The sequence below is a fragment of the Streptomyces fuscigenes genome (assembly GCF_021556455.1).
Lineage (GTDB): Bacteria > Actinomycetota > Actinomycetes > Streptomycetales > Streptomycetaceae > Streptomyces > Streptomyces fuscigenes.
In genome coordinates this window covers 1-57,671 of the sequence record NZ_JAKGCV010000002.1, presented here as the reverse complement: position 1 = coordinate 57,671, position 57,671 = coordinate 1, and the positions used below count along the sequence as shown (strand labels likewise).

At 70.6% G+C, this 57,671-nt stretch carries 39 protein-coding genes and 1 pseudogene (1 of these 40 running past the window's edge); 19 read left to right on the top strand and 21 right to left on the bottom strand.

From position 1 onward, the window contains the following. Together L1885_RS00665 and L1885_RS00660 are read right to left on the bottom strand one after the other, a co-directional pair. Positions 1–2,146: the 5' portion of a non-ribosomal peptide synthetase gene (locus L1885_RS00665; protein WP_235794919.1), read on the bottom strand. It extends 587 nt beyond the left edge of the window; only the first 2,146 of its 2,733 coding nucleotides appear in the window; it begins with the start codon at positions 2,144–2,146; its stop codon lies beyond the left edge, outside the window. A gap of 92 nt (positions 2,147–2,238) precedes the next feature. Further along, entirely contained in the window at positions 2,239–4,776 is a 2,538-nt protein-coding gene (locus tag L1885_RS00660) for a Pls/PosA family non-ribosomal peptide synthetase (RefSeq protein ID WP_235794918.1), read from the bottom strand. 606 nt (positions 4,777–5,382) lie between these two features. Between L1885_RS00660 and L1885_RS00655 the strand changes: the two genes are divergently transcribed. Further along, positions 5,383–5,787, top strand: a complete 405-nt coding sequence (locus L1885_RS00655) for an ATP-binding protein (RefSeq protein ID WP_235794917.1) — start codon at positions 5,383–5,385, stop codon at positions 5,785–5,787. 235 nt (positions 5,788–6,022) lie between these two features. On the opposite strand, the gene L1885_RS00650 is transcribed toward L1885_RS00655, so the two are convergent. Next, complete coding sequence (locus tag L1885_RS00650; protein ID WP_235794916.1) at positions 6,023–6,751, bottom strand: 4'-phosphopantetheinyl transferase family protein; 729 nt, start codon at positions 6,749–6,751, stop codon at positions 6,023–6,025. Positions 6,752–7,501: 750 nt separating this feature from the next. On the opposite strand from L1885_RS00650, the gene sigK reads away from it, so the two are divergent. Then, on the top strand, positions 7,502–8,110 hold the full coding sequence (gene sigK, locus L1885_RS00645) for an ECF RNA polymerase sigma factor SigK (RefSeq protein ID WP_235794915.1): 609 nt from the start codon (positions 7,502–7,504) through the stop codon (positions 8,108–8,110). Continuing rightward, positions 8,107–8,874 (top strand): anti-sigma factor, encoded by a 768-nt coding sequence (locus L1885_RS00640; protein WP_235794914.1) that lies wholly within the window; start codon positions 8,107–8,109, stop codon positions 8,872–8,874. The genes sigK and L1885_RS00640 overlap by 4 nt, the downstream gene beginning before the upstream one ends. Before the next feature lie 347 nt (positions 8,875–9,221). On the opposite strand, the gene L1885_RS00635 is transcribed toward L1885_RS00640, so the two are convergent. The 6 genes from L1885_RS00635 to L1885_RS00610 form a co-directional block, all read right to left on the bottom strand. Beyond that, positions 9,222–9,620, bottom strand: coding sequence for a cupredoxin domain-containing protein (locus tag L1885_RS00635; RefSeq protein ID WP_235794913.1), 399 nt, complete (start codon positions 9,618–9,620; stop codon positions 9,222–9,224). 106 nt (positions 9,621–9,726) lie between these two features. Next, complete coding sequence (locus tag L1885_RS00630) at positions 9,727–10,554, bottom strand: ferritin-like domain-containing protein (RefSeq protein ID WP_235794912.1); 828 nt, start codon at positions 10,552–10,554, stop codon at positions 9,727–9,729. Then, positions 10,551–11,339, bottom strand: coding sequence for a ferritin-like domain-containing protein (locus tag L1885_RS00625; RefSeq protein ID WP_235794929.1), 789 nt, complete (start codon positions 11,337–11,339; stop codon positions 10,551–10,553). Before L1885_RS00625 ends, L1885_RS00630 begins: the two co-directional genes overlap by 4 nt. 137 nt (positions 11,340–11,476) lie before the next feature. After that, positions 11,477–12,154: a nucleotidyltransferase family protein gene (locus L1885_RS00620; protein ID WP_235794911.1), complete on the bottom strand. Its 678-nt coding sequence runs from the start codon at positions 12,152–12,154 to the stop codon at positions 11,477–11,479. Positions 12,155–12,378: 224 nt separating this feature from the next. Beyond that, the gene (locus L1885_RS00615; protein ID WP_235794910.1) at positions 12,379–12,816 is read right to left on the bottom strand and encodes an ATP-binding protein; all 438 of its coding nucleotides are present in this window, start codon (positions 12,814–12,816) and stop codon (positions 12,379–12,381) included. A gap of 132 nt (positions 12,817–12,948) precedes the next feature. After that, positions 12,949–13,308: an STAS domain-containing protein gene (locus L1885_RS00610; RefSeq protein WP_235794909.1), complete on the bottom strand. Its 360-nt coding sequence runs from the start codon at positions 13,306–13,308 to the stop codon at positions 12,949–12,951. 1,804 nt (positions 13,309–15,112) lie between these two features. Between L1885_RS00610 and L1885_RS00605 the strand changes: the two genes are divergently transcribed. Then, entirely contained in the window at positions 15,113–15,901 is a 789-nt protein-coding gene (locus tag L1885_RS00605; protein WP_235794908.1) for an OBAP family protein, read from the top strand. A gap of 722 nt (positions 15,902–16,623) precedes the next feature. On the opposite strand, the gene L1885_RS00600 is transcribed toward L1885_RS00605, so the two are convergent. Both L1885_RS00600 and L1885_RS00595 read right to left on the bottom strand, forming a co-directional pair. Continuing rightward, complete coding sequence (locus tag L1885_RS00600; protein ID WP_235794907.1) at positions 16,624–17,493, bottom strand: SDR family oxidoreductase; 870 nt, start codon at positions 17,491–17,493, stop codon at positions 16,624–16,626. A gap of 197 nt (positions 17,494–17,690) precedes the next feature. Next, the gene (locus L1885_RS00595; RefSeq protein WP_235794906.1) at positions 17,691–18,542 is read right to left on the bottom strand and encodes an alpha/beta fold hydrolase; all 852 of its coding nucleotides are present in this window, start codon (positions 18,540–18,542) and stop codon (positions 17,691–17,693) included. Positions 18,543–18,727: 185 nt separating this feature from the next. Here L1885_RS00595 and L1885_RS00590 point away from each other — a divergent pair, with 185 nt between their 5' ends. From L1885_RS00590 to L1885_RS29060, 5 genes are all read left to right on the top strand, one after another. Continuing rightward, complete coding sequence (locus L1885_RS00590; RefSeq protein WP_235794905.1) at positions 18,728–19,333, top strand: CGNR zinc finger domain-containing protein; 606 nt, start codon at positions 18,728–18,730, stop codon at positions 19,331–19,333. A 458-nt stretch (positions 19,334–19,791) separates the two neighbouring features. Next, positions 19,792–20,766 carry an alpha/beta hydrolase gene (locus tag L1885_RS00585; protein ID WP_235794904.1) on the top strand — a complete coding sequence of 325 codons (975 nt, stop codon included), beginning with the start codon at positions 19,792–19,794 and terminating at the stop codon, positions 20,764–20,766. Positions 20,767–20,972: 206 nt separating this feature from the next. Beyond that, the gene (locus L1885_RS00580; protein WP_235794903.1) at positions 20,973–21,860 is read left to right on the top strand and encodes an MBL fold metallo-hydrolase; all 888 of its coding nucleotides are present in this window, start codon (positions 20,973–20,975) and stop codon (positions 21,858–21,860) included. A gap of 1,210 nt (positions 21,861–23,070) precedes the next feature. Then, entirely contained in the window at positions 23,071–28,056 is a 4,986-nt protein-coding gene (locus L1885_RS00575; RefSeq protein ID WP_235794902.1) for a non-ribosomal peptide synthetase, read from the top strand. Further along, a complete protein-coding gene (locus tag L1885_RS29060; RefSeq protein ID WP_235794901.1) occupies positions 28,053–35,255 on the top strand; it encodes a non-ribosomal peptide synthetase in 7,203 nt (2,400 codons plus the stop codon). The genes L1885_RS00575 and L1885_RS29060 overlap by 4 nt, the downstream gene beginning before the upstream one ends. A 63-nt stretch (positions 35,256–35,318) precedes the next feature. On the opposite strand, the gene L1885_RS00565 is transcribed toward L1885_RS29060, so the two are convergent. Together L1885_RS00565 and L1885_RS00560 are read right to left on the bottom strand one after the other, a co-directional pair. Further along, the gene (locus L1885_RS00565) at positions 35,319–36,668 is read right to left on the bottom strand and encodes an enoyl-CoA hydratase/isomerase family protein (RefSeq protein ID WP_235794900.1); all 1,350 of its coding nucleotides are present in this window, start codon (positions 36,666–36,668) and stop codon (positions 35,319–35,321) included. Next, on the bottom strand, positions 36,665–36,901 hold the full coding sequence (locus tag L1885_RS00560; protein WP_235794928.1) for an MbtH family protein: 237 nt from the start codon (positions 36,899–36,901) through the stop codon (positions 36,665–36,667). Before L1885_RS00560 ends, L1885_RS00565 begins: the two co-directional genes overlap by 4 nt. Positions 36,902–37,732: 831 nt before the next feature. On the opposite strand from L1885_RS00560, the gene L1885_RS00555 reads away from it, so the two are divergent. Together L1885_RS00555 and nhaA are read left to right on the top strand one after the other, a co-directional pair. After that, complete coding sequence (locus L1885_RS00555) at positions 37,733–38,005, top strand: DUF4396 domain-containing protein (RefSeq protein WP_268983427.1); 273 nt, start codon at positions 37,733–37,735, stop codon at positions 38,003–38,005. A gap of 195 nt (positions 38,006–38,200) precedes the next feature. Beyond that, positions 38,201–39,514 (top strand): Na+/H+ antiporter NhaA, encoded by a 1,314-nt coding sequence (nhaA, locus tag L1885_RS00550; RefSeq protein WP_235794898.1) that lies wholly within the window; start codon positions 38,201–38,203, stop codon positions 39,512–39,514. 134 nt (positions 39,515–39,648) lie between these two features. Here nhaA and L1885_RS00545 read toward each other — a convergent pair whose 3' ends face one another. From L1885_RS00545 to L1885_RS00525, 5 genes and pseudogenes are all read right to left on the bottom strand, one after another. Next, on the bottom strand, positions 39,649–41,019 hold the full coding sequence (locus L1885_RS00545; protein WP_235794897.1) for an MFS transporter: 1,371 nt from the start codon (positions 41,017–41,019) through the stop codon (positions 39,649–39,651). Beyond that, positions 41,016–41,447 carry a nitrite reductase small subunit NirD gene (gene nirD / locus L1885_RS00540; RefSeq protein WP_235794896.1) on the bottom strand — a complete coding sequence of 144 codons (432 nt, stop codon included), beginning with the start codon at positions 41,445–41,447 and terminating at the stop codon, positions 41,016–41,018. The genes L1885_RS00545 and nirD overlap by 4 nt, the downstream gene beginning before the upstream one ends. After that, positions 41,444–44,050: a nitrite reductase large subunit NirB gene (nirB, locus tag L1885_RS00535; protein ID WP_235794895.1), complete on the bottom strand. Its 2,607-nt coding sequence runs from the start codon at positions 44,048–44,050 to the stop codon at positions 41,444–41,446. Before nirB ends, nirD begins: the two co-directional genes overlap by 4 nt. A gap of 80 nt (positions 44,051–44,130) precedes the next feature. After that, positions 44,131–45,348 carry an NAD(P)/FAD-dependent oxidoreductase gene (locus tag L1885_RS00530; RefSeq protein WP_235794894.1) on the bottom strand — a complete coding sequence of 406 codons (1,218 nt, stop codon included), beginning with the start codon at positions 45,346–45,348 and terminating at the stop codon, positions 44,131–44,133. Next, a pseudogene (locus L1885_RS00525) lies at positions 45,345–47,449 on the bottom strand (molybdopterin oxidoreductase family protein). The gene L1885_RS00530 and the pseudogene L1885_RS00525 overlap by 4 nt, the downstream one beginning before the upstream one ends. Positions 47,450–47,639: 190 nt before the next feature. Here L1885_RS00525 and L1885_RS00520 point away from each other — a divergent pair. The 4 genes from L1885_RS00520 (at position 47,640) to L1885_RS00505 (ending at position 50,700) form a co-directional block, all read left to right on the top strand. Further along, positions 47,640–48,785 carry a uroporphyrinogen-III synthase gene (locus L1885_RS00520; RefSeq protein WP_235794893.1) on the top strand — a complete coding sequence of 382 codons (1,146 nt, stop codon included), beginning with the start codon at positions 47,640–47,642 and terminating at the stop codon, positions 48,783–48,785. Further along, positions 48,782–49,552, top strand: coding sequence for a sirohydrochlorin chelatase (locus L1885_RS00515; protein WP_235794892.1), 771 nt, complete (start codon positions 48,782–48,784; stop codon positions 49,550–49,552). The genes L1885_RS00520 and L1885_RS00515 overlap by 4 nt, the downstream gene beginning before the upstream one ends. A gap of 381 nt (positions 49,553–49,933) precedes the next feature. After that, a complete protein-coding gene (locus L1885_RS00510) occupies positions 49,934–50,365 on the top strand; it encodes an SRPBCC family protein (RefSeq protein WP_235794891.1) in 432 nt (143 codons plus the stop codon). 152 nt (positions 50,366–50,517) lie between these two features. Further along, positions 50,518–50,700 carry a hypothetical protein gene (locus L1885_RS00505; protein ID WP_235794890.1) on the top strand — a complete coding sequence of 61 codons (183 nt, stop codon included), beginning with the start codon at positions 50,518–50,520 and terminating at the stop codon, positions 50,698–50,700. A gap of 496 nt (positions 50,701–51,196) precedes the next feature. Here the strand turns inward: L1885_RS00505 and L1885_RS00500 are convergent, their stop codons facing one another. Beyond that, positions 51,197–52,138 carry a ScbA/BarX family gamma-butyrolactone biosynthesis protein gene (locus L1885_RS00500; RefSeq protein ID WP_235794889.1) on the bottom strand — a complete coding sequence of 314 codons (942 nt, stop codon included), beginning with the start codon at positions 52,136–52,138 and terminating at the stop codon, positions 51,197–51,199. Between the two features lie 133 nt (positions 52,139–52,271). Between L1885_RS00500 and L1885_RS00495 the strand changes: the two genes are divergently transcribed. Both L1885_RS00495 and L1885_RS00490 read left to right on the top strand, forming a co-directional pair. Further along, positions 52,272–52,898: a ScbR family autoregulator-binding transcription factor gene (locus L1885_RS00495; protein ID WP_235794888.1), complete on the top strand. Its 627-nt coding sequence runs from the start codon at positions 52,272–52,274 to the stop codon at positions 52,896–52,898. Beyond that, positions 52,895–53,866, top strand: coding sequence for an NAD-dependent epimerase/dehydratase family protein (locus tag L1885_RS00490; RefSeq protein WP_235794887.1), 972 nt, complete (start codon positions 52,895–52,897; stop codon positions 53,864–53,866). Before L1885_RS00495 ends, L1885_RS00490 begins: the two co-directional genes overlap by 4 nt. On the opposite strand, the gene L1885_RS00485 is transcribed toward L1885_RS00490, so the two are convergent. Beyond that, positions 53,850–54,479 carry a TetR family transcriptional regulator gene (locus tag L1885_RS00485; protein ID WP_235794886.1) on the bottom strand — a complete coding sequence of 210 codons (630 nt, stop codon included), beginning with the start codon at positions 54,477–54,479 and terminating at the stop codon, positions 53,850–53,852. The genes L1885_RS00490 and L1885_RS00485 overlap by 17 nt on opposite strands. Positions 54,480–54,921: 442 nt before the next feature. Here L1885_RS00485 and L1885_RS00480 point away from each other — a divergent pair, with 442 nt between their 5' ends. Next, positions 54,922–56,118, top strand: coding sequence for an IS701 family transposase (locus L1885_RS00480; protein WP_235794885.1), 1,197 nt, complete (start codon positions 54,922–54,924; stop codon positions 56,116–56,118). 82 nt (positions 56,119–56,200) lie between these two features. Here the strand turns inward: L1885_RS00480 and L1885_RS00475 are convergent, their stop codons facing one another. After that, the gene (locus L1885_RS00475) at positions 56,201–56,593 is read right to left on the bottom strand and encodes a PPOX class F420-dependent oxidoreductase (protein ID WP_235794884.1); all 393 of its coding nucleotides are present in this window, start codon (positions 56,591–56,593) and stop codon (positions 56,201–56,203) included. 297 nt (positions 56,594–56,890) lie between these two features. Here L1885_RS00475 and L1885_RS00470 point away from each other — a divergent pair. Then, a partial coding sequence (locus L1885_RS00470; protein ID WP_235794883.1) for a UbiA family prenyltransferase occupies positions 56,891–57,671 on the top strand: 781 nt, incomplete at its 3' end.

Genomic DNA, 57,671 nt, shown 5'->3' with positions numbered 1-57,671 from the left:
GATGCTCTGTCGGTGTCCGGTGGTGCGTGGGCGCGTCGTCGGCCGTGCTCAGTTTGTCGGCGAGCGTGGCCAGAGCGCTCCTGTCGGTCTTGCCGTTGGAGGTCAGCGGCAGGGTGTGCAACTGGTGGAAGGTCGACGGGATCATGTAGGCGGGCAGCAGGTCTCCGAGTCGGCGGCGCAGGTGCTTGTCGGTGAGCGTGCTCCCGCTCGTGCAGAATGCGGTCAGCCGGCGGCGGCTCTCCGGTCCGTTCACCACGACGGCGCCGTCGCGGACGTCTGGGACCCGCAGCAACGTGTTCTCGATTTCGCCGATCTCGACGCGGAACCCGCGTATTTTCACCTGTGTGTCCCGGCGGCCGAGAAATTCCAGCTTTCCGTCGGGGAGCCACCGCCCGAAGTCACCGCTGAGGAAGAGGCGTTGTTCCGGACGGTAGGGATCTGGCCGGTAGGCGAGTCGGGTACGTTCGGTGTCGTTGACATATCCGCGGCCGACGCAGATCCCGGAGAAGACGAGGGCGCCGGGGGCACCGAGCGGGACCGGCACGAGGTGATCATCGACTACGTAGACGCTGACGTTGTTCACGGGACGACCGAGTGGGACTCGGCCGCTGCGGGGCGGATGGTCCATCACCTCGTGGTTGGTGTCGTCCGATGTCTCCGTCAGTCCGTAGGCGTTGACGAGGCGGATACCGGGCCCGGTCGTGAACCAGCGCTGCACGAGTTCGTTCCTGAGTGCCTCGCCGGTGACCGAGACGCACAGCAGGTCGGGCAGGGCGCGAAAGCTGTGTTCGAGGGTGGTCAGGATGACGTCGAGGTACGAGGGCACGACCTGGAGGACGGTGACGCGGCCCTCGACGATCGTGTCCAGGAACCGGTCCGCATCGAGGACCGCCTCCTGCTCGACGAGCACAGTCCGTCCGCCGGTCATCAGCGGGGCGAGCAGTTGCCACAGTGAGATGTCGAAGCACTGCGACGCGGTCTGCGCCACGACCGAGTACGCGTCGATGCCCAGATCGTCGATCTTCGCGAAGAGGTGGTTCAGCAGGCCCGCGTGCTCACACATGGCGCCCTTGGGCTCGCCGGTGGATCCGGACGTGAAGAAGACGTAGGCGAGTTGGCCGGCTCGGGTCTCGATGCTGGGTGATGTGTCGTTGCCGGGGTGCTCGGTGAGGTCCGGCACGAGCAGCTGCCGGACACGGGGGAGAGCCGCAAGAGCCCCCTTCAGGTTCGTCGAGGATTGCGGCTCGGTGAGGACGTGCGCACAGCCGGCGCGGGTGAGCATGGTGGCCAGGCGTTCGGGCGGGCACTGGGGGTCGATGGGCAGGTAGGCGCCGCCTGCCTTGAGTACGGCGAGGACGGCGGCTGTCCAGCTCAGGTCCCGCTCGGTCACCACGGCGACGGCATCCTCGGGACACAGGCCCTCGTCGAGCAGGGCATGTGCGAGCCGGTTGGCTCGTCGGTCGAGGTCCTGGTACGTCCACGACCGGCCTCCATACACGATGGCGATCGCGTCCGGGTGCCGGCGGGCTTGCTCTTCGAAGAGTTCGTGGAAGCGAGAGTCCGGCAGCGCACGGTCCGGTCCGGCGAGCTTGTGGAGCTGGAAGTGGAGTTCCTCAGGGGACAGCAAGGTGCTCTGATCATGCGGAGTGTCCACGGCGAAGGCAATCTGTTCGAGTGCCGTGAGGTGGTAGCCGCCGATCCGGGCGGCGCAATCCGCGTCCAGTGCGTCGGTCCGGTAACGCAACCGCAGGACGTAACGTCCGTCTTGACCTTCTGCCGAGATCCTGAGAACGGAGTCCTCGGCGGGGAGGTCGGGTTCGCGCCCGGATGCGTCGAACACCACGTCGGGGGTGGAGCCGGATGGGGCGTAGGTAGGTAGGGCGGTCAGCCCGGCCTGCTGCACGGCCAGTACCAGTTCATGCCAGGTTCCGGGATGGACCGTGAGCTCCAAGGACAGTGTTCCGTCGCGGCCCGGAGGCATGATTCCGCTGCGGACGAGGGGATCTCCGGAGAGCAGGGCCAGCACCTTCACGTGCGCGGCCAGGAAGACGGCCGTGAGTGGTACGCCGAGTTCACCGGCCCGTCGGCGCAGGGCCGCGGTGACACCGTCGGGGAGGGAGATGATGTGCTCCGCTGTGCCGCGCACGGGGGAATGGCACCATCGCGGTACGGCAGTGAAGCCGTCATGGGACGAGGCGCTTTGTCCTGGGCTGTGTCCGCTGCTTGCGATGGGCGCCATCACAGGTCGCCTCCCGTGCAGTCGAGTTCGGGGTGTGCGGGATTGCCTGTCCAGCGGGCGTGCTCGGGGACGGTTTCGCCCTTCATCAGGAAGGAGTCCGCCGCCAGTGCTGCTCCGTCACCGATCGTCACGCCGTAGTGGACGAGTGCGCCCACGCCGAGGGTGCAGTCGGAGCCGATCGCGCTGCGGTCCGACTTGAACGTGCCGTCCTCCTGGGAGTGGCACTGCACGATACTTCCCGCGTTGAGTGTGCAGTCGTCCCCGACGGTAACCATCGGGCGTTCGGTGAAGCTGCAGCCGTCGTCGAAGACGCGTGCACCGATGCGAGAACCGAGCAGCCGCAACACGACGTTCTTGAACGGTGTGCCGTTGAGCGCCTGCAGATAGGTCTCGGACGGGACTTTCCAGTACCGCTCACGGCGCCAGAATCGGCGGTCGTAGATCGAGCAGAACAGAGGCCGCAGAGGATGCAGCATCGTCACGACCCGCTCGACCAGGACGAAGTAGAGGAGTGTGAACGGCAGGACGACGACGTTCGCCGCGATGATGGCGCCAGTTCCCCACTGCGGGTACAGGCTCGCCGCAAAGCCGAAGAGGACGGTGACGCAGAAGAAGAACAGCCATCCCGTGAACAGATACCACAACATGGTAAGCACGTTGTGACGGTTCTTCGCTCCGAGACGAACTCGCAGGTTCTCCCCTTCTTTGAGCTCGTCGAAAGTGCTGTCCCGCAGTACTGTCCGCGGGATCTCGAAGCTCGGCGACCCGAGCAGGCCCACGTCCTGGCGGAGCGGCCCGTCGACGGGGACCATCACCTTGGTCGCCAGGAGGCAGTTGTCGCCGGTCCTGCCTCGCGAAGGGTAGGCAATTCGGTTGCCGAGGAAGTTGTGCGCCCCGATCGATGTCCGCGACAGGCGGAAGGAAGTGCTGGAGTAGTCGGCGTTGAGGAGGGACAGGCCGTCGGCCACCATGGTGCCGGTACCGACCGCGCTCACGAAGGGGCTCTCCTGCTTGACCCGGGTTCCGAAGTTCGAACCCGTCTGCTCCACTCGGGAGAGGTCGTAACCGAGCCAGCGCAGGTAGTGCACGATGCCGGAGCTGTCGCCGAACAGGCGGGTGAGGGAGATTCGGTTGCCGAGCAGGACGATGGCCCGGTGGAGACCGTGGTGGAATCCGAAGAGCGGATACGTGCGGCCCGGGGTGAGGAACTTGCTGAGCAGTCGTGGGACGGTGGCCACGGCTGCCAGGCCGGCGAGTACGGCACCGGAGAAGGTCACGGCCGTGATCACCAGTGCGTCGACGTAAGGCATCCATCCGGTGAGGGCGGCCTGTGCCTGCTGCAGCAGTGCGGAGCCCTCCAGGACCCGGGAAAGCACGGCGTCCAGAAAGCCGACGGCCAGCGGCACGTACACGAGCACCGACATGAGCAGCAGGACAACGCCGTTGACCGCGCGCCGTCCGGTGCCGCACCGGGCGGGTTCCACGTTCTGGAAGTCGGCATCCGCGGGTTGGGCGGGAGAACCGTGCCAGTGCTCGCCGTCCGGGACCCTCTGGCCGGTGTGGAGGGAGGAGGCGTGACCGAGCTGGGAGTCGTCGCCCAGGGACGACCCGATGTCCAGCACGGTCGCTTCGCTGACGACCGCGTTCGAGCCCAGGGTGACCGGGCCCGTCTCGATGGCACCGTCACGGGCACGGTAACAGCTGACCAGCGAGTCCTTGCGGACGATACTCTTGTCGCCGATCGTCAGCAGGTCCGTGCACACAGGCACGCTGCGAGACAGGAGAGTCACGCCCCGCCCGATGCGTGCACCCAACGCCCTGAGATAGAGCGGGTAGAGGGGTGATCCGGCGAACAGGACCATCGGGCTGGACCGGATGAGTGTTTTGACGAGCCAGAAACGGACGTAGGCGAGGCTCCAGACGCGAAAACGCTGTGTTTTCCATTTGCCGACCAACAACCACTTGGCGATCACGGGCAGAGCACACAGAACAAGGAGCAGCGACGCACCGAACTCGACGGACCGTACGTAGGGGTCGAAGAGTCCCGTACCCGCGGAGACCCAGTCGTAGCCCCGTGTGGTCACGAAGGCGAGGAAGGATGCGTAGCCGAGGAAACTCAGCAGCTGCAGCACGGCGCAGAGGATGTAGTGCGGCCGTCCTGTCGGAGCGTGCCGGTGATCCTCGCGGTGATCGTCCTCGACGGGAGTCGCGGCTCGATCCTCCTGAGCGGAGACTGCCGGCGCTGGAGGCGTGAGTGCCTCTGTCAGACCGTTGATGGTCGGATGGCGGTATATGTCGCGCATGGAAATGGACGGCAGATCCGGGCGCTTCCTCACCCGGGCGCAGAAGTGTGCCATGACCAGGGAATCGGCCCCCAGGTCGTTGAAGAAGTGACTGTCGAGAGGCACCTGATCCAGGTGGGCCACGTCTGCGAGCAGCCGGGCGAGCCTGTCGTCCGTACCGGCACCGCTGGGATCCGCGCGTGGCGTCTGCCGAGTGATGGCCGGCGGGCCGGTCTCGAACCGCTGCGCCGTCATGAGGACTCTCCCTGCACTCTCGCCGATGTCCTGCTCTCTTGCCAGGTATTCGTCGCCAGGCGGGCGCGGTATGAGATGAATTCCAGATTTATTTGATCATGCCTGTGTTTCACCGGGGGACGTCGATGTGCGAGTTCCGCAGCGCGGTGATCACGGTGTGGATGCCAGTCGGTAAGGCGAGATGCCAGCGTTGCAGCGTATTCGGAGAGCGAGCCCGCGCCTGGTGTCGACGATCGATCTTCCCCAGCTTCGCAACCCGAGCTACGTGCCAGCACCGTGGTTTCGGCGTCATGGGCGGACGAGGCTTTCGCGAGCTGACCCTGCAAGAAGTGCTGGCGCAGATTTCATCCACACACCGTCTGTGGTAGCGAACACGGAACAGAGGATGCAGAGTCGGCTGGTATGCCGCCCTGTCCGGCGAGTAGTGGCGAGTTCCTCCGGCCAGTAGCTTCACACGCCTCTGCGCCGGCCTCATCTGCCTTGCGATAGCGCTGACTCGCCTGCGTCCAGAGGCCCGGTCGGTGGTGACGGCTCTTCATCCACCGTCATCTCGGCAACGAATCCCTCACAGACAGCGCGTACGTACCATCTCCTCAGGAGGTCGTCATGCCGACCACCTCGACCGAATCCACTTGCGACCGCCATGTCGCCCTGCCGTACGGCTTGCACAGTCCGGCCGTCGCCCGGCACATCGTGAGTCGGTGGCTGGTTGCCCGCGAAACAGATTCCGCTCGGATCGCTGACGCGGAAATGATCGTCTCGGAACTGGTGACCAATGCGGTGCGGCATAGCCGTGGCCCCTGCGTCCTGACCCTTATCGACCGGTGCGGACGCCTTGACATCGCGGTGAAAGACCAGAGCGAGAGCCTTCCCGAGCCGAGCAGCCATCCAGGGGAATGGGGCGGTTACGGCATGATCCTGATCGCGAAACTCGGCGGAAACCTGACTGTGGTTCCTGCCATCGGTGGCAAGACCGTCCACGTCGCCTTTGACGCGACCGCGCTCGGCTGAGCCGATGGGAAAGCGGTTGGCTCAGCGTTCATGGCTGCACATGCGAACCGGGAAAGAACCGGTCATCCGTGCGGTCATCCAGCGCGGCGGAAGCCGATGCTCGAGGGCCACCGGCGATTTCGTGATGCGGAGACTGGTCAGTCCTCGGGTGTCATCCGGCGTCATCGGTCGTGTGCCCTGACGTAGCTGTTGGTCCTCGTCAGCCGGCCGACGTCGTCGGTCGCCAGATGGATGATCACGCTGCGCCTCTTGCAATGTGCGGCTCCCGTGCGGCGCTGATCCGCCCCTTCTGTTCCGCCTCTTGGGTGACCGGTACGGCGATCAGAGTAAGCGCCAAGCCGTCACAAACCATCCATCGGCCGCAAAGGCTGTCACGTCGGGGGCCCTCGGTAAGGTAGGGCGGGGAGAGGACCCGGGCCGCGAAAGTTCCAGTCTGAGAGTCGATCGTGAAATCGGCGTCGCCGAAGTCGAGCTCCTGGCCGCTGAACGGGCACCACGCCTTGAAGACGGCCTCCTTCATGCAGAACAGCAGACGGTCCCAATGGACCGCAGAGTCCACTGCCGCAAGGGCACGCAGACGGCGGCGCTCAGCAGGCCGCGCGATGAGGGGGAGAGTGTCCTCTGGCAGCGGGGCATGTGGTTCCGCGTCGATGCCGAGCATGAGGAAATCCGTGGCCCTTCCCACTACCGCGGCTCGGTAGCCGCTGCAGTGCGTAAGGCTGCCGAGGAGCGTTCCCGGCCACTCGGGCGCACCATCCGCACACGGCAGCACGGGGACAGCATCCTCACCAAGGTCAGCGAGGGCTCTGCGAGCACACCACCGAACGGTGGCGAACTCCCGCCTCCTGGCATCCACGGCACCACGAACGACTGCCTCTTCCTCCGCGAAGAGACCCACGTCGGCCGGATCGCCGAACGCTTCGGACACGGAGGCTTGGGGCGGGGTGATCTGCTCCATCATCATCGGCTGCTCTTCACTATGAATTCCGAGGGGACGCATGTCGGTGACGTTGGTTGATCCAAGTTCCGACGGCCGTATTTCTCGGCATCACGACGAAGCCGAGTAGTACGTAGCGCGGAACGGCCATGGGTTCATGAGGATCCCCCTCATACACGTCGGAGTGCGGCGACCGTTCGGCGGCCGCCTCTACAGATGGTTCGGAGCCACGAGGAGGACGGATGCCGTGTGCGCGAACTCTCAGCGAAACCGGTTCCAGCGGCCGTCGTCGTCCGCGCAAGCTACCGAGGTTTCCGTGCAGCAGGCCCGGCGTTCTGGCCCGCTACGAGCATGTGCCAGCTCATAGCCTTACCGGGAGGGGATGTTTCGTTCTCGACGACGGTTCGGTCAGCACTGTGCGTGACTGTGCGTGGTCAGTGATCGATCGGCGTCCTGACCGCGCCCAGGCGCTGTGTGCAATTCTCCAAGGAACTGGTGGTTGTTCTGCACCGTGCCGGCGCCATGGCAGGTGCCTGCCGTGCTGGACCGAAAGAGAGCCGCTCCAGCACAGGCCAGGAGCGGACAGGTACTGCAGCCGGGACGATCTTCATCTTCAGGGACTCCAGCTACGAACAACAGGTTAAAGATTTAACCCGTTCCGACTCCTCCTGATCTGCGGAAACCCCAGAAAGGTGATTTTGTCAGGCAGACGGCTCTTGAGCACGTGCGCTGCTCCCCGAGAGGCACCAGTCTCGAACAGAGCACTGAGGAGTGGCGATGGATCGTGGAAGCGACGCGGAGTCGGGCCGCGACTCGTATGCATGCCGACGGGATCCAGAAGATGCCCGGGTTAACGCACTGCTCACCCGGGTGGGTAACGGGGACGCAGAGGCATTCGCGGGTGTTTACGACGCTTTCGCCGGTCCGGTGATGAGCTTGGTTTTCCGGGTGCTGCGGGACCGGGCTCAAGCGGAGGAGGTGACCCAGGAAGTGATGGTGGAGGTCTGGCGTACCGCGGACAGATTTGATCCGGAGAGGGGTGCAGCGCGAAGCCTGGTGCTCACCCTGGCGCATCGCCGCGCCGTGGACCGCGTACGCACCGCCGTCGCGGCAAGGGCCCGGGAGCTGCGCAGTGTGGCCTGCGAGCAGGAGCGGCCTTTCGACACCGTCGGCGAAGAGGTGGAGGTGCGAGAGGAGCACCGTCTGGTCTTTCGTTGTGTGGCCGAGCTGACAGAGCAGCTGCGCGTGCCACTGATGCTGGCCTACTACGAGGGCCTGACCTATGCCGAGGTCGCTCATTCCCTGGCAGCGCCTACGGGCACGATCAAATCGCGATTGCGGCAAGGACTGCGCCATCTGCGTGATTGTCTGGAGGCCCGGACATGAACGAAGTCGACCCTCACCTCGACGTCGGTGCCTACGTGCTGCATGCTCTGCCGCCCGAGGAAGAAGCCGCTTTCGAAAACCACCTGGCGAGCTGTCCGCAGTGCCGTCGTGAGGTCGAGGACCTTACCGGGAGAGCCGTACAGCTCGGTACAGCTGTCGAATCACAGACCCCGCCCCCGGAGCTGCGCAGCCGAGTACTTCAGCAGATTACCGAGGTACGTCAGGATCACGTGGTGTCCGAGGAACGACGGGATCGATCGGCCGCCTCTGTGATGCGCCGTCATCGCTTCCGCCAACGGGTGTTCAAGCTCGCTCTGGCGCCGTCTGTGGCCGCAGCGGTTGCTCTGGGCGGCGTCGCGAGTTGGCAGCACACACTCGCTGAGGACGCGCAGGGCCAGGTCGCCGAGGCACATGCGAAGACCGACGCCCTCACCGGTGTCCTGGCGGCCCCGGATGCGACGATCAGCACGGCAAAACTCGCAGACGGGGCGCACGCGAGCGTCGTCGCCTCCCGCACCCACGGTCAGGCCGCGTTCATTGCCTCGAACCTTCCCCAGTTGACCGGCCACCAGGTCTACGAACTCTGGTACTCCAAAGCGGGACAATTTCGCCCCGCCGGACTGCTGCCCGGAGCCGGTCACCAGGCGCAGGTTTTGCAAGGTCAGCTCAAAGGTGCCACGGCCGTCGGCATCACCGTCGAGCCGACCGGCGGCTCGCCCCAACCCACCAGCGATCCCCTCAGTATTCTCAAGGTCCCCGCCTGACGTCCAAAGCTCCGTCCCAGCAGCAACGCGACCGGGCCATGACCTGGGCCGTCGAAGGCAGCTCTGTCGCGATCGCAGGGTGTAGGCCGCCCTCGGCGCTTTGCCGTTTCGGACGGCCGCCGGTCTCCTCTGCTCTCGATCCTGTACTGATCCGACGACTTGGCCATCAGGGGCGACGACGGCGTGGGGTGGCTCCCTCACCGTCGCAGCCGGGTGCTGGTGGGATCGATGCCGATGAGAACGCAGAATCTCGGGGCCGGTACAAGGGTGCTCTGCCGTCTCCGTTCGGGGCATGGTCCTGCCTTGTTTCCAGGTCTCGTCGTCGGCGGAGTTGGGGACCTTCGTGCTCAGCGGACCACGAGGGTTCCCTTCATGTACTGGTGAATATCGCAGATGTAGGAGTAACTACCTCTCTTCTTTGGGGCAGTGAAGCCAGCGGATTTGCCCCCGGAGATACGTCCGGTATCCGATGTGCCCCTATCGGTGAAGGTCACGGTGTGGGGTGTCTGATCCTGATTGGCGACCGTCACACGGGCACCCGGCCGCACGGTCAGGGACACAGGACTGAACATGAAGTCCTTGATGGCGATGTGCGAGGAGGCCCCGCCGGAGCCATGCGCCGCGGTGGCCGGCGTCGCGGGAGATCTGGTTGCCGTGTCACCGCCGTCGGAGCAGCCTGCCAGGATGAGGAGCGAGGCGGCGAGCGCAAGAGTTGCCCAACGTGGCGGACGCATGAGTGTGGGCATGTCCATCGTCTCCCTGGTGGGGCCGTTGGTGGTACCTTGCGGGGCCGCGCGGTGGCCTGCCGCTCGCGGCGGGGGAGTGGTCGGCGGGCCACCGCGCGGTCGGAGTTCAGACGGTCAGCAGGGCCGGGCTGGCGGCCTTGTCGGTCGGAAGGAAGTCGTCGGGCACGGGGTATTGGCCCAGGACGTAGTTGAGGATCGCCGCGTGCATGGCCTCGACCGGGGCGATGGTCGCCGCTGTCTGGATGCCGACTGCGCTCTTCACGTTGAACGTCGCGAAGAGATAGGTCTGCGCGGCCTGGTCCTCCAGTGTCAATGCGAGTTTGGCAACTGCGCCGACACTGGTGGCCTTGCCCAGGGCTTGCAGGGTGGCGGGCTGGTTCGAGAGCGGCACGTTGGTGATGGCGGGCTTGCCGGCCCCGGTGAGGACCGCGTTCCAAGCTTTGGCATGGTCGGCGTGCTGGGCCATCGCGGTCGTCACGAAGGTCGCGACGGCCGGAGGCACTGTGCCGAGCTTTCCTGCCTTGGCTGCGGCGAGTGCCGCCTTGTAGGCACCCACGGCCTGGTTTTCGAGCGCAACCGCGAGTGCGACGACTTTCAGGTCTCCGGTGTAGGTACCGGCAGCGCTGGACGAAGGCGTGCTGCCTGCCCCGGCGGAGGAGGAAGTGGAGGCGCTGACTGTGCCGTTGGAGGAGGAGCAGGCCGCGAGGGCGAGGGCAGCGGCGGCTCCGCCTGCTCCGAGCAGGAAGCTACGGCGACCGTTGCTGCGCGGTTGGCCCTTCTCCGCCGCCCCGGTGCGGATCTCCTCGGCGAGATCCACAGCCCCCTCCCGCATGGCGGGCAGGGTCTCGCGGTGGGCTGTTTCCATGTCACGGGTCATCCGGGCGAGCTGTTCCTCGCTGATCTGGAGTTCCCAGTCGTCGTCGGCGGTGGTCACTTCACGGCTCCCTCGGAGATCGGCGACGCGCTCTTGGTCGGGTAGAAGGAGTCAGGGAAGCCGACGCTGCCCGCGGCCGCCGGCAGCTTCGCGACGTCGGTGGGGATCGCCACGAGGTTGGCCATGTTCCCGGCAAGCAGCGCCTGGACGGCGAGGAGCGTCGCACGATGCTGGGCCTCGACCGGCGCCACGGAGGCGAAGAGCTTGCGCAGTTCCGCGCTGCTGACCTGGCCGACGTTCTTGACATACGTCTGAGCGGCGACATCCTCGAGCGTGATGGCGAGCTTGACGACGTCCGCCGGCGACTTGATGGTCGGCAACGCCTTTTTGACGACAGCGGCGTACTTCGGGTCGGGCCCGCTCTGGGCCTGGCCGCCGGCCTGCGTCGCCGCGGCGTTGAACGCCTTTGCATGCGCCTGGTGCTGGGTGGTCGTCTTGGCAATGAAGGCAATGACCGTCTTGTTGCCGCTCTTGATGAACGGCAAGCCCGCGGCGGTCTGATACACGCTGATCGCGAGATTCTCGATCGACGCAGCCGTCTGCAGGGCCATGACGTCGTCATTCGACGTCGAGGCGGCCGCCCGGGCCGAGGACCACAGCGCCGCAGCCCCTGCAACACCCGCGACAGCGCCGCTGCGCCGCCACCAACGCTGCCGCTGCGCATCCGCCACCTCGGTGAACTCGCCCAACGCCTCGTTCGTGATCCTCACCGCATCACTGTTCAGGTCCTGAGACTGCTCCGTCAGCTCTTCCAGCAGCCGGGTGTCGATGCGATCTACGTCCATCACGCCCCATCTCCGCTCTCCGCGCGCCCACTCCGTCGCGGGCGCTGGTGATGACCATTCGGGGCTGGTGATCGAGCAGATTGGCAGCAGTTAGGTGATTGACCCTCCCGTGGGAAAGCGTTCACGCTGTTGACAGCTCATCGCTCGGGTCGACGTGGTCCTGTCCGTGTGCTCTCGTAGCCCACGTACTGGAAGGTGAGTGCGGTGACCTGTGTGGCGAGGTCTGTCAGGGAGGAGTCGCGCAGCACGGCGGCGTGTACGAGACGGGTCACGTCGTTGGTCCAGTCGCCGGTGGCCCGGTCGTCCGCGTGGATCCGTGCGAATCCTCGGTTCAGCAGGCCGCGGGCTTCGTCGTCCTTCTTCCGGTTCAGTGCTTTGACGGCGCCGATGGCGTTGGCCAGAGCGCTGGCCGGGCGTGACCACTCGTCCTCGCGGGCGCGCGCCGCCGGGTTCTCGGCGTCGTAGTGGCGGTGATCGGTTATCGATGCGGTGCGGACATCCAGATCAAGTCGCCAGAACAGAGGGACTCCCGCGAAGCGGACGAACAACAGACGGCGGCGGTCGGAGTGGTGGAAATCCGGGTCGCTGCGCAGACCGGCGACCGGCCGGACCTCTCCCAGCGTGTGCATCACGCGGGTCAGACAGTCGGTGAACTGTGCGTCCGGCACGACCCACGCGATATCGATGTCGCTGAAGAAGTCCGCTGTGCCCGATGCCAGCGATCCGACCAGCCTGGCATGTGAGCCCGGAGAACTGTTCGTCAGCGCGATGCACACCGCGGCGGCCAAGGCGGCACGATCGGTCTCTTTCGCCATGGCGCTCACCGTAGTCCGACCCGGCCGCACGCACTGGCCGCACCCAGCGGCTCACCGGTGTCGTCAGCGAGGGACAGAGTGAGGCGATATGGGGGGCAGGGCGGTCGTCGGGCGGGGCGAAGGGAGCCCCCGATCCCGCCCGACGCCGGCGCCTATGCCCGGTGGACGAACGCGGTGGCCGGCGGCGGGGGTGGCCGTGTCGTGTGCTGTCGGCGCGGGCCGGGTCAGTGGTTGAGGGGGAGGCGGGCGGTGACGCGTTTGCCGATGGCCTGGGGGTGGATGTCGAGGCTGTCGGTGAGGGCGAGGACGACTTCCAGGCCGTGTTGCCCAATGCGGCCGGGCTCGGGTTTCGCGGCGTGCGGCATGGTCGGGGCGCTGTCCCAGACGGAGAGCTGCAGCCACACGCCGTCGGTTTCGACATCGACGGTGCAGGGGCCGGGCGCGTATTTGCAGGCGTTGGTGACCAGTTCGCTGACGACCAGTCGCGCGATGTCGGGGATGTCGGTGGCGATGGTCAGGCCGTGGTGGGTGCTGAGGGTGGTGAGGAAGGCCGTGACGATGCCACGGGCTGCTGCGATGGTGCCGCTCTGGCCGTCGAAGATGCCCCCGGCGCGTGGATGGGGTTCGCAGGCGTCCGCACTCTCCCGCATACCGGCCTCCATCGATCCCACCCTGTCCCCGGCCTCCGGGCGCACCCGTCTGTCGTCCTTCGCGCCTCGACTGTCCCGGTTGCAGGCGCATACACCTACCGAGGGTAGGGCCCCGGGCTGCCGGCGACCGCGGCGCCCCGAAGTTCAGCTGCTGGTGGCGTCTTCGACGCTGGGATAAATGTGCAGGACCTGATCGGCTCCGGTGATACGGAACAGCCGCGACAGGGCTTGAGCGGGGGCTGCGAGGCGCAGGTCGGTTGCCTGGGAGGAGAGCAGCAACAGGTTCAGTGCACTGGAGTCGGCGAAGGTCACGCCGGCCAGGTCGAGCACGCTCACGGGGTGGGTGGCGGCCGCGGCCTGAAGGGCTTTGCGCAGCGGGGGGAGCGTGTCGAGGTCCAGGTCACCGCGCACCTCGATCACCCAGGTCTCGGCTCGGGCGTACTGGCGGGCTATCGAGGGCTCGGACGGGGGGCCGTTGTGGTGTGGCTCTGGCGTGGTTGACACAGCGCAGAGCCTATACACGCCGCCGATCGGTTCATCAGCCACCTGACCGAGATGCCCAGGGCCAGGGTCAGGGCGTACTGAACGAGGAGGCCCGCACGGACTGCTTCGACGGCCGGATCACCGCCGCCCAGGCCGCGCGCATGTCTCGTGCCCCTCGCAGCTCGGGAACGCGTGGAAGGGGCGCCGGAGTCGCAGGGCACGCGTCGCTGGAGGATGGGTGGCCTCCTTCAGGTTCCAGCCGACTCCAGAGCAGCTCTCCGGCGGCGGCGGGAACGTCCTCCCGGCCACTTCCGTACTCGTGTACCGGTCGGATTGGCCCGAGGTGCACTCGTAGATGCCGCCGAGGGGGCTTTCTCGCCGGACGGTGCATCCGTGTCTCGTCGGCGAGCCGCGACCCGTGCGGCGATTGCTCGTATGCCATACCTCCAGCGTGCGCCTGCGAGCGCCGATCCCTGGGTTGGCGGCGCGAGCCAGGGTGGCCGTGACGGGCTTCGGGTATTGGAGCCGGTGCCGCTCACTGGGCGGGCGGGCCGTCGAGGGGAAGGGGTGCCGCGAGGCGGACGAATTCTGCCCGGCGGGCCGTCGTGCTTTGACGGCCCCTCGCGGTGAACGCACGCGAGAAGGACGACAGATCCGGCCGCGCCGCTCCGCCAGTACCCCCGACTGCCCCACCATGCGCGTACGACGGGCATGCAGCGGCCGCCGCCGCGAGCCTCTTCCTCGGCGGCAGCTGGTACGCGACGCCCGGCTCGCGCTGAGGGGCCAGACCCGCCGGGGCCCGTCCGGTGATGGTTCCGAGCGCCCGGACGGGATTACCTCGGCCCCCTCCGATACGGGGAAGACCGAGACGCGAGGTCCCCAGAGACATACGTCTCGGTCGGGACATCGGCGAGAGCACGGCACCGCAACCGCTCTGAGTCCGGCTGCGTCTGCGGGCGCCTGCGCCCGGGGCAGGCGCACCGGCGGCCGCCTCCCGCTAGGTGTCGGCCCGAGGGCAGCGGAACTTTCGGCCCAGTACGACTCTCGCCCAAGTGGCGTCTGTGACTTGGTTCACTAGCCAGTGTCGTTGGCTCTCCTGATGAAGGTCGAGGCGTTGTGGGCGCATCTGGTTCGGACGGGACGACCGACGACCCTCTGCTCCGTGACGCTCGTTTGACGCTCCAGGCTGCCGAAGCATCGGTCCGGAGCGGTCGCGCATGGCCATTGACCTGCAGTTATGGAGACTATTGCTACCTGCCACATCTTTCCGATGACGCACCACATGGAGTGCGTGTGCATTCTGGAGCCGGTTGCCAAGGGTCGCTGATCTGCTGTTTTGCCTTTCAGGTGGTCAGCTCGGCCCCTCTTCGCTCGCGGAATGCGTCGACTGTCGCGGTGACGTGGCGATGCGCAATCCAAAATTCTTGACTCTCGGACATCGGGACGCATCGACGCATCACCGTTCCCTGGAACTGAAGGCGCCAGGGCAGCACGACATCACGCCCGACGGCTTCACGAAGCGGGACCGCGAGCAGTGGGAGCTGACGCGCGGACCGGGTGGCCCGGTACCAGTCCGGTTCCTGCGGGCACAACTCGGGCGCGCAGTGCGCGCGGAGCTCGGGCGGCGGTGACGCGGTCGGCGTGCGGCCCGCGCCGCCGCCTTCCACCGTGATCCCGGAGGCCGCGCGATCTCCCTCTCAGCACGCGCCGCACCGCCTCCGGGATCGCGTCCTGGTCCACTGGGAGTCCGTGCGGGCTTGCCCTGGGTGCGCGGGTGGGCCGCGTGGGCTCGTTACGGGCTCGTGGCCCTGGGCACCCGCCGCTCATGGCATTCACACAGAACGCGCGCCGCCCGCGCGGGGCCGGCCGGGGACCGGCCGCGTCCCTCGGGGTCGGCATCGCGGCCGGAGCGACAGCCGCGGCCGGGCTCCTGCTGGGGCGCAAGGCGGTCACGATGAGCAAGGTGGGCAAGGGGCATCCCCTCAAGCATCGGGCGCTCGACATGGCGGCGGGCGCCATGCAGACGAAATATCCCCTCGATGCGATGAGCACGTACCTCAACGGCTTCCACATGTACGCCGACGACATGGGCCGGCAGGTGGAGGCCACCCATTTCTGCATCCATCTCCAGCACGACCTGCACCAGTGCGTGATCTTCGACCGCAACGCGCCCGACGCGCGGCTGATCGGCATCGAGTACATCATCAGTGAGGAACGCTTCCGCGCTCTGCCTGCTGACGAGAAGCGGCTGTGGCACAGCCATCACTACGAGGTGAAGTCCGGCAGCCTCACCGCCCCCGGCATCCCCGACCTGGCCGAGCACGCCTACTTCGAGGACCTCGTGACCACGTACGGGAAGACGTTCCACACCTGGCAGTACGACCGGGACGACTTCCCCTACGGCATACCGCAACTGATGATGGGCTTCACCGAGCACGGGCAGGCCGCGCAGGAGATGATCCAGGCCCGGGACGACAGGCTCGGCATCTCGACATCCCACAAGCGCGAGAACCGCTCCGACATCGCCACGCCCGAGGTGGCGCCGGGCGCCAACGCGTGGGAGAGCGGCCGCACCATCCAGACCCGCATCGAGGAGCGGGAGTTCAAGCGCTGAACCGCTGCGGCCCGGTCTGTTGTGCTCGATCCGGTAGGGCCGGGTGCGTCGGGCGGCGCGCGGTGCGCCGTCGGGGCGCCGACGGGTCCGCCGCGTGTTCCATGTGCTCGCTGCGGTCGGATCGGCGGCGGGCGGGGCGTGCCACAGTGGAGGTATCCGGCCGGCAGTGTGCGCCGCGCTGCCGGGAGCTGGCCGGACGAGGCTGGAGACGTTCACTCCGAACTGCGATCGCGTGTGTCCCCGGCGACTTCGATGGATGCGGCACGCCCACGAGCCGCTGCCAGGAGCGGCAACGGTCACGAGTGACGCACCTGCGCTCCTCCACGGGCGATGTCGTGGCTCCCGATGGAGACCAAGTCGGTCCACGACTTCTTGCGGACCCTCGCCGACCGGGCGCTGCGGCAGGCGCTCGGCGCCGCGTCTGCGACGTCGCCATCCGCTGACGGCAAGGCCGCTCACGGTCGTCAGCTCCGGCCCGGGCCCGGCTGCTCTCGACGAGGCCCGGTACGGCCGCCGGTCGGCTCGCGGATCGTACTGCTGCCTCCCATCTCCCTGGAGTCCACCGTGCCGGCCCGGTGCGAGGTCGGAGCAAAGAGCGGGGAGACACCTCTGCTCCCCCCTGCTGGACCGGTTGAACCCGACCGGCACGGTGGTGACCGCCGGTGTGCTGCCGACCCGGACCGGCCATGCGTGGGAGAAGGCAGCTCACTGCAGGGAAGTACTCAGATGCCGATGTCGGCCAGCCATCGGCTTGTGGTGCGGGGGGTGACGCCCAAGAGCTTCTGGGCGGAGGTCTCCGGCGCGATCGGGCGGCCGGACAGCGTGCTCATCGCCTGGTAGTTGCGAGCGATGTCAGCAGCAGAGCGCTCCCCGAGCAGGGGGGCGAGCGACGTGCGGAACTCCTCCGGGCTGATCTCGTCGAAGACCACGTCGCGGCCGAGCCGTGACGCGAACGCCTCGGCCAGATCAGGGCCCGTGATCGCCGGGTACTGGCCGACGGAGACGACGCCGGTCACGTCCGTGCGGTCGAACAGCGCGACAGCGGTGTCCGCGATGTCCAGATGGGAGGTCCACGACACAGGGAAGTCCGCCCTGATCGGGTAGGGCAGGACGCCGCGTTCGCGGGCGGAGCCGATGATGAACGGCATGAGGAGGTTCTCGAGGTAGAGCTCGGGGACGAGGATCGCGTAGGACACGCCGCTGTCGGCCAGGCCGGCGGCGAGCGTGGCGAATGCGCCGCCGCGGGCCGGATCGATGGGGAAGCCGCTGGTGGAGAACACGACGCGCTCCGGACGGGCCTCATCGACAGCGGCGAGGATGTTGTGGGCGAACTTTTCTCGGTCATCCTTCGCGGCCATCGCCGGCAGGTGGACGAAGACCCCCTCGGCACCTCGATAGGTGTCGGTCAGGTCGGCGGCGGAGGAGTAGTCGGCCGCCACGACGCGCTGCGCTCCGTTCACGACGGCCTCGGGGTCGCGGGTCAGAGCGGTCACGGACCTGCCGGCTGCGGCGAGAGCTGCGGCGACCGGAGCGCCCTGGGCGCCGGTCGCGCCATGGACCACGTAGGTCGGGTGTGCGGAATTCGAGGTCATCGGGTGCTCCTTGGAGTGATGGAACGCAACACTGGGTGAGGTGGCTCGCCCGGGCCGAGATCAATGGCCCGGGCGGTCGGTGAAAAGGAGGGCGATCGCCCACGGAGAGTGGGGAGAGCGCGGAGAACGTCAAATCGGCTTCCGGCCGGCCGGCCCGCCACGTCCGCGATGCCGACCGGTGTGGTGACATGCGGTGGTCAGGCGAAGGCCTTGCGCAGGAGGTCGCCGGTGCGGGCCGCGATCTCGTCGACCTCTTCTTCCAGGGCGAAGTGGCCGGTGTCCACCAGGATCACCTCCGCGTCCGGAACGTCGCGGGCATAGGCCTCGGCGCCGGCCGGGATGAAGAAGGGGTCGTTCTTGCCCCAGATGGCGAGCAGCGCCGGCCGGCGCTCGCGCAGCCAGGCCTGCCAGGACGGGTACAGCGGCGGGTTGTTGCGGTAGTCCCACAGGAGGGACTTCATGTACTCGGCTCGACCGGGCAGGTCGATGACCGCCTGGTCGGCCACGGCCCGGTCGGGGTCGACGTGTTCCGCGTCGCGGACGCCGGCACCCCACTGCAGGCGGGTGCCGGCGAGGGTGACGAAACCGTCGATCGCGGCCTGACCGGCCTCCTTGTTCTGCCACCAGTCCGTCAGCGCCGCGGCAGCGGGTCCCAAGCCCTCGGCGTAGGCGTTGCCGTTCTGCGAGACGATCCCCTTGACCCGCCGGTCGTGTTCGAGGGCGATGCGGAATCCGACCGGGGCGCCGAAGTCGAACATGTAGAGGGCGTAGTCGCCGATGCCCAGTGCGTCGATCGCCTTGCCCGTGACTTCCGCGAGCTTGTCGAAGGTGGGGTCGGCGGGCAGCGGGTCCGACGGCCCGAAGCCGGGGTAGTCGATGGCGACGACGTGCCAGTCGTCGGCCAGGCGATCCATCAGACGCACGTAGGCCGCGGTGCTGGAGGGATATCCCGGCAGCAGCACCAATGTGGGTTTGCCCGGGTCTCCGGCCTCTCGCACGAACACGTTCAGGCCGTCGACGGCCACAAGGCGGTGGCGCATGGCAGGCATGACTTCACCCTTCGCTGAGGGGACGGCGGGCCCGCTGGCTTCGCCATCCATGTTCTAACGGATAACTAGACGCTATAGGCGTTAGATACGCGGCGCAAGCCGGGCGTCTTGGGGTGACTTCGTCCTTTGATCGAGGGGGTTTGATGACTTGCCGCCGGATGTGAATCTATGGGTACACTCACGCAGTGACCGTTAGTCCTTCACTTGACGACATGCAGCGGGCGGGGTTTCCCATGGGCGGCGAGCCCTCCATTGCCGTGGACTTCGCCGACACGCTCGTGACCACCACCGAGCCGTGGACGGATCTGCTGGCAGACCCCGCCGCCGCGACACGCTGGTGGCAGACGCAGGCCGCCCGCCTGCCCGCCGGCCCGCCGCCGGACCCCCTGACCGCCCGACGGCTGCGGAACGCCGTTCGGGACCTCCTCGACTCTCACCTGGAGGGCCGGGCCGCCCACGCGACGTCGGTGGAGGATGTCAACGCCATCGCGGCGACGGTGCCCACCAGCGTCCGCATCGCGACCGATGCCGCGGCACCGCGGGCCGAGACCCGTTGGCATGTCGAGGCGGGCGGCAACGCCCCCATGGCCGCGGTCGCCCGCGAAGCCGTGTCCCTGATCACCGACCCCGAACGCATGGGCCGCCTGCGGCGCTGCGCCAACCCCGAATGCTCCATGCTGTTCCTGGCCGAGACGAAGCGGCGCATGTGGTGCACGGCGAACCTCTGCGGGAACCGGGCCCGGGCCGCGCGCCACTACCAGCGCACCCGCTCCGGCACCACGGACGCATGAGCCTCTTCGGCGTACAGCGAAGACGGACCGGCCCCTCCGCCCTTGAGAGGGCACGGACGAGCAGCATCAGCGCGGGGGACGCCGCACGGCATCGGCGGTTCGGCCGCGCCGCGGCTGCGAACCCGGGCGTTCCCCCCAAGGGCATGCACAGGGCGGGCCCGGTCGCGACGGAACCCCCTCGTCCACGCCCACGGCGAACCACGACCGCGCCCGCATCGGCACGGGCGAGGCTTCGCGGTGTGTTCGTCGCCAGCGCCGGCTTCAGCGGATGAGATCCGCCGCCACCGCGGCATCAGTGTCAGGGTGCCACGACCCAAATCGAGAGCGTTGCCCACCTGCTTGGAACACTTTCGTGCTCACGGAGCACGAACCACGCCCCCTTGACTCGCAACCAATGAAACGTGCCAGGTTTCGCTGCGTCGGCAGGGAGACCGCGCCAACGTCGAAGGAGATACGTCATGGCCGAGAGTGCCGCCGCAGGCCCCGAGGTCCCCGTCCTGGAACCCGCCGCGGCGGCCTTCGCCGAAGCCACCTCCCATCCGCCCTTCCTGTTCGAGCTGCCCCTTGCCGAGGGTCGCCGCGTGGTGGAGGAGGTGCAGACGACCGATGCGGCCAAGCCCGACGTCGACGAGGAGTGGATCGCCGTCGAGGGCGCCGCCGGCAGCGTTCCCGTGCGGATCGTCCGCCCGAAAGGGGCAACCGGCGTGCTCCCCGTCCTCCTCTACATCCACGGATCGGCCTGGGCCTTCGGCAACGCCCGCACGTACGACCGGCTGGTGCGCGAGCTTGCCGTCGGGTCCGGCGCAGCCGTCGTCTTCCCGGAGTACAGCCTGGCCCCGGAGGCTCGTTACCCGGTCGCGATCGAGCAGAACTACACGGTGGCGCGGTGGATCGTCCGGCACGGAGGGCAGCAGCGGCTCGATCCCGCGCGCATCGCCGTCGCGGGCGACTCGGTCGGCGGGAACATGGCCATCGCGTTGACGCTGATGGCCAAGGAGCGAGGGGACGTACCCCTCGTACGGCAGGTGCTGTTCTACCCGGTGACCGACGCGGCCTTCGACACGGCCTCGTACCGGCAGTTCGCCGAGGGCTACTACGTCAGTCGGGAGGGTATGCAGTGGGCCTGGGACCAGTACGCGCCCGACCCCGCGCGGCGCGCCGAGATCACCGCGTCCCCGCTGCGCGCCACGACGGAGCAGGTGAGGGGCCTGCCCGAAGCCCTCGTCGTCACCGGTGAGGCCGACGTGGTGCGCGACGAGGGCGAGGCGTACGCGAACAAGCTGCGCGCGGCGGGCGTCCCGGTGACGGCGGTGCGCTGTCAGGGCGCCGTCCACGACTTCGCCATGCTCGACGCCCTCAGCGAGACCCACGCCGCACGGGCCGCGCTCACCCTCGCCGTCACGGTCCTGCGCAGGGGCTTCGCCACGTCCTGATGACCAGCGATCGGACGCTGCGCGCACCGCGCGCCGACACGCGCTCGGTCGGGAAGGGGGCTGCGAAGGGGCCCGGCCGCGGCAGGGCCCCATGCCGCCTCGCTGATGCGACGGGACCGTGTGAGGGTGAGAGGGGACGGGGCCGGTACGGAGCCGGCAGCTCTGATGCCGATCGGACGGCGTGGCTTCCAGAGGGGAAAAGGATCATGCAACAGAAGAGCAAGCCCTTCGAACTCCCCGATGTCCGCATGCGCGCCCGCGAGCTGGCCGGCGGCGTGTACGCGGTCATGGCGGCCGACGTCGACGAGACCGACCACACCGCGACCAACGCCGGCTTCGTTGTCGGCGATTCGGGTGTGCTGGTCGTCGAATCGCTGAGCAACGGCCGGTTGGCCTCCCAGGTCATCGGCGAGGTGTGCAAGGTGACGTCGTCGCCCATCCGGTTCCTGGTCAACACCAGCTTCCATGGCGATCACTGTTTCGGAAACTTCACCTTCCCCGGGCAAACGGTGATCATCCAGCATGAGGCGACCAAGCGGGTGATCGACGACCGGTTCGAGGAAGACCGTCGGTTCATGATCGACCTGCTCGGCGCGAACGTCGGCATCGAGGAGGTGGTGGCCCGCTCGGCGGACCTGACGATCTCCCGGTCGTGCTCCCTCGACCTGGGAGGAAAGCATGTCGACATCGAGCACATCGGCTACTGCCAGACCGACGGCGACCTGGTCATCCGTGCGCGTGAGGACAACATCGCCTTCGTGGGGAACATGCTTCAGGCGCCGCCCCCGGCCATCCCGTGGTTGCTGGAGGGACGAGCGGGTGAGTCGCTGGCCACCTACCGGCGCCTCTACGAAACTCTGGACGACGACACCGTTGTCGTGCCGGGCCATGGCCGCACCATGCACCGTGCCGACATCCTGCACTCGATCGCCTACATCGAGAAGCTGGTCGCCCTCGCCCGGAGCGCCCGCGACAGGGGGGTGCCCGCCGATCGGGTCGGCGAGGAACTCGCGATGACCGATTACAGCGACTACAGCATGTATGAGTTCATCCACCTCCAGGTCAACGTTCCCGCTGTGATGAACGCTGAATGACTGGCTGGCGCACCGCACGGCGTGATTCCAGCAGCCGTTGAGGACCGGAGGCGTCTTGCTCTCAGCGCCTGTGGCCTCCTCCCGGAGGATGAACGAGCCGGAGAGCAACTGAAGGTGCGCCGCGACGCCGTCCCCGGTGGAGTCTGCCGGACCACTGGCTGACCGGCGGTGCCGCGATCCGAGGGAAGCCGCCCGGCGGGTGCGGGGGCGGCGTGGACAGGGCCTTGTCTTGGACATTCTGTGGGCGGCGGCCTCGTTGCCCCTGCGGATGGACGGGAGTCACAGGCGCGATCCTCAACGTCGGTGGGGGTTGCTGTCGCGGGCCGCAACTGAGGCTCTGGAACGCGGTGATTTCGTTGTACTCGGCGTCGACCTCACGCTGGGCCGGCACAATGCCGCCGTTGCGCAGGGCCGGGATCGGGTGGACGCAGCAGCCGTCGACGTGCGGAGCACCGCGCAAGGATGGCAGTCCTCCGCGCGCATTGCTCGCACCGGGCGGGAAGGCAGTTCCTTCCCGGCAGCGGGACCGGCCGTCGCGTGGCCGGCGAGCCAGCCGCTCATGGCCGCGTCCACCGCGTCGCCGTCGATTCGCTGCAAGACCTGGCCCGTGGTCGCCCAACTTCGCGCTTGGCGGGGCCGGTCCGGTCGCGCGGCCGGCTCCACGGTGGAGCAGCAGGGAGCGAGGGCGTCAGCGGCCCGCTCGGCGATCGCGGTGAGGGATCTCGCTCCCGCCAGGATCGCGCGGACATACGGCGCCGGGTGCCGACATCCCCTGAAGCGGCGTGGTCCGCTCGGACAAGATCCCCGGGCCACCACGTCAGGCAGTCCGCGAGAGCGGGCCGGACCTCGGCCCATGAGGTATTCAGTCCGGCAGGGGTGGGCAATGATGATGCGGCAGGCACGGTCTTCCGTAGTGGTGATCAGCGCGGTCAGCACTTCACTGCACCGGAAGCCGGACCCGCAGAGGGCACATCGGGTCGCGACGAATTCCGCCAGTCGTCCGGTTCATGTGTTCACAGGCCGAGGAGATGCTCCGAGGAGGCGCCACGTGAGTGACCCGTCCCATCCTGCCGCGTTGCCGTCGCCGGGGTCACTTGCGAGGCCCCGGCCTCCGGATCCGCGGCCGGGCGGGCCTGCGGCCCCGGGTGAACGGAGCCAAACTTCCCGGAATGTCGTTCCGGCGACCGTGCCGGAGATCTTCGCGCGGGCTGTGGCAGACACACCTCATGCGGTCGCTGTAGTGGGCGGGGACACGGTCCTGACGTACGAGGAGCTCGACGCGCGGTCGAGCCGGCTGGCGGGGGTGCTGGCCGGCCGGGGGGTGGGACCGGAATCCTTGGTTGCCGTGGTCATGGACCGGTCGGTCGAGCTGATTGTCGCCCTCCTCGGGATCGTGAAGGCGGGCGGCGCGTACGTACCGGTCGACGCCGGATATCCCGCAGGGCGGATCGCGGCCGTACTCGCCGACAGCGATCCGGTGCTGGTGCTGTGCGGGCCCAGCGCGGCGCTTCCCGGCCGGCTGGTCGTCGACGACGCCCTGATCACGGACACCGACGCCACCCCCGTTCACGAGGCGGCCGTCCTTGCGGACCATCCGGTCTGCGTCATCCACACGTCGGGATCGACGGGGGCTCCGAAGGGGGTGGTCGTGACGCACGGGGCGGTGGCCCGGCTGGCGCGTGAGGTCTCGTACGGACTCGTCGGGAACGACGATGTCGTGGCCCTGCTGGCATCCGTCTCGTTCGACGCGGCCACCTTCGAGATCTGGGGTGCTCTGCTCAACGGCGCCACCCTGGCGATCCCTCCCACGGGGCCGGTCTCCCTTCCCGTGCTGGGCGACTTCCTGCGGCGGCACCGGGTCAGCGTGCTGTGGCTGACGGCCGGACTGTTCCATCAGGTCGTCGACGCCGATGTCGAGGTGCTCTCCGGGGTGCGGTGCCTCCTCGCGGGCGGTGACGTGCTCTCGCCCGCACGCTGCAGGACCGTGCTGGACCGGCTGCCCGCCACCCGGCTGATCAACGGCTACGGCCCGACCGAGAACACGACCTTCACCACCACCCACACGGTGACCGAAGCCGGGAGGACCGTCCCCATAGGCCGGCCGATCGCCGGCACCCGCGTCCATGTGCTGGATTCCAGGCTGCGGCCGGTGCCCGTCGGGGTCACGGGTGAGCTCTACACGTCCGGGGCGGGCCTGGCCCGCGGCTATCTGGGCCGGCCCGGGCAGACGAGCGAGCGCTTCGTCGCCAGTCCTTTCGATCCCCGCGAGAGGATGTACCGGACCGGCGACCTGGTCCGGTGGGCCGCGAACGGCGCCCTCGAGTTCGTCGGACGAGCGGACGAGCAGGTGAAACTCCGCGGCTTCAGGATCGAGCCCGGCGAGGTCGAAGCCGCCGTGCTCGCCCACGAAGGAGTGACCCAGGCAGCGGTCGTCGTACGGGAGGACTTCCCGGGCCGGCAGCACCTGGTCGCCTACGTGGTGCCCGCGAGCGCGGACGTCACGGCTCTGCGCGCCCACCTGCGCGAGCGGCTGCCCGCCTCCATGGTGCCGGCGGTCGCGGTGGCTCTCGACGCCCTGCCGCTCACCGCCAACGGAAAGCTCGACCGCCGGGCACTCCCGGTGCCGCGCTACGCCACGTCGGCCGGCGGCGGCCCCCGGACCGTACGGGAGGAGATCCTGTGCAGGGCTTTCGCCGACGTGCTCGGGATACCCGACGTCGGCGTCGACGAGAGCTTCTTCGACCTGGGCGGAGACTCCCTGTCGGCGGTGGCCCTGCTGGAGCGGCTGCGGGCCCAAGGTGCTCCGGTCGACGTCCGGACGCTCTTCGCGGAACCGAGCGTGGCGCGGCTGGCGGCAGCGGCAGCCCCGCCCGAGATCGAGGTACCGCCGTGCCTCGTCCCGCCGTCCGCCCGGCGCGTCACCTCCGGAATGGTCCCGTTCTCCGGACTGTCCACCGAGGAGCTCGACTCGGTGCTCGCGGGGATCGGCGGGGGTGCCGCCAACGTCGCCGACGTCTATCCGCTGGCCCCGCTGCAGGAAGGCCTGCTCTACCACCATCAGCTCGGTACGGCCCGGGGCAGGGACACCTATGTCGTCCGGGAGGTGTTCCGCTTCGCTTCCCGCGCCGCCCTCGACGCCTTCCTCACGGCGTGGCAGCTGGTCATCGACCGACACGAGATCCTGCGCACATCCGTGGCGTGGAAGGGACTGCCGCACCCGGTGCAGGTGGTCCACCGGCACGCGACCCTGCCTGTCGTCGAGGTGCCCCAGGACGGCTCCGATGCCGTGCGGCGGCTGCTGGCCGTCAGCGACGGGCCGATGGATCTCGGCAGGGCGCCGCTGGCGGACGCCTTCGTCACGCCGGAGGGAGACAACTGGATCCTGGCGCTGCGGCTGCACCACATCACCCAGGACCACACCACCCTGGAGGTCGTCCTGGACGAGGTGGTGGCGATCATCCGGGGGGAGACGGCGACACTGCCGGCGCCGCTGCCCTACCGCACTTACGTGGCACAGGCACTTCTCGCGATGCCGGCCGAGGAACACCACACCTACTTCGTGAAACTCCTCGGCGACGTCACCGAGCCGACCGTGCCGTTCGGCGCGCTCGGCGTCCGCGGCGACGGCCAGGACATCGTCGAGTTAAGGCAGGCCGTGGACCAGGGCCTCGCCGAACAGGTCCGTGTCCGCGCGAAGCAGTCGGGAACGAGTCCGGCGGCGCTCTTCCATGTGGTGTGGTCACGGGTGCTGGCGGACATCTGTGGTCGCGACGACGTGGTGTTCGGCACGGTACTGCTCGGCCGTATGCAGGGGGGCGCGGGTGCCGACCGGGTCCCCGGCCCGTTCATCAACACCCTGCCGGTACGCGCCCGGACGCGGGGCGTGGGCATCCGGGACGCCCTGCGCGCCATGCAGGCCCAGCTCGCCGAACTCCTGGTGCACGAGCACGCGTCACTGGCCGCGGTCCAGCGCGCGGCCGGAGTCCGGCCGCCGGCGCCGCTGTTCACGGCACTGTTCAACTACCGTCACGAGACCCGGGCACCCGACACCTCACGCCCCGAGTTCGAACGCCTGCTGGAGAGCGAGCGGACGAACTACCCCCTCACCGTGTCCGTGGACGACACCGGGACCGGCTTCGTGTTCGTCCTCCAGGCGACCGGTGCGATCGACCTCGAAGCCCTCGCACACCGCCTGCGGGCGACCACCGAGGACGTGGTGGCCGCACTGGACGCGGACTCCTCCCGCCTGCCGGCGCAGCGGCCGGGGAGTGCGGCTCACCACGGCCCCGGTGGCAGGAGCGGGGACCCCGGCGTGCCGTCCGAAGAGGGCCGGCGGCGGGACCCGGAGGAGCAGCGGGTCTTGGAGGAGTGGAACGACACCGCGGTGCCGCCGCGCCCGGGGACGGTCGCCGAGATATTCGCCGCGCAGGTCCTCGCGGCACCTCAGGCACCGGCGGTCGTCTTCCGGGACCGCCCGCTGTCCTACGCGGAACTCGACAGCCGGGCCGACGAGCTGGCCTGCCGGCTCGCCGAGCTGGGCGTCGGACCCGGTTCCCCCGTCGCGCTCTTCCTCGAACGTTCCCCGGAACTCGTCGTGGCCACCCTGGCCGTGGTCAAGGCGGGCGGCGCCTATGTCCCCCTGCACGCGGGACATCCCGCGGACCGCCTCGCCCGGGTGATGGCCGACTGCGGGGCGCGGATCCTCGTGACGGACCGCGCCATGGCGCGGCGGGAGTTCGAGCATCGGGCGCACGTCCTGGTGCTGGACGGGGCGAGCGGCCACGGATCCGCGGTACACCCCCCGCGGCCGCGGGTGCACCCCGACGAACTCGCCTACATCATGTACACCTCGGGATCGACCGGAGTGCCGAAGGGCGTCGCGATCACCCAGCGGGACGTGGTCGCACTCGCCACCGACCGGCGCTGGGAGGGCGGCAATCACCAACGGGTTCTCATGCACGCCCCGCACGCCTTCGACTCCTCGACCTACGAGATCTGGCAGCCGCTTCTGAACGGCGGCACCGTCGTCGTCCTGCCGCCCGGGGACTTCGACCCCGCGGCCCTGCGCAGCGCGGTCGTGGACGGCGCCGTGACGGCGATCCTGCTGACCGCTGGTCTGTTCAACCGCCTCGCGGAGGAGGGAAACGACCTCTTCGGGCTGGTGCGAGAGGTCTGGACGGGCGGCGACGTGGTGTCCGCCGCCGCCGTGCGCCGCGTGCGCGAGGAGTACCCCCGTACGGTGCTCTTCGACGTGTACGGTCCGACCGAGACCACCCTGTTCGCCACCTGCGGCCGGATCGGGTCCGGCACGCGCCTCGACGAGGGTGTCCCCATCGGCCGGCCGATGGACAACATGCGGGCGTACGTCCTCGATGACGCCGTGCGGCCCGTGCCGCCCGGCACGACGGGAGAGCTCTACCTCGCGGGGGCGGGCCTGGCCCGGGGCTACCTGGGGCGCCCGGCGCTGACCGCCGAACGGTTCACGGCCTGTCCCTTCGGCCCGCCCGGGGAACGGATGTACCGGACGGGCGACCTCGTCCGGTGGCGTGCGGACGGGCAGCTGATCTTCGCAGGGCGCGCGGACGATCAGGTCAAGGTGCGCGGCTTCAGGATCGAGCCGGCCGAGATCGAGGCCGTTCTCGTGCGACAGCCCGAGGTGGGCCGTGCCGTCGTCGTCGTACGCGAGGACCGGCCCGGGGACAAACGGCTTGTCGCCTACGTGGTGCCGGCCGCGGAAGCGCAGGTGCGCACGGCGGAACTGCGTGAGCGGGTGGCGGAGGTCCTCCCCGACTACATGGTGCCCGCCACCGTCGTGACCGTGGCGGGCTTCCCCTTGACCCCGAACGGCAAACTGGACCGGAAGGCGCTGCCTGCCCCGGTGTACGGTGCCGCGCCCGGCACCAGGCGCAAGGAGCCCGTCAACCATCAGGAACGGCTCCTGTGCGAGATGTTCGCCGACGTCCTCGGGGTGCCCTCCGTGGGAGTCGACGACAACTTCTTCGACATGGGCGGCGACTCGCTGCTGGCCGCCCGGCTCGTCAACCGGATCCGTTCGGCACTCCACGCGGAGCTGATGATCGAGGCACTGTTCGAGGAACCGACCGTCACGGGGGTGGCGGCCCGGCTGGCCGCCGCGCCCGCTTCCACCCCCCGCCCCGCACTCCGCCGCATGGCCCACCCGAAGGAACCGTCGTGATCCCGGCATCATCCGCACAGAGCGGCCTCTGGTTCGTCGACAGGACCCAGGACACGGCGACGTACAACCTGCCGGTGGCGGTGCGGCTGGCGGGCCCGCTGAGAGCGGACGTGCTGGAAGCCGCCCTCGGTGACGTGACCGACCGGCACGAGAGCCTGCGCACCCGGTTCCCGGAACGGGACGGCGGGCCGGTGCAGGAGATCGTCCCGGGCCCGCAGGGCCGCCCCGTACTGCGCAGGGACCGCACCACCGAGGAGGGAGTGGCCTCGGCGCAGGCCGAGTTCGCCCACGCCGGATTCGATCTGGCGACCGGCCTGCCGCTGCGCGCCCTGCTGCTGGAGATCACCCCGCTGGAGCATGTGCTGGTCCTGGTGATCCACCACATCGCCTGCGACGGCTGGTCGCTGAAGCCCTTGTGGCGCGACCTGTCCCTCGCCTACACCGCGCGCAGCGAGGGCCGGGAGCCTCGATGGGAACCGCTGCCCGTGCAGTACACCGACTACACCCTCTGGCAGCGAGAACTCCTCGGCTCGCCCGACGATCCCGGCAGCCTCCACAGCAGGCAACTCGCCTACTGGCGCGGCGCCCTGGACGGCGCGCCGCAAGAACTGACGCTTCCGGCGGACCGTCCGCGCCCCGCGGTGCCCAGTCATGGGGGAGGCCGGGCGGCACTGACGGTCTCCCCGGTGCTGCACGACCGGCTGGCACGGGTGGCGCGCGAGCACGGGGTCACTCTGTTCATGCTGCTCCAGGCGTCGGTGGCCGGCCTGTTGTCCCGGTTGGGCGCGGGTACCGACATACCGATCGGCACGCCGGTGGCCGGACGCACCGACGAGGCGCTCGACGACCTCGTCGGTTTCTTCGTCAACACACTGGTCATCCGGACCGACCTGTCCGGCCGGCCCTCCTTCGCCGAGCTCCTCGCACGCGTGCGGGAGCGCAGCCTGGGCGCCCTCGGACATCAGGACGTGCCGTTCCAGCGACTGGTCGAGGAGCTGGCCCCGGCCCGCTCGATGGCCCGCCATCCGCTGACGCAGGTGATGGTGGTGCTGCAGAACAACGACGTGACGGGCCTGGACCTTCCCGGAGTGGATGCACGGCACTGTCTCATCGAACAGCCGGTCGCCAACACGGACCTCAACTTCGAGTTCGACGAGCGCCCGGACATCGAAGGACGCCCGGCCGGGATCCACGCCGTCCTCACCTACGCCACCGACCTGTTCGACCCGGGTACGGCGCAAGCGATGCTGACCCGGCTCGTACGGCTGCTGGAGGCAGTTGCGGCCGACCCCCAGGTGCCGGTCGTCTCCATCGACCTGCTGTCCGGGGACGAGTGGCGGAGAGTCCGCAAGCCGCACGAGGAGGTCCCTGCAGGGATCGCGCGGGCAGGGACACTTCCCCGGCGGTTCGAGGACCGGGCCGCCGCGAGCCCGCACGCGCCGGCGGTGGTGGACGCGGACGGCACGCGGATCACCTACGGCGAGCTGAACGCCCGCGCCAACCGCCTCGCGCGCCTGCTCGTGGAGCGTGGCGCCGGCCCCGAGACCCGGGTCGCCGTGTCGCTGCGCCGCTCCGCGGAGCTGGCGGTGGCGCTGCTGGCCGTGCTCAAGAGCGGCGCGGCGTACGTGCCGCTGGATCCCGACTACCCGGCCGGCCGGGTAGTCCACATGCTGCGGGACGCGGACCCCGCGATGGTGGTGACATCGGGCGGCACGGTCGCGCCCGGCCGTGGGCTGCCGGCCGTGGTCCTGGACGCGGCGGAGACCGTGGCGCGCCTGGCCGCGCTCCCGGGCGCCGACGTGAGCGACCAGGAGCGTACCGCCGCCCTGCTGCCGTCGCACCCGGCCTACGTGATCTACACCTCCGGATCGACCGGCCGCCCGAAGGGCGTCCTGGTGCCGCACACCGGTGTGCTCCGGTTGTTCGGCGCCACGAGCCACTGGTTCAGGTTCGACGCGTCCGACGTGTGGGCGTGGTTCCACTCCTTCGCGTTCGACTTCTCCGTGTGGGAGATGTGGGGCGCCCTGCTCCACGGCGGACGGTTGGTGGTGGTGCCCGTCGACGTCGCCCGCTCGCCGGCCGGTTTCCTCGCGCTGCTGGCACGTGAGCAGGTGACGGTGCTGAACCAGACGCCCTCGGCGTTCTACCAGCTGGCCCGGGCCGACGCGCAGGATCCGGAGCTGAGCGCCCAACTGGTGCTGCGCGTCGCAGTGTTCGGCGGTGAGGCCCTCGACGTCCAACGGCTTGCCGACTGGCAGGAGCGGCACGGCGACCGGAAGCCGCTCCTGGTGAACATGTACGGCATCACCGAGACGACGGTGCATGTCAGTTACCAGGAGCTGCGGGGCCGCACCGGCGGGGCGGCGGCAGTCGGCGCGATCGGGCAGAGCATCCGGGACCTCACGGTGTACGTGCTCGACGAGAGCCTCCAGCCCTGTCCCCCCGGAGTGCCGGGAGAGATCTACGTGGCGGGAGCCGGCCTTGCCCGCGGATATCTGGGACGTCCCGGGCTCACCGCGGGCCGGTTCGTGGCCGATCCCTACGGGCCGCCGGGGCGGCGGATGTACCGGAGCGGCGACCTGGCACGGTGGAGCGCCGACGGGACACTGGAGTACCTGGGACGCGTCGACGACCAGGTCAAGATCCGCGGCTTCCGGATCGAGCCGGGTGAGGTCGAGGCCGCGCTCACCGGGCATCCGGCGGTGTCCGCGAGCGCGGTCGTGGTCCGCGAGGACCGGCCCGGCGACAAGCGCCTGGTCGCTTATCTCACCGTCGCGGGCGAAGCGCAGGGCTCCGACGGAGATCAGCTGACATCCGATGTGCGGGCCCACAGCGCAGCGCTGCTGCCCGACTACATGGTTCCTTCCGTGTTCGTGGTGCTGGAGGCGTTTCCGTCGACGCCGAGCGGCAAGCTGGACCGGCGGGCTCTGCCGGTTCCGGAGGTGAGGGCGGCCGCCACCTCGCGGGCACCCCGTACGACGACGGAGCAGGCCTTGTGCGCCCTGTTCGCCGACGTCCTGGGCATGGACGGGGTGGGTATCGACGACCACTTCTTCGAACTGGGCGGCCACTCGCTGCTCGCCACCCGCCTGGTCAGTCGCATCCGGAGCACCCTCGGCGCCGGCATCGAGGTCCGCACCCTCTTCGAAGCACCCACCGTCGCCCAGCTCACCACCCGCATCGACACGGCGGGCGGCCGCGCTCTGCCGCGCCCGGTCCGCAGGCCGAGGCCGCGGCTCCTGCCGCTGTCCTCCGCGCAGCGGCGCCTCTGGTTCATGGACCGGATGGAGGGGCCCAGCCCCACCTACAACATGCCCTCCGCGTACCGGATCAGAGGAGACCTGGACACCACGGCCCTGCGGGACGCGCTGGCCGACGTGGTCCGCCGGCACGAGAGTCTGCGCACGGTCTTCCCCGACACCGCCGACGGGCCGCACCAGCACATACTGCCCCCCGAACAGGCCCGCCCCGACCTGCCGGAACGTGCCGTGACGGCGGACACGGTGGACGCCGCGATCGCGCGGTCCTTCGCCCACAGCTTCGACCTCACCGCCGAACCCCCTCTGCGCTGCGTGTTGCTGGCGCTCTCGCCCACGGATCACGTGCTGGTCCTGGTGCTGCACCACATCGCCGGCGACGGCTGGTCCATGCTGCCCCTCCTGCGCGACCTGGGGGATGCCTACCTGGCCCGCACTGACGGCAGGCAGCCCGGCTGGGACGAACTGCCGCTCCAGTACGCCGACTACGCTCTGTGGCAGCAGGAATGCCTCGCCTCACAGCACGACTTGGGAAGCCCGGTCGGCAGCCAAGTCGCCTACTGGCGCGAGCATCTGGCAGGACTTCCCGACGGCCTGCACCTCCCCACGGACCGGCCGCGGCCCCCGGTCCCGTCCTCTGCGGGTGCGAGCGCCCAGGTGGCGATCGGGGCGGCCCTGCACGCCCGGCTGGTCCAGCTCGCCCGCTCCCGCCAGGTGAGCCTGTTCATGATCATGCAGGCGGCGTTCGCCGTACTGCTCTCCCGGCTGGGCGCGGGCACCGACATCCCGATCGGCACACCCGTGGCCGGACGCCGGGACGACTCCCTCGACGACATCGTCGGGATGTTCGTCAACATGCTGGTGCTGCGCACCGACCTGTCCTCGGACCCCGGCTTCGCGGAGCTCCTCACCCGGGTCCGGCGGACGGATCTGGCGGCCTACGACCACCAGGACCTGCCGTTCGAGCGGCTGGTGGAGATCCTGAACCCCGAGCGCTCGGTCTCCCGGCACCCGCTCTTCCAGGTGATGTGCTCCCTGGACAACACCACCCGATCCGGGCTGAGCCTGCCCGGGGCGGTGGTCGAAGAACTGCCGGGCCCCCGCACGGCGGCCCGGTTCGACCTGTCGCTCAGTCTCGTCGAGCACCACACCCCCGACGGTCGCCCCGACGGCGTCGACGGAGTCCTCCAGTACGCCACCGAGCTGTTCGACCGGCGCACCGCGGAGGCGATGACGACACGGCTGCTGCGCGTACTGGAGGCGGTGGCGGACGACCCCGACGTCCGCATCGGATCCATCGAGATCCTGTCCGACGAGGAACGCGGCACTCTTCTGACGAGCTGGAACGAAACGCGTGACGACGTCCCCGTGCGAGCCCTTCCGGACCTGTTCACGGCACAGGTCCTGAGGGATCCGCACGCCACCGCGGTCGTCTTCGCGGGCACCCGGCTCACCTACGGTCAGCTCGACGCCCGGGCCAACCGGCTCGCCCGACTGCTCATGGCCCGCGGCGCGGGACCCGAGCGGATCGTCGCCCTGGCGCTGCCCCGGTCCGTCGACGCGATCGTGGCGCTGCTGGCCATCAGCAAGGCCGGAGCCGCCTACCTGCCCCTGGACATCGACTACCCCGCCGAGCGCCTCGCGTTCATGCTGCACGACGCGAGGCCACTGTTCGCGGTCACCACCGGCGAAGTCGCCGGCGGGCTGCCCCGCATCGCCGAGTTCCCGCACATCCTGCTCGACGACCCCGCCATCCAGGAGGCCCTGGACCGTGCCTCACCGGCCGAGATCACGGACGCCGAACGCCTCGCTCCGCTCCTGCCCGCGCACCCCGCGTACGTCATCTACACCTCCGGATCCACCGGCTGCCCCAAAGGCGTCCAGGTCACCCACCGCGGCATCTCCGGCTTCGCGACAACGCAGCGGGAACTACTGGACATCGGACCGCGCAGCCGCGTCCTGCACTTCGCCTCGCTCAGCTTCGACGCGTCGACGGCGGAGATCTGCCGGGCCCTGCTGTCCGGCGCGACACTGGTCGTGAGCCTGCGCACCGTGTCCGGGCCGAACGGGCTGGCCGAGACGGTCACCGAGGAACGGGTCACCCACGCCTTCCTGCAGCCCAGCGTCCTCGCCGCCGCCCCCGACCTGTCCCTCGACGGCGTCCGAACTCTGACCGTCGGCGGCGAGGCGTGCCCGCCCTCCCTCGTCGGGCCGTGGGCCGCCGGCCGCCGCATGCTGGTGTTCTACGGACCCACCGAGGCCACCGTCCTCGCCACCCGCCACCGGATCCGTTCCGAGGACGCGGCTCACCCGTCCTCTGCCCTCCCGATCGGCACGCCACTTGCCAACACCCGGGCCTACGTGCTCGACCCGGGACTGCGCCTCGTACCCGCCGGGGTGACAGGCGAGCTGTACCTCGGAGGCAGAGCTCTCGCACGCGGGTACCTGAACCGCCCGCGGGTAACCGCCGAGCGATTCGTCGCCTGCCCCTTCGACGCGCCGGGCGAGCGGATGTATCGCACGGGAGACCTCGTGCGATGGAACCGGGAAGGAGAGCTGGAGTTCGTCGGACGCGCCGACGACCAGGTCAAGGTCCGGGGCTTCCGCATCGAGTTGGGCGAGGTGGAGTCGACCCTCGACCGGCACGACGGTGTCGCCCAGGCCGCCGTCGTCGTCCGCGAGGACAGGCCCGGCGACAGACGTCTGACCGCCTATGTCCGCCCCGTGCCCGGAACGGTCCTCGACCCCGCGGACCTGCGGGGATTCGTCGCGCGGACTCTGCCCGACTACATGGTTCCTTCCGCGTTTGTGGTGCTGGAGGCGTTTCCGTCGACGCCGAGCGGCAAGCTGGACCGGCGGGCTCTGCCGGTTCCGGAGGTGAGGGCGGCCGCCACCTCGCGGGCACCCCGTACGACGACGGAGCAGGCCCTGTGCGCCTTGTTCGCCGACGTCCTCGGGATGGATGGGGTGGGTATCGACGACCACTTCTTCGAACTGGGCGGCCACTCGCTGCTCGCCACCCGCCTGGTCAGTCGCATCCGGAGCACCCTCGGCGCCGGCATCGAGGTCCGCACCCTCTTCGAAGCACCCACCGTCGCCCAGCTCACCACCCGCATGGGCGCCGCACCCAGTGCGTCCACTCTCGTCACACCGATGCCGATCAGGGACAGGGGAGTGGGAGACCCGCTGTTCTGCGTCCCACCGGCCGGCGGACTGAGCTGGGCGTACGCACGTCTCCTGCCGTATCTCCCGGCCGAACAGCGTGTGTACGGCCTCCAGGCCCGAGGGATAGCCCAAGACGAACCGGTGCCGGAGACTGTCGAGCAGATCGCCGCGGACTACATACGCCAGATACGCGGGATCCAGCCGCACGGCCCCTACCGGCTGCTCGGCTGGTCCTTCGGCGGGGTCAACGCCCACGCCATGGCTGTCCAGCTCCAGCAGCAGGGTGAGCGAGTCAGTCTGCTCGGCTTGCTGGACGCTTACCCCGGTGCACAGGCCGACGGCGAAGGCGAGGCGGACGACACCGCCCTCCTCGTGGATCTCGCCGGCTCCCTCGGGGTGCCGGTCCTGCCGGAGGAGACCGACGCCCTGTCACCCCGGTGGCTCAGGGACCGGCTGCGGGCAGGCGACCACCCTCTGGCGGACATCACCGAGCGGTCCCTGCGCGCCATGCACCGCGACTACAGGATCGCGCGCAGAGCGCGCCACACACACGTTCCCGGGGTCTTCGAGGGAGACGTTCTCGCGTTCACCGCGCTGCTGAGCAGGCCGCCGGCGCTTACGGCCGCCGGTGCCTGGTCACCCCATGTGAAGGGGACGATCACGGAGGACAGCATCGCGTGCCGGCACGAGGACATGCTGCTTCCCCCGCACGTCGCCGGCATCGCGCAGTCGCTCGCGGCGGCGCTGGGACCCCCTGGCGGCGGCCACCCCGCGTGAGACACACTTCCGCGCTGTGAGCCCGGTGCCGTCGTGGCACCGGGCTTCGGTCGTCGCCCGAAGTCAGCCGGGAATCAGAACGTCGGCGTGCCCGGACGCCTCCAGATCGTCACCGAAGGCCTGACCGTGGGCGCAATAGCTCTGCTCGCGAGCGTAGTTGGCCATGTAACTGCGGAACGTGTCCTGCGGTTCGACGGATATCCGCAGAGCCCGTCGGTTGGCCAGGATGCTGCCGATCCCCGTGGCGCGCAGCCCCTTCACTGCCCGGCCCACCGCGCTGTCGATCTCAGCCGCGGGCACCGCCTCGGACACGATCAGACGCCCCTCTGGGCTGTCCACCGGGATGTCCAGGTTGAACTGGACGGTCCGCCGGGCGGGTTGCTCGCCGATGAAACGAGGCAGGCGGAGCACACCGCAACCCGGGATGATGCCTTCACGCCCAGCGGGCAGGTTCACGTAAGCGTCCCGCTGGGCCACGACATGGTCCATGACGAGCAGGAACTGGCAGCCCCCGCCGATCGCGAAAGCGTCGACGGCCGCGATCCAAGGCTTCTCCCGGACGCTTCGCGGTTCGGCCTCGCCGGTGAAGGACCCGGAGTGGCCTCGGTACATTTTGTTGATCGCGCCGAGTTCCCGGTCGAGGAAGAACTCGACCAACGAAATGCGCCCCTGCCGGAAGTGCGTCAGGTTGATACCCGTGCCGAAGACCCGCCGGCCCGCCCACTTGCGGTGGGTGGCGACTCCGCCCCGCAGGAGGCCGATGTCGATGCGGTCATCGAGCAGCACCAGGTCGACGGCCGTCTCCAGGGCCTGATTGGAGGCGTTGTCCTCGGCGTTGAGGTAGCGGTGGTTCTGAAATGTGACGTGACCGATGCCCTTCTCGTGGTGGACGGCGATCGGGCCGAGGTCCACCGTGTCGCGTCGGCGGAATTCGTCGAGGATCTCCACGGCCCGCTGGCGCGGCCGGGTCATGGAGTGCAGCAGGTGGCGTCCACTGGTGCGGTCGTCGAGGACATGGGCCACGAAGATGCCCTGATCGATCTCCCACCCCTCCTTGCCTCGCCGTTCCCGCTGCCGGTCGGCTTCCATGTCGGCTTCGGTGGGAACGAGGCCCGGGTAGCGCCTGCCGGCCGCCGCGATCAGGTCCGCCACCCGCATCGTGCGGCTGAGGTCCTCGGTGAGGACGGCGTAGACCTCGCGGACGTGCCGGCGGAGGAACTCCTCGCGGCTGACTCGTGCTTGGGACAGAAGTCGGCGTGCGCTGCCGCGCTGGGCAGCTGTGCGTTCCGGGCGCGGGGGCAGCCGGTCAAGATGCGCGCGCAACCCCTCGACCTGCGCCCTGAGGTCGTGGGCTTCCTGCTCCAGGGCGGAACCGGCGGCGCCTGGCGGGTGTGCCACGGTGATCCCGCTCATTCGGCCCGGGAATCCGAGTCCGGCACGGCGTCCATGGCGGCGATCAGGCTCAGGGGCCGCATGTCGGTCCAGGTGCGTTCGATCCACTCCAGGCAGGCGGCCCGGGTGTCCTCGTCGTGGGCGACGGTCCAGCCTTCGGGCACGTCGGCGAAGACAGGCCAAAGCGAATACTGGCCCTCGTCGTTGACCAGCACGAGGAAGCGTCCCTCCGGGTCCTCGAACGGGTTGGTCATGGTGTTTCCGCCTTCCTGCTTTTCCATGGTCCAGGCAACGACTATATGTTCCTTGGCAGTTGCCCTGGACTCCCCGGGTTTCTCAGGACTGATGTGAGACACGCGCCGCCCCGCCCTGGGTAGCTTTGGGATAGAGCGCCCGATGTGCCAGGTCCGCCATCCACCTGCGTGTGCTTCGCACTGCCGTCCCCATATAGTGATGCTCGGCCACACTGTCGCGTCGGCGTGCCGGGACGGCTTGCCTGTCTCCCTGTGGTCCTTACCCATCGTGGCCACCCTGCGCCCGTACAGGTGCCTTGCGCGACCGTCGCACCGGCCACGATGCCCACCCCGAGGGACGCGGCCACAGCCCTGCACCGGCGACATCGTGAGTGTGGCCACCGGCCGCGTTCTGCTTGGACCTCTACGAGGGCCACTGGGCTCTGCCGGGCGTTCACCGAGCGGCCCGACGCCCTCGAAGCGCTCGTCACCGCCGAGGGCGCGGGCCTGCCCGTCCTCGACCCCACCCGCGGCCGCATCACCGGATGGATCACCCACCAGTCTGTACACAACGCCCTCCGTGCCTGCCACGCGGTGACGCGGGAAGACCGGGCGGCCCGCTGATCGGTCGATCCAGGACGGCCCTCTCTGCCGCAGTCATTCGTCACCTGAACGACTCGCCGTGAGGCCGGTGGTGTGGTGCGTGGGGCGGTCCCGTCTCCGATCGCCGGCGGCAGGAGCACGGCGACGCTCCGACCAAGCCGGGCTGCGCCGTGACCGCGGTGGGGGTGTCGCACTGCGGGGCCGGTTGCACGCTGGGAGACATCGTGGCGGAGTTCGTGGTCTTTCGGGCTGGGGGCGACGGTCGCGGGGGTGGCGTTGACGGCGGAGTGCATCGGCGACCACGTCCTCGCCTTGCTGCTGGGGGTCGTCTTCCAGTATCTCGCGATCGCCCCGATGCGGGGACTGGGATTGCGACGCGGCCTGGTGGAGGCGCTCAAGGCCGACGTGCTGTCGCTGAGTGCCTTCGAGGTCGGACTGTTCGGCTGGATGGCGTTGATGTTCTTCGTGTTCTTTCCGCCCCCGATCATCTGCATCCCGATGCGGCCGCCTACTGGTTCTTGACGCAGATCGGGAGGGCGGCGGGCCTCTTTCACCGCTTGGCCGGTCAACGCATGGCTGATCCGTCGGGGAATCAAGGAAGCCATGTGACCGGGTGGCGCGGCGCCGCGGTCCGTCGAGGAAGCGATAAGGTCACCTTGGTGTGCCGGGAAGTCTGGTCGGCGAGATGTTCCGTCTGTCCTCTCACCGGGAGACCTCGTGTCCGACGCTCCACCGCCCCCGTCCAGCCGCCGTTCCACCCGCCTGTTCCTCCGGCCCGGCTGGGCACAGGCGCAGGCGGTCGCCGGCGTCCTGCGCAGCGAGACGGTCGGCGGACTGCTGCTGCTCGCCGGAGCGGTGGCCGCGCTGGTGTGGGCGAACACCCCTTGGAAAGCCGCATACGCCCGCTTCGTCGGCGCGACCTTCGGGCCGGAGGGACTGCACCTGCACCTGAGCGTGGGCGAGTGGGCCTCGGACGGTCTGCTGGCCGTGTTCTTCTTCGTCGTCGGGCTGGAGCTCAAGCGGGAGTTCGTCGTGGGGGACCTGCGTTCCCCGAGCCGGGCAGCCTTGCCGATCATCGCGGCGGTCGGCGGGATGATCGGCCCGATCCTCGTCTACACCCTCGTCAACACCACGATCGCCGGCGGGAGCCTGCGGGGCTGGGCCGTGCCGATGGCGACCGACATCGCCTTCGCGGTGGCCGTCCTCGCGATCATCAACACCCATCTGCCGGCCGGGCTCCGCTCGTTCCTGCTGACGTTGGCGGTGGTGGACGACCTGTTGTCGGTGGTGGTGATCGCCGTGTTCTTCGCCGGCCGCATCAGCGTCTGGCCACTGGTCGGCTCCGTCGCCGTCATCGCGCTCTTCGCGGCCCTGGCCCGCCGCAGGATCACGCACTGGTGGCTGCTGGGTCCGCTGGGCGTGGTGGCCTGGGCGCTGATGCACGCCTCGGGGGTCCATGCCACGATCGCCGGTGTGCTCCTCGGCTTCGCCGTGCCGGCGGTCGCCGGAGAGCGTGAGGAGGCAAGCCTCTCGGAGCGGTTCGAGCACCGCTGGCGACCGGTCTCCGCAGGCCTCGCGGTGCCGCTGTTCGCCCTGGTGTCGGCAGGCGTGTCCCTCTCCGGCGGATTGGGGCCCACGGTGGCCGACCCCGTCGGACTCGGTGTGGGTCTGGGCCTGGTCGTGGGCAAGCTCGTCGGCGTGTTCGGGTCGACGTATCTGCTGGCCCGCTTCACACGCGCCACCTTGGACAGCGACCTGTCCTGGTGGGACGTCCTGGGCGTCTCCCTGCTGGCCGGGGTCGGCTTCACCGTCTCCCTGCTGATCGGCGAACTGGCCTTCACCTCCGGTACACCCCGCGAGAACCACCTCAAGACCGCGATTCTGCTCGGCTCGCTCACCTCTGCCGTGCTGGCCGCGATCGTCCTGCGCTGGCGCAACCGCCTCTACCGGCGCCTGTGCGCGGAGGAGGAGGCCGACGCCGACCACGACGGGATCCCCGACGTGTACCAGTCCGCACCCGAGCGCCCCTGAAAGCCCTGGCCGCAGAGGGCCGGAGACGTGGAGAGCGTCGGGTCACCAGCCGTTCTCGCGGTGCCGGCGTGGTCAGGCAGTCGCCGTAGCGCAGGTCGTCGAGCAGTGGACACGGTGGCGGAGGATGCGCCCGGTCAGCGGCGGCGTATGTACACCGCCCATATCAGCACGGCGCACACGGCGTACGCGGCGAGGAAGGAGAGGTAGGCCGTGTCGCCGCTGCGGCTGGTCAGGAACGCCTCGCGGAAGGCGAAGTTGACGAAGACCCCGCCGAACGCACCGACGGCCCCCGCCAGCCCGATGAGCGCGGTGGCCCGCCTGTGGGCGGTGCGCTCCACGGCGTCGGGCGGAAGTCGGCGGCCTGCCGCCTCGGCACCGGCTTCGGCCAGGCATACGGCCGGGATCATCTTGTAAGTGGAGCCGTTGCCCACCCCGCTCAGCAGGAACAGCGAGACGAAGCCCGCCACGAACAGCGGCAGCGAGCCCGTCCCCGAGGCGACCAGGACCAGCACGGCCCCCACCGCCATCGCGAGGAACGTCCCGAGCGTCACCCGGGCACCGCCCCAGCGGTCTGCCATCCTGCCGCGGACCGGTCGGGTCAGCGAGCCGAGCAGTGGTCCGAGGAACGTCAGGTACGCGGCCTTCACCGGTGTGTCGAACTGCCCGGCGAACTGCACCTGGAGCACCTGCCCGAATGCGAAGCCGAAACCGATGAACGAGCCGAACGTGCCGGTGTACAGGGCCGCGAGCACCCAGCTGTGCCGCCGCCGCGCGACCTCGCCCAGCGCGCGCCACCCGTCGCGGCCCGTCGCGGCGCCGTCGATCCGCAGGTTGTCCATCCGGAGCGCGGCCGCCAGTGCGCCGAGCACGATCAGCGGAATGTAGACCAGGACGAGCACCCGGGGGTGAGCCGCGCCGGCCGTCGCCAGCACCAGCAGCCCCACCAACTGGACGACGGGCACACCGAGGTTGCCTCCTCCGGCGTTGATGCCGAGGGCCCAGCCCTTGAGCCGCTGGGGGTAGAAGGCGTTGATGTTGGCCATGGACGAACCGAAGTTGCCGCCGCCAACGCCCGATACGCAGGCGAGCGCGAGAAGGGCCCCGTACGACACGCCAGGCGCGAGCAGCAGGCCGGCGAGCCCCGTCGGCACGAGCAGCAGCAGGGCGCTGAACACTGTCCAGTTGCGGCCGCCGAAGCGTGCCACGGCGAAGGTGTAGGGCAGGCGCAGTGCACCGCCGAGGGCGGTCGGCAGGGCCGTCAGGGTGAACTTCTGTGCGGGGTCGATGTGGTACTCGGGCCCCAGGAAGAGGACCAGCACCGACCACAGGCTCCACACGGAGAACCCGATGTGCTCGGTGAGTACGGAGTGGACCAGGTTGCGCTGGGCGGTCTTCGCACCCGTCCGCCGCCAGAACTTCTCGTCCTCAGGGCGCCAGTCGGTGAGGGTGCGTGTGCGTACCGCCCGCTCCTCGACCGGTCCTCGCGGTGGTGTGAGCGTGGTCACGGTGTGTCCCCTGTCGTGTCCTCGAACGGAGCGTCAGTAGCTCGCCCGGCCTGGGGCGCCCGGCGTGTCGGCCACACCCGCAGCGCGGCGGGCGACCCGTCGGGGGCGGTGTCCTCGTCGACACACCGGCCGTCGCGGAGGTCGAAGACCTGCTTGTACATGGGTGAGATGAGAGTGGGGGCGCCGTCGCGGCTGCCGATGAGTCCACGCGAGAGCACGTGGGCACCGCTGAACGGGTCCTTGTTGCCGACCGCCCACAGAGCGCCGCCGCGGTCCTTGAACAGGGCGATCTGCTCGGTACCGAGCAGGACGGCGACGCCGCGCCCTGCGACGAGGTCGTCGTAGGCGCAGACGCCGTGCCATCGCGCACCGTCGTGGATCTCAACGAGGTCGGCGGCCGTCGCCGGGGCCGTGGACGTCTGATTCATGCGGTGCGAACCTCCAGTCGCGCGCGGCCGACGAGTACAGGGCCGGGCGACCGGTCCGGTTCGTCCTCGCGTGCAGGCCGGATCTGGCCTCGCTCGGGGACGAAGGTGACGGCCGGATCGGGCGTCCCGGGCGCGTTGACGAACGAGGTGAACCTGCGGACCCGGTCGGGGTCGGCGAGGGTGGCGGCCCATTCGTCCTCGTACCCCTCGACGTGCCGGGCCATCATCCGGTCGAGGTCGGCGCAGATGCCCAGCGAGTCGTCCATGACGACTGCGCGCACGTGGTCCAGGCCGCCTTCGATGCGCTCCAGCCAGCTCGCGGTGCGTTCCAGCCGGTCGGCGGTGCGGATGTAGTACATGAGGAACCGGTCGATGGTCCTGATCAGCGCGTCCCGGTCCAGGTCCTGCGCCAGCAGGTCTGCGTGCCGGGGTGTCATGCCGCCGTTGCCGCCGATGTACAGGTTCCACCCGGAGGAGGTGGCGATGACGCCGAAGTCCTTGCCCTGGGCCTCTGCGCACTCCCGTGCGCAGCCGGAGACGGCCGACTTGAGCTTGTGGGGAGAGCGCAGACCCCGGTAGCGCAGCTCCAGTTCGACGGCGAGGCCGACGGAGTCCTGCACGCCGTACCGGCACCAGGCCTCGCCCACACACGACTTCACGGTGCGCAGCGACTTGCCGTACGCATGTCCCGACTCGAAGCCCGCCTCGACGAGGCGGGCCCAGATGGCGGGCAGCTGATCGACGCTCGCCCCGAACATGTCGATGCGCTGCCCACCGGTGATCTTCGTGTAAAGGCCGTGGTCGCGGGCGATCTCGCCGATGACGATCAGTCCCTCCGGGGTGATCTCGCCGCCGGGCACGCGGGGCACGACCGAGTAGGAACCGTTGCGTTGGAGGTTGGCGAGGAAATGGTCGTTGGTGTCCTGGAGCGCGGCTTGTTCACCGTCGAGGATGTGGCCGCCACCGAGCTGCGCGAGGATCGAGGCCACGGTGGGCTTGCAGAGGTCGCAGCCCTCGCCGGTGCCGTGCTCCTCGATGAGCCGGGAGAAGGTCGCGATTCCCTTGACACGGACGATGTCGTAGAGCTCGGCTCGCGTATGGGTGAAGTGCTCGCACAGGCCGGGGGCGACGGCGACGCCGCTCGCGGCCAGTTCGTCGTTCACGATGGTGCCGAGCGTCTTCACGCAGGAGCCGCAACCGGTGCCGGCCCGGGAGCACTTCTTGACCTCGGCGACGCTGCCGCACCCGTCCTCGGTGACCGCGGCCCTGATCCGTCCCTTGGTGACGTTGTGGCAGGAGCAGACGACCGCGTCGTCGGGCAGCTCCACCGGCCCGGTCGGAGCGCCGAGTCCCGCGGGCAGCACGAGCTTCTCGGGGGCGGTCCTGAGGGGCTCGCCCGCCTGGGCGAGGGGGCGCAGAAGCCCGTAGGACTCGGTGTCGCCGACGAGGACGCCCCCGAGCAGCCGGCCGTCGCGTCCGATGACGAGCTTGCGGTATACGCCGGCGCGGCTGTCGCTGTAGAGGACGTCGAGGGCACCCTCGGTGGTGCCGTGCGCGTCGCCGAAGCTGGCGACGTCGACGCCGAACAGTTTGAGCTTGGTGGACGTGTCGGCGCCGGTGAAGGCCGTGGGGTCTCCGCCGGCGATCGCGCGGGCGGCGGTCTCGGCCATCGCGTAGCCGGGGGCGACGAGCCCGTACACCCGGCAGTCGGGGGCCAGGGCGCACTCCCCGATGGCGAAGACCCGGGGGTCCCCGGTGCGGCAGAGCTCGTCGACGACGATGCCGCCGCGCTCTCCCACGGGCAGGCCGCACTCCCGGGCGAGCTGGTCGCGGGGGCGCACTCCGGCGGAGAAGATCACGAGGTCGACGGCGAGTTCGCTGCCGTCGGAGAGGGTCATGGCACGGACCCGTCCGTCCTCGCGCGTCTCGACGGCCCGGGTGCCCGAGCCGGTGTGGACCCGGACCCCGAGGTCCTCGATCTTGCGGCGCAGCAGCGCCCCGCCTCCGTCGTCCACCTGGATCGCCATCAGGCGGGGCGCGAACTCGACGACATGGGTCTCAAGGCCCAAGGCCCGCAGCGCGCCGGCTGCTTCGAGGCCGAGCAGGCCGCCGCCGACGACCGCTCCCACGGAGGCGTGCGCCGTGTCGGAAAGGATGGCTTCCAAGTCCTCGATGGTGCGGTAGACGTGGCAGCCCGCCGCGTCCTTGCCGGGCACGGGCGGGACGAACGGGAAGGAGCCGGTGGCGAGAACGAGCGTGTCGTAGGGGAGGGTGCGGCCGCGCTCGGTGGTGACCGTGCGCGCCGCGCGGTCGAGGGCAGCCACCGGGTCGCCGAGGTGGAGCGTGATGTCGTGCTCCTCGGCGAACCCCGGCGGGCACAGCGACAGTTCGTCAGCGCTGGTGCCGGAGAACCAGCTGGTCAGGTGAACCCGGTCGTAGGCGGGCCTGGGTTCCTCGGCGAGTACGGTGATGCGCAGGCCACCCGCGTCCGGCAGGCCGACCAGGGCTTCGAGGAAGCGCTGGCCGACCATTCCGTGGCCGACGAGGACGACGTGCCGCCGGTCGTCGGGAGGGGATGCCGGGGAGGCCGGGTGCGGGGTCATCGTGGGCTCCTTGGTGTCGCGGTCGGTGGTCTGCGGCCGGGGCTCGTGCGGCGGCGCGGCCGGCGCGCGGGCGGTGCGGGTCACCCGCCCGCTACAAGCAGGTGCAGGGGCTCGTCCGTGACAGGTCGGCCGAGACGGTACGCGTCGGCCAAGGCGTCCACGGTCGACACGTCGCCGACGAGGACGGCGCCGACGAGGCGTTCCTCGCGCAGCAGGAGCTTCTTGTAGCTGCCGCGCGTGGCGTCGGAGAGCCGCAGGACGTCGAGTGCGGGGTCCGCGGCCTCGTCGACCTCGCCGAAAGCGGCGTACTCGAGTGGACCGGCTGTCAGCCGGGCGAGCGGGCGTGATCCGGTGTACCGCGTGTCAGGGCCGGTGCCGGAGAGCCGGGCGGCGAGGGCGTCGGCCTGGTCCCAGGCAGGGGCGGAAAGCCCGTGGACGGTTCCGGCATGCTCGGCGCAGTCGCCGATCGCGTACACGTCGGGCGCGGAGGTCGCGAGGGTGTCGTCGACGACCACTCCGCAGCGCACGGCGAGTCCGGCCGCGTGCGCGAGAGCCGTACGAGGGCGGACTCCGCAGGCCAGGACGACCAGGTCGCAGTCGAGCCGGTAGCCGCTCGCCAGCTCGACGGCGCTCACCCTGCCCGTTCCCGCGGCGCAATGGACCGCGCGGGCCCGGTTCATCGTGTAGGACTCGACGCCGAGCGCCGCGAGCCCGGCGCCGAGCACGTGCGCTGCGTCCGCGTCGAGGTGGCGCTCCGTCAGGTGCGGCCCCTGGTGGACGATCTCGACCTCGCAGCCGAGCACCGCCAGCGCACGGGACGTGCCGACCCCGAGCACTCCGCCACCGATCACCACGGCGCGGCGTGCCCGGGCGGCGTCCTCGGCAAGGGCGACGCAGTCGGCGAGGGACCGCAGCGCGTGCACGCCGCGGGCGAGTCCCGTGCCGTCGGCGCGCCGAACGCCGCGGATGGGCGGGAGTACCGGGTTGGCGCCGGTCGCGAGGACCAGCACGTCCCACTCCTCGGTGGCCCCGCCGCGCAGGGCCAGGGTGTGCGCGGCGGTGGCGACGGCGACGACCTCGGCGCGGGTACTGGTGCGTGCGGCGCCCGTCGGCAGAGCGATGTCCCCGGGCGTGAGGCGGCCGGTGAGCACGTCCGCGAGCAGCACGCGGTTGTAGGGGCGTTGGGCTTCCGCACCGTAGAGCGTGACGGTTCCCGTGCCGCCGAGGGCCCCGTACCTCTCCGCGAAGCGCGCGGCCGCCATGCCCGCGCCGACGACGGCGATCCTCGGGCGTCTCACGACGCCGCCCTCTCAGCGCCCTGCGCCTGCGCGCGTTCGACACGTACGGCGCACAGCTTGAACTCGGGCATCTTCGAAGTCGGGTCGAGCGCCGGGTTGGTGAGCGTATTGGCGCGGCCCTCTCCCGGCCAGTGGAAGGGCATGAAGACCGTGTCGTATCTGATCGTTTCTGTGATCCTGGCGGGTGCCACTGCCGTGCCGCGGCGGCTGGTGACGGCGAGCAGGTCGCCCTCGGTGATGCCGAGGCCCCGGGCGAGGCGCGGGTGCAGTTCCACGAAGGGCCCGGGGGCGGCCCGGTTGAGCGCGGCGACCCTGCGCGTCTGCGCGCCGCTCTGGTACTGCGCGAGGACCCGGCCCGTCGTCAGGTACAGCGGGAAGGCCGCGTCGGGCTCCTCGTCGGCGGGCCGGTGCGTGACGGCCGCGAACCGGGCGCGACCGTCCGGGGTCGCGAAGCGCTCCAGGAACAGGCGGGGCGTGCCGGGGTGATCGTCGTCGGGACAGGGCCAGAACACCCCGTCGGTCTCCCGGATGCGTCGGTAGCTGATGCCCGAGTAGTCGGCGGGTCCGCCGGCAGAGGCGCGGCGGAGTTCCTCGAAGACCTCCTCGGGGTCGTCGGGAAAACCCTCGTGGGTGCCGAGGCGGTCGGCGAGCTCGCGCAGGATCCAGAGGTCGGTGCGGACACCTTCCGGCGGCCGCAGGGCACGCTGCCGGAGGATGACCCTGCCCTCCAGGTTGGTGGTGGTACCGGTCTCCTCCGCCCACTGCGCGGACGGCAGAACCACGTCGGCGAGTGCGGCGGTCTCGCAGAGCACGAGGTCGCTGACGACGAGCAGGTCGAGGGCGTGGAGCCGTTCGGTGACGTGCTCGGCCCGCGGCGCGGAGACGACGGGGTTGGAGCCCATCAACAGCAGGGCGCGGGCGCCCCCTTCGCGTCCGAGCGTGTCCAGGAGTTCGTAGGCCGAACGTCCGGGGCGCGGCAGCCTGTCGGGGTCGACGCCCCAGACACCGGCGACGTGAGCGCGGGCCGCAGGGTCCTCCAGGGAACGATAGCCGGGCAGTTGGTCGGCCTTCTGACCGTGCTCCCGGCCGCCCTGCCCGTTTCCCTGTCCCGTCAGACAGCCGTAACCGCTGTAGGGCCGGCCCGCCTTGCCCGTCGCGAGGCACAGGTCGATCCATGCGCCGACGGTGTCGGTGCCCTTGCTGTGCTGCTCCGCCCCGCGCGCGGTGAGGACCATGCCGGTGCGGGCGCGGCCGAACAGCCGTGCCGCCTCGCGGAGACGGGGGCCCGGTACGCCGGTCAGCCGCTCGACCCGCTCGGGCCAGTGCGCCATGGCGGCGGCGCGTGCCCCGTTCCAGCCAGTGGTGCGGGCAGCGACGAACTCGTCGTCGACGTACCCGTCGGCGATCACGTGGTGCAGCAGTCCGAGGGCGAGGGCCAGGTCGCTGCCGGGCCGGTTCGCGAGGTGCAGGTCGGCCAGTTCGGCAGTGCGGGTACGGCGGGGGTCGACCACGATCAGCGTGCCGCCGCGCTCGCGCAGTTCGCGGAGGTAGCGGACGGCGGGCGGCATGGTCTCCGCGGGGTTGGCACCGACGAGGACCAGGCAGTCGGTGCCGGGGATGTCCTGCAGGGGGAAGGGCAGACCCCGGTCGAGCCCGAACGCGAGCTGGTGCGCGCTGGCCGCGGACGCCATGCAGAAACGGCCGTTGTAGTCGATGTTCGCCGTGCCGAGGGCGATCCGGGCGAACTTGCCCAGCTGATAGGCCTTCTCGTTGGTGAGCCCGCCTCCGCCGAACACGCCCACGGCATCGGGCCCGTAGGCGGTGCGAGCCGCGTCGAACCCCGCGGCGGCACGGTCCAGCGCCTCGTCCCAGGTGGCGGGACGCAGTTCGCCGCCCCTCCTGTCGCGTACGAGCGGGGTGGACAGCCGTGCGGCGGACGTGAGAACGGCCGCGGCCGTCCGGCCCTTCCCGCACAGGGCACCCCGGTTGACGGGGAAGTCGGGCCGCTCCCTCACGTCGCCCCGCCGTCGGCGGTGTCGAGGCGCATGCCGCACTGCAACGAGCAGTACGGGCAGTGGGTGTCCGTGGCCGTTTCGTCCATGGCGCCGAGACTGGGCGAGGGGGGTTACGCCTCAGGGTCCGCCGTGTTGCCACAGCGGTACGCCTCCCTCACACGGCTGTGGGGGCGGTGTGGGCCCGCCGTCATCCGCCGTGACGACCAGGGTGGTTCGCTTACGTCTGCGAGACCGTGCAGCAACGTGGGGGAAACGCCGGCAGTCGAGCCTTCGCCCATGGGAACTGCCACTGAGCCCGACCCGGACGCGGCCTTCGGCGAGGCTCCCCTCACCGGTTTCACCGTGGGGGTGACCGCCGCACGCCGGCGCGACGAGCTGGTCGCGCTGCTCGTACGCCGCGGGGCGGAGGTGGTGGAGGCACCCGCGCTCCGCATCCTGCCGCTGGAGGACGACATCGCGCTGCGCCGCGCCACCCGGCTCTGTCTGGAGGCCCCCCTTGACTACGTCGTCGCCACGACCGGCATCGGCTGGCGCGGTTGGATGAGCGCCGCCGAGGGCTGGGGCCTGGGCCCCGCCCTTGCCGCCGCGTGCCGGGACGCGGTGGTCTTCACGCGTGGCCCGAAGGCGACCGGGGCGGTGCGCGCGAGCGGACTGCGCGAGGGCTGGTCACCGGGCTCCGAAGCCACCGACGAACTGCTGACGTGGCTGCTGGCCAGGCCGCTTTCGGGGCGCAGGATCGCGGTGCAGGAACACGGTGTACCACTCGACGCGTTCGCGGTCGCGCTGCGGGAGCGGGGCGCCGAAGTCGTGTCGGTGCCCGTATACCGGTGGGCGCCGCCGGAGGACCCCGGCCCCGTGCGGCGGCTCGTGGAGCAGACCGCCCGCCGGGAGGTGCACGCGCTGACTTTCACCAGCGCCCCGGCGATCGCCGCCTTCCTGAACACGGCCGATGAGGAAGGCCTGCGGGACGCCGTCGTCGACGCGATGCGCGGCGACGTACTGCCGGTGGCCGTGGGGCCCATCTGCGGACGGCCGCTGCTGGACCTCGGGCTGCCAGTGGTGTGGCCTGCCCGTGGCAGGCTGGGCGCGCTCGTGCGGACGCTCGTGGAGACCCTTCCCAGCCGCTCGCGAAGGGAGCTGGACGTGGCGGGTCGGCGGCTGGTGCTCCAGGGCAACGCGCTCCTGGTGGCGGGCGACCGTCTGCAGCTCTCGCCCAAGTCCGCGGCGCTGCTGAGAGCACTGGCCGAGAACCCCGGCTGGGTACTGAGCAGGGCGGAGCTGCTGCGGCGCGCATGGCGGGACTCGGATGCGGACGAGCACGCGGTGGAGGCGGCGGTCGCGCGGCTGAGGGCGGTGCTCGGACCGCACGGTGACCTGATCCGCACGGTCCCCAAGCGCGGCTACCGACTGGCGGTCGCATGAGCACGGGACGCTCAGGCCACATGGGGCCCTCGCTGGTCGCCGTGGCGCACGGCACGCGCGATCCGGCGGGCGTGGCCGTCACCGAGGCGCTGGTGGACCAGGTGCGGGCGCTGAGGCCCGGGCTCGATGTCCGGCTGTGCTACCTCGGACTGACAGGTCCGGGCCTCCAGGAGACCCTGGCGGGGCTGGGCGGCCGCGACACCGTCGTTGTTCCGCTTCTGCTCGGCGCGGGCCACCACGTGCGGGTGGACATCCCCCGCGCGGTCGCGGACGCGCCGCGCCACCTGCGGGTGCGGACGGCGAGTGCGCTGGGGCCGCACCCGCTGCTCGTCACAGCCCTCGCGGACCGCCTCACCGAGTCCGGCAGGCAGGGCGGTCCTGTGGTGCTGGCAGCGGCCGGTTCGAGCGATGCCCGTGCCAACGGGGAGACGCGGGTGATCGCGACACACCTGTCCTCCCGACTCGGCGCACCCGTCGTCCCCGCGTTTCTGAGCGCGGCGCGGCCCACTCCCGCGGAGGCGGCGGCAGGGCTGCGCGCCGCGGGACACGACGACGTCATGGTCGCGCCATACCTCCTCGGCCCCGGATTCTTCGCCCGCGAGGCGGAGGCCGCGGCGGCGGGCAGAGCATCGGGGCCGCTCGGCGCCCACGCGGCGCTGGCTCGACTGGTGGCGCTGCGCTACGACGAGGCCCGTGCGGGCTCGACTCCGCGCCAGGACGCCGTCACCGGGCCCGGCCGCGGGCGGCGACTGCCGATGGGATTGTGATCGACACCGGGGCCCGCCTCGGCTGCACCGCGCCGATCGGCACCACGGAGGACGCCCGAAGCGGCCCCTGGGAGTCGTCATGCCGCCGCAGCACCGCAGCAGTCGCCGGGATGAAGCGCGGCCGAAGCCGCCTGGGCACCCCCGTGGCGGGCTGATCTGGTGCGGACCCGCGAGGCGACGTGGCGGCGGCCGGCAACACGCACGTGGTGCCGGGAGTGGACAGCGGTGTAACGGGTCCTCAGCCCGTGGCACCGCGCCGGCCGCGCCGGAACGCGGCGCGCGGGTGTGTGGCGCGGGGCGCCGCGGGTAGCCGGGTCCTACATGTTGTCGGGGCGCGGACCGGGCCGTCGGGCCGCGCGATGTCGATGGGGAGGTCACCTCGTGTCGTCGTCTCTGATGGAGTCCGTGGACGTGCCGGTGCCGGTCGCGGTGTGCTGGAACCTGTGGAGCGATGTGACGCGCTGGCCGCGCTTCCTGCACCACGTGGAGCGCGTCGACCGCATCGACGAGCGCCACTTCGCGTGGAAGCTGTCGCTGCCGGGCGCCGACAAGCTGTTCGTCGCCGAGCTCACCGAGGTCGTCGCCGAGGACAGGATCGCGTGGCGTACGACGGAGGGCGTGCACCACGCGGGCGTGGTCACCTTCCACCGGCTCAGCGACACGACGAGCCGGGTCGCGCTCCAGATCGAGTACGAACCGCACGGCTTCGTCGAGCACCTCGGCGCGCTCACCAACCTCGACGCGACGCTGGCCAATTACGACCTCGGGCAGTTCCAGAAACTCGCCACGGAGACGGCCGCGCTGGGATACTGAGCCGGCCCGTTCCCGCGGGTGTGGGCGGGGTCGCGCAGCCGGCCCGACTGCGGGTGGTGGCCCCTGCGGCGGCCCGTGCGTGGGTGTGTCGGCCGTCGAACGCCCGGCCTGTCGTCGTTGAAGGAGTTCGGATGCGTCGGTGCAAGCGTGCGATGGCTGCCGTGTTGGTCAGCGCCGCGGTCCTCACCGCTCTCGGCCCTCAGGCCATGGCTGCCCCGATGCCCCGGGAGACCAGCAAGACCGCCACGAGCGCCCCCCGTCACGTCCCCCCCCGCGCACAGGCCGGCGACGGTGGCACGGTCACCGTGCTGTGCAGCGGCAACTGCTACGAGTAGAGGGCCCAGCACAGCGGGGAGACGGGGGCTGAGCCCCTTTCGACCAGGTCGTGGTCGCGGTGGGCGTGGCCGATGACGCGGTCGCGGATGGTGATGCCGCCGCTGCCGCGTCGTGCACGCCGCCGGAGCAGGCGGGCGCGTCTGCGCGGGGTGCGACAGGTGGGGCGGGGTCAGGTTGTCCCTGTCGGTCAGGGCTTGACCGGTGCGGGGGAGCGGGTTGGGTTCCGGCGAGCGTGGACCGCCTGAAGCGAGGAAGGTGGGCCGCCTTCGGGGCTGCGGCGAGCGGGGCGGGGAACTTTCCGTCTGGGCAGTCGCTCGGCCCCGAACACGCGTGTCCGGGGCCGAGCATGCGTGACCGTATCGGACGGGCACCGCGGTGGGATACTCGGTGGCACATACATGTCGTGCCCGTCGGTGTGTTCTTCGCCGTTTCCGCGATGCGACGCCGAAGGCGGCTGAGTGCCGCAGTACGCCTTTGCGGCAGCGAGGCAGCCCCTCAGCGAGCCACGACCACCGCCGTGACCGTCGCCGTGAACGGGATCACGTCGCCCTGGCGGGCCGTGATGTGCACCGTGCGGTGGCCGTCGGCGGAGGTGGCTGCCGGGTGCGCCTCGATCCAGCAGGGGGCGTCGAATTCCACGAACTGGGTGAAACGGGCGTCGATGCCCGTCATGACGGTCGGGTCGGGCCGCAGTGCGGAGTGGGCCGCCTGGCGGGCCGCTTCCAGCAGGATCATCCCGGGGACGTGGTCGACCGGGTGGTCGAAGAGCACGGGGTGTGTGGTGTCGACGCGCAGCTGGCTGCGCCGGTGCGATCCGCCGGGGGCGAGGACGACGTCCTGCGGATTGATCCGCCCGACCTCGTCCGGCGCGAGCGGGGCCGGGAGTGCGACCGCGTGCTCCGTCGCCCGGGCGATCTCGCAGCGCGGCCCGCGCAGCCGCCGGTAGATGGCCGGTGTGTGGTTGCTGAACCGCGTCTCCGCGATGCCCACGCGCTGTCCCCCGCGAACAGCCGTGGCCTGCATGGTGGTTCGTCCGAGGCGGCCGGCGCGTCTGACGACGTCGGTGCATGTCAGCCGCAGGTCGCAGTCGGCCGGCCGCGGGCCGCGGTGCAGCGCCTCGGGGAAGATGGTGCAGCGGAAGTGGTCCCAGATCTGGCGGTTGTCCATGGGTGCGCCGTAACCGACGTGGCTGACCAGGGGTATCGCCTGGCGGACGCTCTCGGCGAACAGCATCGGGTCGTAGAGCTCGTGGGCCGGGTGGTAGAAGGTGTGCGACCGGGGCCACTGCGCCGGGATCGCGAAGGTGTCGTCCCCGTCCTGCTGCCAGCCGCACAGCAGCACCTCGGCCTGCGTGTCCTTGTGGACGAGTTGGCGCGGGATGGCCGTCAGGGGCGGGAGCGCCCGGTCGTCGGCTCTGAGGGCGGATGCGGGACGCATGGGTTCAACGATGGTGACAGTCACGGAAAGACCTCTCCCCAGGGGATCTTGTGCTGACGTCGTCCAGCTGTGGTCATCAGCCGGGCAAGGCATAACCTAGAGAGCGCTCTGTTTCTTTGTCGAGGGAGTTCGGATGACGCCACCACAGCAGGAGCGCGCGGCGAAGACGCGCGCGGCCATCGTCAGGGCGGCCGCCGAAGAGTTTGACCTGCACGGATACGCCGGCACGAGTACGACGAAGATCGTCAAGAGGGCCGGGTCGACCATGGGAGCTCTTTACTTTCACTTTGCTTCGAAGGACGACCTGGCGAAGGCGGTGATGAGCGAACAGGCCGAGGACCTGCCCGGCCTGGAGAGGTCGGAGGGCCTCCAGCACCTGATCGACCTGACGTTCGCGCTGGGACGCGAGTTGCAGCGGAACGTCCTGCTCCGCGCGGGTGTCCGCCTGGCGATCGAGCAGGGCTCCTTCGGTGTACAGGACGACACCGCCTACCAGTTGTGGATCAACGTCTTCAAGGAGGAGCTGCTCGCGGCGCAGGCGCTGGGGCAGCTTTCCGAGGGGGTGGACCCCGCGGGGTTCGCCCGCGTGCTCGTGGGTGCGTACAGCGGGACGCAGTTGCTGTCCCAGATCAGCACCGGGCGCAAGGACATCCAGGAGCGCATCGCGGAGTTGTGGTCCTACTTCTTGCCGGCGATCGCGCCCCCCGAGGTCGTCGCGCATCTCGGCCTGCCCAGTGCGACGGCCGGGGCGGCCGAGTGAGGGCGTGGACGGTCGTCCTGACGGGGGCCACGGGGTTCATCGGTTCGGCGGTGCTGCGGCGGCTCGCCGGCCGGACGGGTCCCGACGGGCGGCCGGTCCGGGTACGCGCGCTGTCGCGCGGCGCGGTGGTGGCGGCGCCGGGCGGGGGCACGGTGGAGCACGTCCGGGCGGACATCACCGAACCCGGCTCGCTGGCGGATGCCTTCCGCGGGGCGGACGCCCTGGTCCACGCGGTCTCGTACGTGGGCGCCGACGAGGAGCGGTGTGCCGCGGTGAACCTGCGGGGCACCGGCGCCGTCATGGCGGCCGCCCGCGCCGCCGGCATCCCGCGGATCGTGCACGTCTCGACGGCCGCCGTCTACGGTGCCGGCCCGCACCGCGGGATCGACGTCGACGGCGTCGAGGCGGCGCCGGTCTCCCCGGCCAGCCGTACCCGCCTCGCTGCGGAGGCGCCCGCCGCGGCCGCGGGCGCCCTCGTGCTGCGCCCCCACCTCGTGCTCGGCGCGGGGGACCGCTGGGTCGTCCCCGCGCTCGGCGAACTGGCACGGCGGGTGCCGCCCGAGTGGCTCGGCGGCCGGGGGCTGCAGTCCCTCGTGGACGTCGGCGACCTGGCGCGCCTCGTAGGGGCCGCGGCCACCGCCCGGACACCGGTACGGGGCCTTCACCACGCCGCCCACCCCGAGCCCGTGTCCACCGGCCGGCTCAGGGCCGCGCTGAGCGCCCACGGGCTGGTGGCCCCGGCCCGCGGCAGCGCCGACTGGGAGGAGTGCCGTGCGCTGCTCGCGCGGTCCCGAGGACGCTACGGCGAGCGCCAGTTGGAGCTGCTCGCGCTCGACCACTCCTATCTGAGCGAGCGTGTGTGGGACGTGCTGGGCACGGACCCGGGACCCGGTCCGCTGGCGCGTCTCGACGAGGCCGCGGCGTGGTACCGGAACGCGGCGGCGGCGGAAGTCAGGGAGCGTGGGTGAGGTCCTCGTGCTGCCAGGCACCGATGCCCCGCAGGGCCGTCTGCCACAACTCGGCGAGCCGGCCCGGGGGGCCGGGTGCGGGCGGGGCGGCGTTTCCGTGCTCCGAGAGAAGGCCCACTTCGACCCCGGCCACCAGGCTGCTCACCAGGAGCGCGGCGGATTCGGGCCGGGTGGTGGGGTGCAGTTGTTTCAGGGCCGCCGCCTGACGCAGGCGGGTGCGGACGAGCGGCAGCCAGCTTTCGCGCCAGTCCATGTGGAGCGGAGGCTGCTCGCGCGAGAGCCGCGCCGCGGCTTGTGCGGCGCCGCGTTCGCGCAGGAGGCCGGCCACCGCCCGGGTGACGTTGCCGACGGACTCCAGGGGTGTGCCGCCCCGCTGATCGGCATCGTCGACCACGACCCGGGTCGCTTCGATCCCCGTGGTGCACACGGCCTGCGCCAGGGCGGCCTTGCTCGGGAAGTGGAAGGTGAGGGCGCCCATGGTGACGCCCGCCGCTTCGCAGATGCGGGCGAACGACGTGCCGTCGTAGCCCCGCAGGGCGAACTGCGCTGCCGAGCTCTCCACGAGCCGGTCGCGGGTCCGCGTGGCTCGAGACTGCCCGATGTGGCCCGTCATTGCGTTTCCCCGATCTGGTCTGTGCACCCGAACCGTCCCGCCGGAGGGTGCGGCAGTGAAGGCGGCGCGGGGCGGGGACCGGTGGCGACCGTCCGCCGTCCGGTGGGGGGAGCGGGGCCGGGGTCGTCCCCGGCCTGTCGCCTCCCCTCGCCGGGAGCGGGAATCGGAGCTCCGTGTCCGTGCCGCGACGGCCCGATGCGGACCGCTGTCAGGGGCATGGTGCAGCGGGCCGGCGTCGTCGGACCAGGTCAACCTGCCGAAGACGTAGCGGAGTCGGGCCGGGCGGACGCACCGTCGTGCCGGTCGGCCGGCCCGTGGCGCCGGGCGGCCCCTCCGTGCGGGACTTGCCAAAGTCGCGCGATGTCCGGTCTCCCCCTGGACTAAAAAAGAGAGAGCTCTCTATGTTTAGTGGTGACGGATCGGACCGAGAGGGGTCAGGGGAATGGCTGTGCGCGACATCGCCGACATCCGCCGCCACAGGAGCGCCCCGGGGGGCGGCGACGAACTCCTGCCGGAGGTGGTCGACCGGCTGTTCGGCGAGCTGCCCCGGGCGGACCAACGCACCCGCGCGAAGGAGTACATGACGGGCCTTCTGGTGACCCCCGGCAAGAAGTCACTTCGCCGGATGGCCGCGGCCGTCTCGCAATCCCCGAGCACGTCCCAGGCGTTGCAGCAGTTCCTCAACGCCAGCCCCTGGGAGTGGGATCCGGTGCGCCACGCGCTCGCCGAGTGGGCCGAGGAGCGGCAGGCGCCTGTCGCGTGGAGCCTCGGACCGGCCGTGCTGCCGAAGCGGGGCAACGCCTCGGCGGGGGTGCACCGCCGCTTCGTCCCGGACGCCGCCCGAACGCTCAGCTGCCAGTTGGGCATCGGTCTCTTCCTGGTCTCGGCCGGTGCCTGCGTCCCCGTCGACTGGCGTCTGGCACTGCCCGGCGACTGGCAGGACGACGGGACGCGGCGCACGGCCGCCCGCATCCCGGACGCGCCGGCGGCCCCCACGGAGGGAGCCTGCGCGCTGGACCTCGTACGCGCGCAGGTCGCTCGCGCCGGTCGCCGGGACGTCCCGCTCGTGGCCGACCTCACGCAGGTTCCCCACGACGCCTCCTTCCTGCCCGGTCTGCTCGCGCTCGGCACGGGCTTCGTCGCCGAGATCCCCGGCAGCACCCCGCTGCGTCCGGCGGCCGGGGCCGGCGGGCCCGTCGCGGCGAGCCGGCTCGTGCGCCGTACCACCGCCGTGCCGGGCTTCGGCTCGGGAGTCGTGCCGGGGACGGACGGAGCAGGACACTCGCGCGTGCGGACCTGCGCCGTCCGCCTCACGCACGGCGGCCTCCCCGCCGCGCGGCGGCCCTGCGTCCTGATCGCCGAGGAGACCGGCGAACCGGGCGGCCCGCGCTACTTCGTCACCGACCTCGCCCGGCACCGGGCCGGCGAGATCCTCGGCCTCGCGGGCACCGCGCGACGGACGCGGCATGCCGTACGGGACATGGGGCGCTACGGCCTGCTGGACTTCGAGGGGCGCTCCTACCCGGGCTGGCACCACCACATGACCCTCGTGTCCGCGGCGTACGCCTTCGCGTGCCTCACCGGAACGGAACACCCCACCGCCGTGCCCGCCGGGACGTCCCCGAGCCGGGCCGCCTGACCGCCGCGCCCGGGCCGTCGGTGCGCACCGACACGGGGCGGGAGCGCATGCCCGCGGGCCGCGTACGGCGGGGTGGGCGGGATCACTGGCAGGTGGCGTGACGGGGTACGAGGCCCAGCAGGACCCGGTTGGCGTCGACGCCGCCCACCGGTCGGTCCACGTCCAGCCCGTAGCGCGCCGCCAGCCGGAGGTAGCCGAGCGCCGAGGGGTCCCTGCGCACCGTGTCGACGACGCCGCGCACCTCGAGGTACCGGTAGGGCCGGTCGGGGTCGTCGACGGACAGGGAGACGCGCGGGTCCCCGGCGATGTTGCGGTACTTGTACCGGTCGGTGGTGGTCGTGAACCACAACCGCTCACCGTCCCACTCGAACCACACCGGGTTCACCTGCGGTGCCCCGTCGGCCCTCAGCGTGCCGAGGTGCCCGAACAACGGGCGGGTGAGCAGCTCGACGTGGGTGCTCGGGACGACGGACACGGGTACTCCTGTGAGGGACGGACGCCACGCGATCGGACGCGGGCGAAGACGGCTGCCGCCGCGCCGGAAGGCCTCGGCACCCCGGGCGCGGACCCGGGGCGCCTGCACCCTGCACCGGCCGTCCCGCCCGGCACAACGCCGACTTGTGAAAGAAGCGGCGGGAGCACCGCGGCGGCCCCCGGTCGTCCGGGGCCGCGGTGGCGGCGAGCCCGCCGGGCGCGGCGACCGTGTGCACCCTTGGGTGCAAAGGCGCTTCGCGGCCCGGAAATGACACCGTGCCGCTCGTAACGTGCAGGTGTGGTCGACATCGCCAACGCCAACTTCGTCCCCGGGGCCCGTGGCCGCCTCCGCCCGCGGCACCTGCGCCTCGCCCTGGTGGAGGCGCGCCCCACGGTCCAGGTCGTGTTCGTCACGCGCTACCTGATCGGGTTCGCCGCCTCCTCTTCGCCCCACCACCTGGCGAGCCCCGCGCGGCTTCTCGCCGGGGCACTGTCGTGGTGGCTCGCCGTGGTGGCCGCCTACCTGCTCAACGGTGTGATGGACGTCAAGGAGGACCGGGCCAACGGATCGGTGCGTCCCATCGCGTGCGGTGCGCTGCCGGAGCGGACGGCGGCGGTGCTCACCGCCGCCGCGGCCGTCGGCTCCCTCGTCCTGGCGGCCTTCGTGCCCGGGCTCGTCCTGTGGACCGCGGCCTTCCTGGTGCTCGGATGGCTCTACTCGGCGCCCCCGTTTCCCGCCAAGCGCTGGTCCACCGCGTGCGCCGCCGTGGTGTTCGGTCTCGGATGGACGTCCTTCGCCGGCGGCGCGGCCACCGCGGGAGGCGTACTGAGCCCCGCGGGCCTGGTGTTCGCGGTGGTGATGAGCGCCTGGATGGCCCTGGTCGGGTCGGTGGTCAAGGACCTCGGCGACGTGGCAGGGGACGCCGAGGGAGGGCGCCGGACGGTCGCCGTGCGCCACGGTGCGGGCCCCGCGCGCCGGCTCGGGGCCGCGGGCGCGCTCCTCGTCGGAGCCGGCGCCGTGGCGGCCGCGCTCGCCCGCGCGCCGTTCATGCTTCCCGCGATGGTCGCGGTGGTGGTGG

Bases quoted from the DNA above. Each gene is read 5' to 3' on its own strand.
- L1885_RS00660 (WP_235794918.1), bottom strand. From the start codon at position 4,776: ATGACGGCGCAGCGGTTCGAGACCGGCCCGCCGGCCATCACTCGGCAG.
- L1885_RS00655 (WP_235794917.1), top strand. From the start codon at position 5,383: ATGCCGACCACCTCGACCGAATCCACTTGCGACCGCCATGTCGCCCTG.
- L1885_RS00650 (WP_235794916.1), bottom strand. From the start codon at position 6,751: ATGATGATGGAGCAGATCACCCCGCCCCAAGCCTCCGTGTCCGAAGCG.
- sigK (WP_235794915.1), top strand. From the start codon at position 7,502: ATGGATCGTGGAAGCGACGCGGAGTCGGGCCGCGACTCGTATGCATGC.
- L1885_RS00640 (WP_235794914.1), top strand. From the start codon at position 8,107: ATGAACGAAGTCGACCCTCACCTCGACGTCGGTGCCTACGTGCTGCAT.
- L1885_RS00635 (WP_235794913.1), bottom strand. From the start codon at position 9,620: ATGCCCACACTCATGCGTCCGCCACGTTGGGCAACTCTTGCGCTCGCC.
- L1885_RS00625 (WP_235794929.1), bottom strand. From the start codon at position 11,339: ATGGACGTAGATCGCATCGACACCCGGCTGCTGGAAGAGCTGACGGAG.
- L1885_RS00620 (WP_235794911.1), bottom strand. From the start codon at position 12,154: ATGGCGAAAGAGACCGATCGTGCCGCCTTGGCCGCCGCGGTGTGCATC.
- L1885_RS00615 (WP_235794910.1), bottom strand. From the start codon at position 12,816: ATGGAGGCCGGTATGCGGGAGAGTGCGGACGCCTGCGAACCCCATCCA.
- L1885_RS00605 (WP_235794908.1), top strand. From the start codon at position 15,113: ATGGCATTCACACAGAACGCGCGCCGCCCGCGCGGGGCCGGCCGGGGA.
- L1885_RS00600 (WP_235794907.1), bottom strand. From the start codon at position 17,493: ATGACCTCGAATTCCGCACACCCGACCTACGTGGTCCATGGCGCGACC.
- L1885_RS00595 (WP_235794906.1), bottom strand. From the start codon at position 18,542: ATGCCTGCCATGCGCCACCGCCTTGTGGCCGTCGACGGCCTGAACGTG.
- L1885_RS00585 (WP_235794904.1), top strand. From the start codon at position 19,792: ATGGCCGAGAGTGCCGCCGCAGGCCCCGAGGTCCCCGTCCTGGAACCC.
- L1885_RS00580 (WP_235794903.1), top strand. From the start codon at position 20,973: ATGCAACAGAAGAGCAAGCCCTTCGAACTCCCCGATGTCCGCATGCGC.
- L1885_RS00565 (WP_235794900.1), bottom strand. From the start codon at position 36,668: ATGAGCGGGATCACCGTGGCACACCCGCCAGGCGCCGCCGGTTCCGCC.
- L1885_RS00560 (WP_235794928.1), bottom strand. From the start codon at position 36,901: ATGACCAACCCGTTCGAGGACCCGGAGGGACGCTTCCTCGTGCTGGTC.
- nirD (WP_235794896.1), bottom strand. From the start codon at position 41,447: ATGAATCAGACGTCCACGGCCCCGGCGACGGCCGCCGACCTCGTTGAG.
- nirB (WP_235794895.1), bottom strand. From the start codon at position 44,050: ATGACCCCGCACCCGGCCTCCCCGGCATCCCCTCCCGACGACCGGCGG.
- L1885_RS00520 (WP_235794893.1), top strand. From the start codon at position 47,640: ATGGGAACTGCCACTGAGCCCGACCCGGACGCGGCCTTCGGCGAGGCT.
- L1885_RS00515 (WP_235794892.1), top strand. From the start codon at position 48,782: ATGAGCACGGGACGCTCAGGCCACATGGGGCCCTCGCTGGTCGCCGTG.
- L1885_RS00505 (WP_235794890.1), top strand. From the start codon at position 50,518: ATGGCTGCCGTGTTGGTCAGCGCCGCGGTCCTCACCGCTCTCGGCCCT.
- L1885_RS00500 (WP_235794889.1), bottom strand. From the start codon at position 52,138: ATGCGTCCCGCATCCGCCCTCAGAGCCGACGACCGGGCGCTCCCGCCC.
- L1885_RS00495 (WP_235794888.1), top strand. From the start codon at position 52,272: ATGACGCCACCACAGCAGGAGCGCGCGGCGAAGACGCGCGCGGCCATC.
- L1885_RS00485 (WP_235794886.1), bottom strand. From the start codon at position 54,479: ATGACGGGCCACATCGGGCAGTCTCGAGCCACGCGGACCCGCGACCGG.
- L1885_RS00480 (WP_235794885.1), top strand. From the start codon at position 54,922: ATGGCTGTGCGCGACATCGCCGACATCCGCCGCCACAGGAGCGCCCCG.